Origin of the sequence: Oceanicola granulosus HTCC2516 (assembly GCF_000153305.1) — a bacterium.
Classification (GTDB): domain Bacteria; phylum Pseudomonadota; class Alphaproteobacteria; order Rhodobacterales; family Rhodobacteraceae; genus Oceanicola; species Oceanicola granulosus.
Map to the genome: position 1 here is coordinate 548,832 of NZ_CH724107.1, position 52,182 is coordinate 601,013.

Annotated in this window: 46 protein-coding genes; 17 read left to right on the top strand and 29 right to left on the bottom strand. The window is 69.5% G+C overall.

Features of this window, described 5'->3' with window-relative positions; translation table 11 throughout:
- Window positions 1-15 precede the first annotated feature (15 nt).
- Window positions 16-684 carry an ABC transporter ATP-binding protein gene (locus OG2516_RS02660; protein ID WP_007254064.1) on the bottom strand — a complete coding sequence of 223 codons (669 nt, stop codon included), beginning with the start codon at window positions 682-684 and terminating at the stop codon, window positions 16-18.
- The gene (locus tag OG2516_RS02665) at window positions 677-1,999 is read right to left on the bottom strand and encodes an ABC transporter permease (protein WP_007254065.1); all 1,323 of its coding nucleotides are present in this window, start codon (window positions 1,997-1,999) and stop codon (window positions 677-679) included. The genes OG2516_RS02660 and OG2516_RS02665 overlap by 8 nt, the downstream gene beginning before the upstream one ends.
- Before the next feature lie 206 nt (window positions 2,000-2,205).
- On the opposite strand from OG2516_RS02665, the gene OG2516_RS02670 reads away from it, so the two are divergent.
- Entirely contained in the window at window positions 2,206-3,810 is a 1,605-nt protein-coding gene (locus OG2516_RS02670; protein WP_007254066.1) for an ABC transporter substrate-binding protein, read from the top strand.
- A 186-nt stretch (window positions 3,811-3,996) separates the two neighbouring features.
- Here the strand turns inward: OG2516_RS02670 and OG2516_RS02675 are convergent, their stop codons facing one another.
- From OG2516_RS02675 to OG2516_RS02690, 4 genes are all read right to left on the bottom strand, one after another.
- Window positions 3,997-4,719, bottom strand: a complete 723-nt coding sequence (locus tag OG2516_RS02675) for a ThuA domain-containing protein (RefSeq protein ID WP_007254067.1) — start codon at window positions 4,717-4,719, stop codon at window positions 3,997-3,999.
- Window positions 4,720-4,783: 64 nt separating this feature from the next.
- Window positions 4,784-5,383 (bottom strand): DUF2937 family protein, encoded by a 600-nt coding sequence (locus tag OG2516_RS02680; protein WP_007254068.1) that lies wholly within the window; start codon window positions 5,381-5,383, stop codon window positions 4,784-4,786.
- Between the two features lie 90 nt (window positions 5,384-5,473).
- The gene (proS, locus tag OG2516_RS02685; RefSeq protein WP_007254069.1) at window positions 5,474-6,874 is read right to left on the bottom strand and encodes a proline--tRNA ligase; all 1,401 of its coding nucleotides are present in this window, start codon (window positions 6,872-6,874) and stop codon (window positions 5,474-5,476) included.
- A 159-nt stretch (window positions 6,875-7,033) separates the two neighbouring features.
- Window positions 7,034-7,468, bottom strand: a complete 435-nt coding sequence (locus tag OG2516_RS02690) for a cupin domain-containing protein (protein ID WP_007254070.1) — start codon at window positions 7,466-7,468, stop codon at window positions 7,034-7,036.
- Between the two features lie 87 nt (window positions 7,469-7,555).
- Here OG2516_RS02690 and OG2516_RS02695 point away from each other — a divergent pair, with 87 nt between their 5' ends.
- From OG2516_RS02695 to OG2516_RS02710, 4 genes are all read left to right on the top strand, one after another.
- Window positions 7,556-8,497 carry a LysR family transcriptional regulator gene (locus OG2516_RS02695; RefSeq protein ID WP_007254071.1) on the top strand — a complete coding sequence of 314 codons (942 nt, stop codon included), beginning with the start codon at window positions 7,556-7,558 and terminating at the stop codon, window positions 8,495-8,497.
- A 117-nt stretch (window positions 8,498-8,614) separates the two neighbouring features.
- A complete protein-coding gene (locus tag OG2516_RS02700; protein ID WP_007254072.1) occupies window positions 8,615-9,685 on the top strand; it encodes an AI-2E family transporter in 1,071 nt (356 codons plus the stop codon).
- A 1-nt stretch (window position 9,686) separates the two neighbouring features.
- Window positions 9,687-10,358 carry a P-loop NTPase family protein gene (locus OG2516_RS02705; protein WP_007254073.1) on the top strand — a complete coding sequence of 224 codons (672 nt, stop codon included), beginning with the start codon at window positions 9,687-9,689 and terminating at the stop codon, window positions 10,356-10,358.
- Window positions 10,351-12,546 carry an RNA degradosome polyphosphate kinase gene (locus OG2516_RS02710; protein ID WP_007254074.1) on the top strand — a complete coding sequence of 732 codons (2,196 nt, stop codon included), beginning with the start codon at window positions 10,351-10,353 and terminating at the stop codon, window positions 12,544-12,546. Before OG2516_RS02705 ends, OG2516_RS02710 begins: the two co-directional genes overlap by 8 nt.
- A gap of 22 nt (window positions 12,547-12,568) precedes the next feature.
- Here OG2516_RS02710 and OG2516_RS02715 read toward each other — a convergent pair whose 3' ends face one another.
- Complete coding sequence (locus OG2516_RS02715; protein WP_040615387.1) at window positions 12,569-15,088, bottom strand: penicillin-binding protein 1A; 2,520 nt, start codon at window positions 15,086-15,088, stop codon at window positions 12,569-12,571.
- A gap of 156 nt (window positions 15,089-15,244) precedes the next feature.
- On the opposite strand from OG2516_RS02715, the gene OG2516_RS02720 reads away from it, so the two are divergent.
- Window positions 15,245-15,856, top strand: coding sequence for a class I SAM-dependent methyltransferase (locus OG2516_RS02720; protein ID WP_007254076.1), 612 nt, complete (start codon window positions 15,245-15,247; stop codon window positions 15,854-15,856).
- Window positions 15,857-15,897: 41 nt separating this feature from the next.
- On the opposite strand, the gene OG2516_RS02725 is transcribed toward OG2516_RS02720, so the two are convergent.
- Window positions 15,898-16,161, bottom strand: a complete 264-nt coding sequence (locus OG2516_RS02725; RefSeq protein WP_007254077.1) for an usg protein — start codon at window positions 16,159-16,161, stop codon at window positions 15,898-15,900.
- 244 nt (window positions 16,162-16,405) lie between these two features.
- On the opposite strand from OG2516_RS02725, the gene gyrA reads away from it, so the two are divergent.
- From gyrA to gluQRS, 5 genes are all read left to right on the top strand, one after another.
- Window positions 16,406-19,117, top strand: a complete 2,712-nt coding sequence (gene gyrA / locus OG2516_RS02730; RefSeq protein WP_007254078.1) for a DNA gyrase subunit A — start codon at window positions 16,406-16,408, stop codon at window positions 19,115-19,117.
- Entirely contained in the window at window positions 19,114-19,548 is a 435-nt protein-coding gene (locus OG2516_RS02735; RefSeq protein WP_202795408.1) for a DUF1801 domain-containing protein, read from the top strand. Before gyrA ends, OG2516_RS02735 begins: the two co-directional genes overlap by 4 nt.
- A 167-nt stretch (window positions 19,549-19,715) precedes the next feature.
- Window positions 19,716-20,390 (top strand): hypothetical protein, encoded by a 675-nt coding sequence (locus OG2516_RS02740; RefSeq protein ID WP_007254080.1) that lies wholly within the window; start codon window positions 19,716-19,718, stop codon window positions 20,388-20,390.
- Window positions 20,391-20,431: 41 nt separating this feature from the next.
- Window positions 20,432-21,787, top strand: a complete 1,356-nt coding sequence (trmFO, locus tag OG2516_RS02745; RefSeq protein ID WP_040615390.1) for a methylenetetrahydrofolate--tRNA-(uracil(54)-C(5))-methyltransferase (FADH(2)-oxidizing) TrmFO — start codon at window positions 20,432-20,434, stop codon at window positions 21,785-21,787.
- A gap of 13 nt (window positions 21,788-21,800) precedes the next feature.
- Window positions 21,801-22,643, top strand: a complete 843-nt coding sequence (gluQRS, locus tag OG2516_RS02750; RefSeq protein WP_007254082.1) for a tRNA glutamyl-Q(34) synthetase GluQRS — start codon at window positions 21,801-21,803, stop codon at window positions 22,641-22,643.
- 8 nt (window positions 22,644-22,651) lie between these two features.
- Here the strand turns inward: gluQRS and OG2516_RS02755 are convergent, their stop codons facing one another.
- The 3 genes from OG2516_RS02755 to OG2516_RS02765 all read right to left on the bottom strand — a co-directional run bounded on the left by OG2516_RS02755 (window position 22,652) and on the right by OG2516_RS02765 (window position 27,219).
- Entirely contained in the window at window positions 22,652-24,997 is a 2,346-nt protein-coding gene (locus tag OG2516_RS02755; protein WP_007254083.1) for a TRAP transporter large permease, read from the bottom strand.
- Between the two features lie 18 nt (window positions 24,998-25,015).
- Window positions 25,016-26,023, bottom strand: a complete 1,008-nt coding sequence (locus OG2516_RS02760) for a TRAP transporter small permease subunit (RefSeq protein ID WP_007254084.1) — start codon at window positions 26,021-26,023, stop codon at window positions 25,016-25,018.
- 110 nt (window positions 26,024-26,133) lie between these two features.
- The gene (locus OG2516_RS02765; protein ID WP_007254085.1) at window positions 26,134-27,219 is read right to left on the bottom strand and encodes a TRAP transporter substrate-binding protein; all 1,086 of its coding nucleotides are present in this window, start codon (window positions 27,217-27,219) and stop codon (window positions 26,134-26,136) included.
- A 243-nt stretch (window positions 27,220-27,462) separates the two neighbouring features.
- Between OG2516_RS02765 and OG2516_RS02770 the strand changes: the two genes are divergently transcribed.
- Window positions 27,463-28,878 carry a cache domain-containing protein gene (locus OG2516_RS02770; protein WP_007254086.1) on the top strand — a complete coding sequence of 472 codons (1,416 nt, stop codon included), beginning with the start codon at window positions 27,463-27,465 and terminating at the stop codon, window positions 28,876-28,878.
- Window positions 28,875-29,510 (top strand): response regulator transcription factor, encoded by a 636-nt coding sequence (locus tag OG2516_RS02775; protein WP_007254087.1) that lies wholly within the window; start codon window positions 28,875-28,877, stop codon window positions 29,508-29,510. Before OG2516_RS02770 ends, OG2516_RS02775 begins: the two co-directional genes overlap by 4 nt.
- 196 nt (window positions 29,511-29,706) lie before the next feature.
- Here OG2516_RS02775 and OG2516_RS02780 read toward each other — a convergent pair whose 3' ends face one another.
- On the bottom strand, window positions 29,707-29,982 hold the full coding sequence (locus tag OG2516_RS02780) for a DUF2312 domain-containing protein (protein ID WP_007254088.1): 276 nt from the start codon (window positions 29,980-29,982) through the stop codon (window positions 29,707-29,709).
- A 126-nt stretch (window positions 29,983-30,108) separates the two neighbouring features.
- Here OG2516_RS02780 and OG2516_RS02785 point away from each other — a divergent pair, with 126 nt between their 5' ends.
- On the top strand, window positions 30,109-30,321 hold the full coding sequence (locus OG2516_RS02785; protein ID WP_007254089.1) for a hypothetical protein: 213 nt from the start codon (window positions 30,109-30,111) through the stop codon (window positions 30,319-30,321).
- 19 nt (window positions 30,322-30,340) lie between these two features.
- On the opposite strand, the gene OG2516_RS02790 is transcribed toward OG2516_RS02785, so the two are convergent.
- A complete protein-coding gene (locus OG2516_RS02790; protein ID WP_007254090.1) occupies window positions 30,341-31,402 on the bottom strand; it encodes an ABC transporter ATP-binding protein in 1,062 nt (353 codons plus the stop codon).
- A gap of 101 nt (window positions 31,403-31,503) precedes the next feature.
- Window positions 31,504-32,283 (bottom strand): SDR family oxidoreductase, encoded by a 780-nt coding sequence (locus OG2516_RS02795; RefSeq protein ID WP_007254091.1) that lies wholly within the window; start codon window positions 32,281-32,283, stop codon window positions 31,504-31,506.
- 163 nt (window positions 32,284-32,446) lie between these two features.
- Here OG2516_RS02795 and OG2516_RS02800 point away from each other — a divergent pair, with 163 nt between their 5' ends.
- Entirely contained in the window at window positions 32,447-33,460 is a 1,014-nt protein-coding gene (locus OG2516_RS02800) for a Hint domain-containing protein (RefSeq protein ID WP_007254092.1), read from the top strand.
- Between the two features lie 114 nt (window positions 33,461-33,574).
- The gene (locus OG2516_RS02805; protein ID WP_007254093.1) at window positions 33,575-35,170 is read left to right on the top strand and encodes a peptide chain release factor 3; all 1,596 of its coding nucleotides are present in this window, start codon (window positions 33,575-33,577) and stop codon (window positions 35,168-35,170) included.
- 50 nt (window positions 35,171-35,220) lie between these two features.
- Here the strand turns inward: OG2516_RS02805 and OG2516_RS02810 are convergent, their stop codons facing one another.
- Entirely contained in the window at window positions 35,221-35,649 is a 429-nt protein-coding gene (locus tag OG2516_RS02810; protein ID WP_007254094.1) for an OsmC family peroxiredoxin, read from the bottom strand.
- Window positions 35,650-35,851: 202 nt separating this feature from the next.
- On the opposite strand from OG2516_RS02810, the gene OG2516_RS02815 reads away from it, so the two are divergent.
- The gene (locus OG2516_RS02815) at window positions 35,852-37,285 is read left to right on the top strand and encodes a DEAD/DEAH box helicase (RefSeq protein WP_007254095.1); all 1,434 of its coding nucleotides are present in this window, start codon (window positions 35,852-35,854) and stop codon (window positions 37,283-37,285) included.
- Between the two features lie 188 nt (window positions 37,286-37,473).
- On the opposite strand, the gene OG2516_RS02820 is transcribed toward OG2516_RS02815, so the two are convergent.
- From OG2516_RS02820 to nuoG, 14 genes are all read right to left on the bottom strand, one after another.
- The gene (locus OG2516_RS02820) at window positions 37,474-39,144 is read right to left on the bottom strand and encodes a ribonuclease J (protein WP_040614923.1); all 1,671 of its coding nucleotides are present in this window, start codon (window positions 39,142-39,144) and stop codon (window positions 37,474-37,476) included.
- On the bottom strand, window positions 39,141-39,914 hold the full coding sequence (locus OG2516_RS02825; RefSeq protein WP_007254097.1) for a type III pantothenate kinase: 774 nt from the start codon (window positions 39,912-39,914) through the stop codon (window positions 39,141-39,143). The genes OG2516_RS02820 and OG2516_RS02825 overlap by 4 nt, the downstream gene beginning before the upstream one ends.
- Before the next feature lie 16 nt (window positions 39,915-39,930).
- Window positions 39,931-40,692: a biotin--[acetyl-CoA-carboxylase] ligase gene (locus OG2516_RS02830; protein WP_040614925.1), complete on the bottom strand. Its 762-nt coding sequence runs from the start codon at window positions 40,690-40,692 to the stop codon at window positions 39,931-39,933.
- Window positions 40,682-42,118, bottom strand: coding sequence for an NADH-quinone oxidoreductase subunit NuoN (nuoN, locus tag OG2516_RS02835; protein WP_007254099.1), 1,437 nt, complete (start codon window positions 42,116-42,118; stop codon window positions 40,682-40,684). Before nuoN ends, OG2516_RS02830 begins: the two co-directional genes overlap by 11 nt.
- A 12-nt stretch (window positions 42,119-42,130) precedes the next feature.
- The gene (locus tag OG2516_RS02840) at window positions 42,131-43,708 is read right to left on the bottom strand and encodes an NADH-quinone oxidoreductase subunit M (RefSeq protein WP_007254100.1); all 1,578 of its coding nucleotides are present in this window, start codon (window positions 43,706-43,708) and stop codon (window positions 42,131-42,133) included.
- Entirely contained in the window at window positions 43,708-45,984 is a 2,277-nt protein-coding gene (gene nuoL / locus OG2516_RS02845) for an NADH-quinone oxidoreductase subunit L (protein ID WP_007254101.1), read from the bottom strand. The genes OG2516_RS02840 and nuoL overlap by 1 nt, the downstream gene beginning before the upstream one ends.
- Before the next feature lie 5 nt (window positions 45,985-45,989).
- Window positions 45,990-46,295 carry an NADH-quinone oxidoreductase subunit NuoK gene (gene nuoK, locus OG2516_RS02850; RefSeq protein ID WP_007254102.1) on the bottom strand — a complete coding sequence of 102 codons (306 nt, stop codon included), beginning with the start codon at window positions 46,293-46,295 and terminating at the stop codon, window positions 45,990-45,992.
- Window positions 46,296-46,517: 222 nt separating this feature from the next.
- A complete protein-coding gene (locus OG2516_RS02855) occupies window positions 46,518-46,973 on the bottom strand; it encodes a hypothetical protein (protein ID WP_007254103.1) in 456 nt (151 codons plus the stop codon).
- Window positions 46,974-46,975: 2 nt separating this feature from the next.
- The gene (locus OG2516_RS02860; RefSeq protein WP_040614926.1) at window positions 46,976-47,584 is read right to left on the bottom strand and encodes an NADH-quinone oxidoreductase subunit J; all 609 of its coding nucleotides are present in this window, start codon (window positions 47,582-47,584) and stop codon (window positions 46,976-46,978) included.
- Complete coding sequence (locus OG2516_RS02865) at window positions 47,581-47,988, bottom strand: carboxymuconolactone decarboxylase family protein (RefSeq protein WP_007254105.1); 408 nt, start codon at window positions 47,986-47,988, stop codon at window positions 47,581-47,583. The genes OG2516_RS02860 and OG2516_RS02865 overlap by 4 nt, the downstream gene beginning before the upstream one ends.
- On the bottom strand, window positions 47,985-48,479 hold the full coding sequence (gene nuoI / locus OG2516_RS02870) for an NADH-quinone oxidoreductase subunit NuoI (protein ID WP_007254106.1): 495 nt from the start codon (window positions 48,477-48,479) through the stop codon (window positions 47,985-47,987). Before nuoI ends, OG2516_RS02865 begins: the two co-directional genes overlap by 4 nt.
- Window positions 48,480-48,519: 40 nt before the next feature.
- Window positions 48,520-49,560: an NADH-quinone oxidoreductase subunit NuoH gene (gene nuoH / locus OG2516_RS02875; protein ID WP_007254107.1), complete on the bottom strand. Its 1,041-nt coding sequence runs from the start codon at window positions 49,558-49,560 to the stop codon at window positions 48,520-48,522.
- Between the two features lie 12 nt (window positions 49,561-49,572).
- Window positions 49,573-49,956: a hypothetical protein gene (locus OG2516_RS02880; RefSeq protein WP_040615394.1), complete on the bottom strand. Its 384-nt coding sequence runs from the start codon at window positions 49,954-49,956 to the stop codon at window positions 49,573-49,575.
- 19 nt (window positions 49,957-49,975) lie between these two features.
- Window positions 49,976-52,000: an NADH-quinone oxidoreductase subunit NuoG gene (gene nuoG / locus OG2516_RS02885; RefSeq protein WP_007254109.1), complete on the bottom strand. Its 2,025-nt coding sequence runs from the start codon at window positions 51,998-52,000 to the stop codon at window positions 49,976-49,978.
- Window positions 52,001-52,182 lie beyond the last annotated feature (182 nt).

The window sequence follows — 52,182 nt, forward strand, 5'->3', positions numbered from 1 at the left end:
ACCCTACCCCGCCGGTCACAAGCGGCCGTCCTCCAGCCGCACCGACCGGTCCATGCGGGCGGCGAGGTCGAGGTTGTGCGTCGCGATGAGGGCAGCGAGGCCGGTGGAGCGGACGAGGTCCATCAGCGCCCCGAACACGCGGTCGGAGGTGGCGGGGTCGAGGTTGCCGGTGGGCTCGTCGGCGAGCAGCAGGCGCGGCCGGTTGGCGAGGGCGCGGCAGAAGGCCACGCGCTGCTGCTCGCCCCCCGACAGCGCCGCCGGGCGGTGCGTCGCGCGGGCGCCGACGCCGACGCTCTCGAGCAACTCGCGCGCCCGCGCCTCCGCCTCGGCGGGATCGACGCCGTTGGCGAGCTGGGGCAGCACCACGTTCTCGGCGGCGCTGAACTCGGGGAGCAGGTGGTGGAACTGGTAGATGAACCCCACCTGCCGCCGCCGCGCCATGGTGCGGCGGCGGTCGCCGAGCCGCGTCATGTCCTCGCCGCCGAGCCAGACCTCGCCCGCATCCGGCGTGTCGAGCAGGCCCGCGATGTGCAGCAGCGTCGACTTGCCCGCCCCCGACGGCGCGACCAGCGCCACCACCTCGCCGGCGCCGATCTCGAGATCGACGCCCGACAGCACCCGCACCTCGCTCGGCAGGCCGTGGTTGTAGCCCTTGCTCACTCCGCTCAGACGCAGCTCACTCATAGCGCAGCGCCTCGACCGGGTTCATCCGCGCCGCGCGGCGGGCGGGAAACAGCGTCACGATCCAGCTGAGCGCGAGGCTCAGGGAGACGGCGGAGAGCACGTCGCCGAACTCGAGCCTGGCGGGCAGCGCGTAGATGCCCCGGATCGACGGATCCCACACGCCGCCGCCGGCGACGTAGTTCACGAAGCTGAAGATCTGGTCGACGTAGATGGCGAAGAGGCAGCCGAGCACCACGCCGACGACGGTGCCGACCGTCCCGATCCCCGCGCCGCACAGGAAGAACACCCGCAGCACCGCCCCCTCGGTCAGCCCCACGGTGCGCAGGATGCCGATGTCGCGGCCCTTGTTCTTCACCAGCATGATGAGGCCGGAGATGATGTTCATGCTCGCGATCAGCACGAGGATCGACAGGATGACGAACATCACGTTGTCCTCCACCGTGAGCGCCCGCAGGTAGGCACCCTCGTTGTCCTTCCAGCTGTAGAGCAGAGAGCCCGGCTCGAGCTGCGCGTAGACCGGCGAGATCCACTGCTCCACGTTGTCGGGGTCGGTGACGAAGACCTCGATCTCGTCCACCGCGTCGCCGCGGTTGAAGAAGTCCTGCGCCTTTTCGAGCGGCATGTAGACGCGAACGACGTCGGTGGCGTAGCGGCCGGTCTGGAAGATGTAGACCACGTCGAAGCTCGCCCGGCGCGGGCTGCGCCCGACCGCCGTCTGCACCCCGGCGGCGGTGGTCAGGGTGATGCGCTCGCCGACGGAGACGCCGAGCGCGCGCGCCACCCCCGAGCCGAGCGCCACGCCGCTCTCGCCGCCGAAGTCGGCGAGCCGGCCCGACGACTGCTCCGGCGCGCGGATCAGCGGGACGTCGGCGAGCTCCTCGGGCGAGATGCCATAGATCTGAACGAAGGTGGCCTCCTCGCCCCGGCTCGCCAGCCCCTCCCCGCGCACCACCGAGTTGGCCCGCTCCACGCCCTCGAGCGCGGCGAGACGGGCGGCCAGGTCGGGGTAGTCGGAGATCGTGTCGACCCAGCGGGTGACGTCGACGCTCTGGTCGCCCTGGGTGACGGTCACCGTCTCCTGGGTCTGCTGGCGCACCGCGAGGTGGGCATTGGCACCGACGATGGTGTCGACGAATTCCTGCCGGAAGCCCGAGCGCACCGCCAGCGTGGCGATCAGCGCGAACACGGCGAGGCTGATGCCCACGAGGCTGATCCAGGTCATCACCGAGACACCGCCCTCGGCGCGCCGGGCGCGGATGTAGCGCCAGGCGATCTTCCACTCGAAGGGGGCGAAGGGGCGCGGGGTCTGGGCCATGTCTGCTCTCGATGGACGGGTCGGCCCTACCTGTCCGCTCGCGGCCTCGTGGTCAAGCGGCGGCGGCTTCACGGTTGGCGGCGGCGCGAGCGGCCCGTAAGGTACGCGGGCGAGGCCGCCCCGGGAGGGGGCGGCCGATAACAATCCGCTCGGAGACAACCGTGACAAAGTTCTACAACAGGGATGACATCCACCCCGCGGCACGCATGCACGCCGCCGAGGTCGCCGCCGGCAAGCTGAGCCGGCGCGAGTTCCTCACGCGCGCCACGTCGCTCGGCGTGACCGCCGCCGGCGCCTACGGGATGATCGGGCTGACGATGCCGACCCCCGCCCGCGCGCAGGCCGCCGAGGGCGGTGTCATCCGCATCCAGCAGGACGTGCGCCCGCTGAAGGACCCGCCGACGTTCGACTGGCCGCAGGTCGGCAACATCGCGCGCGGCTGGCTCGAGTTCCTCGTCCAGTACAACGCCGACGGCACTTTCGAGGGCCGCCTGCTGGAGAGCTGGGATGTCAACGAGGATGCCACCGAGTACACGCTCCACCTGCGCCCGGGCGTGCAGTGGAACAACGGCGAGCCCTTCACCGCCGCCGACGTCGCCTACAACTTCGCCCGGTGGTGCGATTCCACCATGGAGGGCAACTCCATGGCCTCGCGCATGGGCGCGATCCAGAACGAGGCCGGCGACGGCCCCGCCGAGGGCGCCATCGAGGTGGTCGACGACCAGACCCTGAAGCTGCATCTGCAGCGGCCCGACATCTCGATCATCGCCACCGTGTCCGACTATCCCTCCGCCATCGTGCCCGAAGGCTTCACCGGCAACCCCGCCGACAACCCGGTCGGCACCGGCCCCTACCGTCTCGCCGAGTTCGAGGTCGGCGTGCGCGCGGTCCTCGAGAAGAACACCGATCACCAATGGTGGGGCGAAGGCGCCGCGCTCGACCGGATCGAATTCGTTGATTACGGCCAGGACGGCGCGGCCCACGTCGCCGCCGCCGAGGCCGGCGAGATCGACATGACCTACGAGACGGTCGGCGAATTCGTCGAGATCTTCCAGGCGATCGGCTGGGAGCAGTCGGAATCGGTCTCCGCCAACACGCTGGTGCTGCGGACCAACCAGGAGGCCGAGGTCGACGGCATGAAGCCCTATGCCGACGTCCGCGTGCGCCGCGCGCTGGCGCTGGCCTGCGACAACAACGTGCTGCTCGAACTCGGCTACGCCGGGCGCGGCACCGTCGCCGAGAACCACCATGTCTGCCCGGTCCATCCCGAGTACGCCGACATCGGCATGCCGGAATTCGACCCCGAGAAGGCGATGGCGCTGATGGAAGAGGCCGGCATGGCCGACTTCGTGCACGAGCTGATCTCCATCGACGACGACTGGCGGCGCAACACCTCCGACGCGCTCGCCGCCCAGCTGCGCGACGCGGGGATGCAGGTCGAGCGGACCATCTACCCGGGCTCCACCTTCTGGAACGACTGGGCCAAGTACCCGTTCTCCTCGACCGACTGGGGCCACCGCCCGCTCGGCGTCCAGAACCTCGCCCTCGCCTACAAGACCGGCGTGGCCTGGAACGAGACGGCCTACGCCAACCCGGTGTTCGACGAGATGCTCAACGAGGCCTCCGCCATCGCCGACGCCGACGCCCGGCGCCAGGTCATGGCCGAGATCGAGCAGCTCCTGCGCGACGACGGCGTGATCATCCAGCCCTACTGGCGCTCGCTGTTCCGCCACGCCCGCCCCGGCGTGATCGGCGCCGAAAGCCACCCGATCAACGAGATCCACCTGCACAAGCTGGCGCTCGAAGGCTGATCCCGTGTCCCGGCCCCTCGGGGCCGGGACACCCGTCGCGGATTTAGAGGCCTTTCGGACCTCACGAGTGTCACTGCAGGGTGCGCAATGAATGCGCACCCTACGGGTGGAACGTCCCCCAGATCTCTGTCCTGAAAATATCCCCGCCGGAGGCGGCGCGCCGGTGCAGCCGCCGCCCCCGTCGGATCAGAAGTGCTTGCCGTCCGACGCGTAGGTCTCGTGCCGCTCGCCCGCCGCTTCGGCAGCCGCGCGCCCCTTGCCGGCCCAGAGCAGGCCCCGGCGCAGCATCTCGCGCGCCGGGCCCGAGGAAATCGTCGCCGCCTGGTGGCCGAGCGCGTTGTAGTAGACGCGGCCCAGGCCCCAGCGGCGGGTCCAGGCCTGGGGGACGTCGACCTCGCCGTTGGCCGAGTGGTACCAGGTGGTCGTCGGAAACCGGGTGGTGGCGAGGACGTGGTTCGCCGGGTCGGTGTGCAGGTAGTATTGCTCGCTGACGACCTCGAAGTCGTCGATCCCCTCGTTGAGCTCGTGATCGCGGTCGGTGATCTCGACCGTGTAGCGCACGCCGTCGCCGCCCGGGTGGGCGACCCAGTTCGCGCCGGTCATGAACTGCCACAGCACTTCGGAGCGGAACGCGTCGCACATGCCGCCGTGGCAGCCGGCGAGGCCGGTGCCGCGCGAGACGGCCTCGGAGACGTTCTCGGCGCGCTCGCGGGTCAGCTCGGACATGGTCCAGACGGGAACGATCAGGTCGAGCGCGCGCAGGGCGTCGGCGTCGTCGAAGCAGTCGAGCGTGTCGGTGACCTCGACCTCGTAGCCTTCCGGCTCCAGCATCTCGCGGAACAGCGCGGCGACCTTGTCGGGCTGGTGCCCCTCCCAGCCGCCCCAGGTGATAAGTGCCTTGCTCGTCATGGTATCCTCCTCGATTCCGGCGCGACCCTAGGGGCCAGCCCGGGGGAGGTCCAGCGGGTGCGGCTCAGAAGTGCGGGCGGCGCAGCGGCGGCTCGACGCGCCCCTCGTGGGGCGCCGTCAGCGGCGGCTCGGTCCGCCCGGGCGCGGCGGCGGGGCGCGGCGCGAGGCGGCGGGGCCGGCGCAGGGGGCGCAGCAGGAGCGCCAGCAGCCCGCCGACGAGCGACCAGCCGGCGAGGTAGCCCGCCCCGGCGGCCAGCGCGCCCGGCAGGGATAGCGGCAAGGCCGGGACGAAGTTTTCCCACGTGCCCGCGACGGTCTCCGGATCGCCCAGGCGGTGCGGCATCAGCATCCGCTCGACCGGCGAGGCGGCGGCGAGGGCGGCGTAGCTGTCGCTCAGCGCCTCGTAGCGGCGGAAGGTGCGGGTCATGTCGGCGCGGCGGTCGTCGAGGAACGCCGTGCCCGTCATCTGCGCCAGCGCCGCCTCGCGCGTCAGGCCCGAACGCGCGGCGGTGGCGTCGAAATCGGCGGCGACGGTCTCGAGCGCGTCGATCTGCCCCGCGAGCCGCTGGGTGTACTGGGTGGTGAACTCGGGATATTGCGACAGCGCCATCGCCCCGGCGACGCCGCCCGCCATCGCCAGCGTGCGAATGAGAAAGCTCAGCATGTTGCGGCCCCTGCTCCGCGCCATTCTTGCGGGCGCGAGGGGCACTCTAGCAAAACCGGCGCCTTCGGGCAAAGGCGCCGGATCGTCGCGTCAGATCCAGGTGTGGAAGCTGCGCTTGCCCATCGGCTCGGGCATGGGCCGGCCGACATGGGCGTGGTGCGGCGCGTAGATCTCGCAGAGCCGGTCGGTCAGCGCGTCGGGCGCGATCTCCTCGCTGTCGCCGGTGCGGCGCGAGGTGAGCTCGACCACGCCGTTCTTGAGCCCGCGCGGCCCCACGGTGACGCGCCACGGCAAGCCGATCAGGTCCATCGTCGCGAACTTGGCCCCTGCCCGCTCGTCGCGGTCGTCGTAGAGCACCTCGAGCCCGCAGGCGGTGAGTTGGTCGTAGATCTTCTGGCAGGCGGCATCGGCGTCGCCGTCGCCGGTCTTGAGGTTGACGAGGCCGACATGGAACGGCGTGACGCCCTCCGGCCAGACGATGCCCTTGTCGTCGTGGTTGGCCTCGATCAGCGCGCCGACGAGGCGGCTGACGCCGATCCCGTGGCTGCCCATGTGGACCGGCACCGGCTTGCCGTCCGGACCCTGCACCGTCGCGCCCATGGGCTCGGAGTACTTGGTGCCGAAGTAGAAGATCTGCCCCACCTCGATGCCGCGCGCCGAGCGGCGGCGCGCCTCGGGCACCTCGGCGAAGAGCGCCTCGTCGTGGGTCTCGTCGGTGCGGGCGTAGCGCGAGGTGAACTCCGCCATTACCGCCTCGCACTGGGCGCGGTCGTCGTAATCGATCTCGCGCTCGCCGAAGCGCAGGTCGGTGATCTCGCTATCGTAGAAGACCTCGCTCTCGCCGGTCTCGGCCAGCACGAGGAACTCGTGCGTGTCGTCGCCGCCGATGGGGCCGGAATCGGCGCGCATCGGGATCGCCTGCAGGCCCATCCGCTCGTAGGTGCGCAGGTAGCTGACGAGGTGGCGGTTGTAGGCGTGGAGCGCGTCTTCCTTGGTCAGGTCGAAATTGTAGCCGTCCTTCATCAGGAACTCGCGCCCGCGCATGACGCCGAAGCGCGGGCGGACCTCGTCGCGGAACTTCCACTGGATGTGGTAGAGCGTCAGCGGCAGGTCCTTGTAGCTTGCCACGTGGCTGCGGAAGATGTCGGTGATCATCTCCTCGTTGGTCGGCCCGTAGAGCATGTCGCGGTCGTGGCGGTCGCGGATGCGCAGCATCTCGGGGCCGTAGGCGTCGTAGCGGCCCGACTCGCGCCAGAGCTCGGCCGTCTGCAGCGTCGGCATCAGCACCGGGTGGTGGCCGGCGCGCTGCTGTTCCTCGTGAACGATGCGCTCGATCTTCTTGAGCACCCGGTAGCCGAGCGGCAGCCATGAATAGATGCCGGCCCCCGCCTGCTTGATCATGCCCGCGCGCAGCATCAGCCGGTGGCTGGCGATCTGCGCCTCGGCGGGCGTCTCCTTGAGCACGGGAAGGAAGTAGCGGCTGAGGCGCATGGGGAGCCCTTTGGCTGACGGAAATTGCCCGGCAGTCCTAGGCGAGCCGGCCGGTGCAGGCAAGCGTCGCGCAGTTTGGGCGGCAAGGTGCAGGCCGGGCTTCAGCCCGGCCCCGGGGTGCCGTGCGGGGGAGCCGGGCTGAAGCCCGGCCTACAGCCCCTACAGCGGCGTGCCGGTGAAGCTCAGGTTATGCCGCTCGCCGCTCTCGACGATGGCGGCCATGTCCTCGGGAATGCGGCAGCCCTTCTCGGCCATCTCCATGAAGAACTGCTCGAAGCCGCCCGGCGTGAGGATCACGAGGTGGCGGCAGGGCGCGTCGTCGCTGACGCGGAACGTGTGCTCGCGCCCGCGCGGCACGAACAGCGCCTCGCCCGCCCCGCAGGTGCCGGTCTCGCCCTCCATCCACCACTCGAGCGTGCCGGTGAGCACGACGAACACCTCGTCCTCGGCGTGGTGCACGTGGCGCGGCGGGCCGGAGCCGGCGGGGCTGACCGAATCGACGATGCTCATCACGCCGCTGGTCGAGTCGTTGGTCAGGATCGTCTTGTACTGGGTGCCGTTCCACGTGGCGGCATCTTCGAGCACATCTTTCATGGCGCTTCTCCCTGATTGATGCACATCAGGATAGGCCGGTCGGATTTCACTGTTAAACGCATAAGCGATATGGGTGATATTGATGCCATGAATTTGGCCGGCTTCGATCTGAACCTGCTCAAGGTGCTGGACGCCCTCCTGCGCGAGCGCTCGACGACCCGCGCGGCGGCGCGGGTGGGCCTGTCGCAGCCGGCGGTGTCGGCGGCGCTGGGCCGGCTGCGGGCGGCGCTCGGGGACGAACTGTTCCTCCGCCGGGGCCAGGGGCTGGTGGCGACGGACTTCGCCCGCGCGCTCGAGGCGCCGCTGCGCGAGACGCTCGACCGGCTGGAGGACCTGCTCGCCGCGCCGCAGGAATTCGACCCGGCCACCGCCAAACGGACCTTCCGCCTCGCCGGGATCGACTTCTTCGCCGAGATGCTCATGCCGCAGCTGGCCGCGCGCCTCGCCGCCGCCGCGCCGGGCGTGCGCATCCAGCTGCTCAACCTCGTGCCGCGCGAGTACGAGGCGACGCTCGAGCGCTACGAGGCCGACGTCGCGCTGTTCCCGCTCACCGGCTCGCCCGAGTGGGCCGAGCACCGGCTGCTGTTCCGCTCGCCCTTCGTGCTGGCGGCGGCCGCCGGCAACCCGCGCCTCGCCCACCTCGCCGAGGGCGACACGGTGCCGCTCGACCTGTTCTGCGACCTCGGCCACATCCTGTTCTCGCTCGACGGCAACCTGCGCGCGATGGGCGACGACGCGCTGGCGGCGGTGGGGCGGCAGCGGCGGGTGGTGATGTCGATGGCCTCGTTCCCGGGCATCCTGCGCGCGGTGGCAGGCAGCGAGGCGGTGTCGCTGGTGCCGGTCCAGCTGGCGCGCAAGCTGCAGGGCGAGATGGGGCTGCGCTGCTTCGCGCTGCCGATGCCACTCGAGCCGCCGGTGATCGGGATGATGTGGCACCGCCGCTCGTCGGCGACACCGGCGCACGCGTGGCTGCGCGAGCAGATCGTGGAGCTGATGACGCCGCTGAACGCAGGCTTGGCGCCCCTGTAGGCCGGGCTTCAGCCCGGCCCCGCGCAGCATCCGGACCGCCGCCGCCCGTGCGCGGTCACGGTTCGTCTTGCCCTGCCTCGCATCTGCGGCGAAACAGGGGGGAGCGAAGGAGACAGCATGGCCCTACCCGTTTCGACACAGGCCCGGTACTGGGGCATCGCCGCCCTGGTCTTCGCCGTGGTGCTCTGGTTCCTGGGCGACGCGCTGACGCCGTTCCTGCTGGGCGGCGCCTTCGCCTACATCCTCGATCCGGTCGCCGACCGGCTCGAGCGGCTGGGGATGCGGCGGCTGTTCGCGGTGATCACCATCACCGTCCTCGCCATCCTCGTCTTCGTGCTGCTGGTGCTGCTCGTGGTGCCGACGCTGGTGCGCCAGCTGACGCAGCTGATCGAGACCGCGCCGGAGCTGTTCATCCGCCTGCGCGACTGGCTCGCCGCGCGCTTCCCCGACCTGGTGGACGAAGGCTCGACGATCCGCCAGCAGCTCGCCTCCATCGGCGAAACCATCGCCGCGCGGGGCGGCGAAATGCTGAGCGCCGCGCTGAGCTCGGCGCTGAGCTTCGTCAACGTGCTGGTGCTGCTGGTGATCGTGCCGGTGGTGACCTTCTACCTGCTGCTCGACTGGGACCGCATGGTCGCGCGGATCGACACGCTGCTGCCGCGCGAGCACGCCCCCACCATCCGCCGCCTCGCCAGCGAGATCGACGAGACGCTGTCGTCGTTCATCCGCGGGCAGGGGCTGGTGATGCTGATCCAGGGCACGTTCTACGCCGTGTCGCTGATGCTGGTGGGGCTGCAGTTCGGGGTCGTCGTCGGGGCCTTCGCGGGGCTGGTGACGTTCATCCCCTACGTCGGCGCCATCGTCGGCGGCGCGCTGGCGATCGGGCTGGCGCTGTTCCAGTTCTGGGGCGAGTGGCACATGATCGCGCTGGTGGCGGCGATCTTCTTCGGCGGCCAGTTCCTCGAGGGCAACATCCTGACGCCGCTGCTGGTGGGCGACAGCGTCGGGCTGCACCCGGTCTGGCTGCTGCTGGCGCTGGCCATCTTCGGGGCGATCTTCGGCTTCGTCGGCCTGCTCGTGGCGGTGCCGGTGGCGGCGATGCTCGGCGTGCTGACCCGCTTCGCGACCGCGCAATACATGCGCTCCACCCTCTATCTCGGCTCCGACGAGCCGGCCGTGGGCGAGTGATATGGGGCGCCAGCTCTCCTTCGAGTGGCCCCACGAGGTCACCTTCGGCGAAGATTCCTACTACGTCTCCGAGGCCAACGGCACCGCCTACGCGATGGTCACCCGGCCCGGCGACTGGCCGGAGGGCAAGCTCGTCCTCGCCGGCCCGCAGGGTTCGGGCAAGACCCACCTCGCCCGCCTGTTCGCCGCGCGCACCGGCGCGCTGATCCTCGACGCGCCGGCCCTGGCGGGCACCGAGCCGCTGCCCGAGACGGGCGACGTGGTGCTCGAAGACGCCGACCGGCTGCCGCGGCAGGCCGAGGAGTGGGTATTCCACCTCCACAACAGCCTCGCCGCCGCCGGGGGCGCGCTGCTGTTCACCGCCGCCGCGCCGCCGACGCGCTGGGCGGTGGCGCTGCCCGACCTCGTCAGCCGGCTGCAGGCGGCGACGGTGGTGAAGATCGGCGATCCCGACGACGCGCTGCTCGCGGCGGTGCTGCGCAAGATCCTGCGCGACCGCCAACTCGCCTACGCCGACGGCCTGATCCCGTGGCTCGTGCCGCGCATGACCCGCTCCTTCGCCGCCGCCCGCCGCACCATCGACGTGCTCGAGGCGGCCGCGCTGGGCCGGGGCAAGCGGCTGACGATCAACCTCGCCCGCGAAGTCCTTCAGATGGATGCCGACGATGCCTGACACCGCCCGGTCCGACGCCACCCCCCTTGCCGACTTCCTCAACAGCCCGTTCCCCGAGCCGGTCGCCGTGGCCGGCGACTACAGCGGCCCGGCGCGCTTCCACAACCGCGAGCTGTCGTGGCTCGGCTTCAACTGGCGGGTGCTCGAGGAGGCCGAGAACCCGCGCGTGCCGCTGCTCGAGCGGCTGCGCTTCCTGTCGATCTCGGCGAGCAATCTCGACGAATTCTACACCGTGCGCGTCGCCGGCCTGCGCGAGCTGGCGCTGACCGGCAACACGACGCCCGCGATGGACGGGCTGAGCCCGCTCGAGCAGCTGGCGCTGATCGACAGCGACGCGCGCGCGCTGATGGCGCGCCAGCAGGCGGTGCTGCTCGATCTGCGCGCCGAGATGGAGGCGGCGGGGCTCGCCATCCTGACCCGCGACCAGCTCTCCGACGCCGACCGCGCCTACCTGCGCGAGGTCTTCATGGCGCGTGTCTTCCCGGTGCTGACCCCGCTCGCGGTCGATCCGGCGCACCCGTTCCCGTTCATCCCCTCCGAGGGCTTCGCGCTGGCGCTCCAGCTCGAGCGGCGCAGCGACAAGCGCGCCCTGCGCGCGCTGCTGCCGGTGCCGCACCAGATCGACCGGTTCGTCAGCCTGCCCGCGGAGAGCGGCCACCGTTTCCTGCCGCTCGAGGACCTGCTGCTGCTCGAGATCACCAGCCTGTTCCCGGGCTACAAGCTCACCGGCCACTGCGCCTTCCGGGTGCTGCGCGACAGCGATCTCGAGGTCGAGGAGGAGGCCGAGGACCTGGTGCGCGAGTTCGAGGTGGCGCTCAAACGGCGGCGGCGCGGCGAGGTGGTGCGCATGAAGATCTCGACCGGCGCGCCGGCCGGCCTGCGCAAGATCATCATGGACCAGCTGCCGGTGCGCGAGGAGGAGGTGGTCGAGGTCGACGGGCTCGTCGGCATCGGCGCGCTGCGCGAGCTGGTGCTGGAGAGCCGCCCCGACCTGCTCTGGCCGCCCTTCACGCCGCGGGTGCCCGAGCGGGTGCAGGACCACGACGGCGACATGTTCGCCGCGATCCGCCAGAAGGACATGCTGCTGCACCACCCCTACGAGACCTTCGACATGGTGATCCGCTTCCTGCAGCAGGCGGCACGCGATCCGGACGTGGTGGCGATCAAGCAGACGCTCTACCGCACCTCGCGCAACTCGCCCGTGGTCGACGCGCTCTGCGAGGCCGCCGAGGAAGGCAAGTCGGTGACTGCGCTGGTCGAGCTAAAGGCGCGCTTCGACGAGGCCGCCAACATCCGCCAGTCGCGCCGGCTGGAGCGATCGGGCGCGCACGTGGTCTACGGCTTCATCAACTACAAGACCCACGCCAAGATCAGTACCGTGGTCCGCCGCGAGGGCGACCGGCTGGTGACCTACACCCATTTCGGCACCGGCAACTACCACCCGATCACCGCGCGCTTCTACACCGACCTGAGCTTCTTCACCTGCGACGACAAGCTCGGCCGCGACGCCACCAAGGTGTTCAACTACATCGGCGGCTACGCCCAGCCCGCCGACCTCGAGAACCTGCACATCTCGCCCGAGGGGATGAAGCCGTTCCTGCTCGAGATGATCGCCCGGGAGTGCGAGCACGCCCGCGCCGGGCGCAAGGGCGCGATCTGGGCCAAGCTGAACTCGCTGGTCGAGGCCGACGTGATCGACGCGCTCTACGCCGCGTCGCAGGCGGGGGTCGAGATCAGCCTCGTGATCCGGGGGATCTGCGGCCTCAAGCCGGGGATCACGGGGCTGAGCGAGAACATCCGGGTGAAGTCCATCGTCGGGCGCTACCTCGAACATTCCCGCATCGTCTGCTTCGGCGACGGCCACGGCCTGCCGTCGCGCAAGGCGCGGGTGTTCCTGTCGTCGGCCGACTGGATGAGCCGCAACCTCAACCGCCGGGTCGAGACGCTGGTCGAGGCGACGAACCCGACGGTGAAGGCGCAGATCACCGACCAGATCATGGCCGCCAACATGGCCGACACCGCCGGCAGCTGGGTCATGGGCCCCGACGGACACTTCCGCCGGCCGCCGATCCCCGAGGGCGCGTTCGCCTTCAACTGCCACCGGTTCTTCATGGAGAACCCGTCGCTCTCGGGCCGGGGATCGGCCGGGGCCGCCGACGTGCCCCACCTCACCCACCGCGACGACTGACCGCCGCCGCGCCGGGCGGTGCTCAGTAGAGCCCGCCCGAGCTCAGGGTGCCGAAGCTCGCCCGCGGGCCGACCTCGACCGTCGCGCCCGTGGAGGTGGTGACGGAGCGGGTGCTGCCGGTGCTGCCGCCGCCGAGCTCGTCGACCAGCGGCAGGTCGCCGCTCATCGCGAAGCCGCCGTCGAAGGTGACGCCGAACAGCGGCTCCTCGCCCGGACGGAAGCACTCGCGCACCACGTTGCCGCCGCTCGATCCGTTCGGCAGGCGCGCGCCGGTGAAGCGGTCGATGGCGATGAACTGGCAGTCGTCGGGCACCGCGAACTCGCCGCCGCCGAAGCGCTCGACGGCCTCGGACATGAAGCCGTTGAACACCGGCCCGCAGATCCCGCCGCCCGACGCGCCGCTCCCCAGCGAGCGCGGCTGGTCGTAGCCGATGTAGCAGCCGGCGACGATGTTGGAGGAGAAGCCGACGAACCAGACGTCCTTGGCGTCGTTCGTGGTGCCGGTCTTGCCGGCGACGGGCACCGGCAGGTTGACCGTGCGCCGCGCAGTGCCGCGCTCGACCACGCCCTGCATCATCGAGACGAGCTGGTAGGCGGTGATCTCGTTGATGACCCGCTCGCGGCTCGAGGTGATGCGCGGCGCCTCGCCCTCGGGCAGGTCGGCGACGCTGCAATCGACGCAGGTGCGCTGGTCGTGGCGGTAGAGGGTGCGGCCGAAGCGGTCCTGCACCCGGTCCACCAGTGTCGGCTCGACCCGCTCGCCGCCGTTGGCGAACATCGCGTAGGCCGCCACGACGCGGAACAGCGTGGTCTCGTCGGCGCCGAGCGCGGTCGAGAGGTTGCGGCTCATGTCGTCGTAGACGCCGAAGCGCTCGGAGTAGCGCGCGACGGTGTCCATGCCGATCTCCTGCGCCAGCCGGACCGTCATCAGGTTGCGCGACTGCTCGATGCCGGTCCTGAGCGGCGTCGGCCCGTAGAACTGGTGCGACGCGTTCTGCGGCCGCCACAGGCCCTGGGGCGTGTTGATCTCGATGGGCGCGTCGACGACGATCGTGGCCGGGGTGTAGCCGGAATCGAGCGCCGCGGCGTAGACGAACGGCTTGAAGGCCGAGCCCGGCTGGCGCATCGCCTGGGTGGCGCGGTTGAAGACGGAGTGCTGGTAGGAGAAGCCGCCCTGCATCGCCAGCACGCGGCCGGTGTTGACGTCCATCGCCATGAACGCGCCCTGCACCTGGGGCACCTGCCGCAGGGTCCAGCGGATCAGCGAGCCGTCGCCGTCGGACACCATCTGGCGGACGTGGACCACCTCGCCGACCTCGAACTCGTCGTAGAACGAGCCCGGCAGCCAAGCTATGTCCTCGCGCGGCACCTGGATGGTGCCCTCGACGCCCTCGGCGCCCAGGGTCATCGCCCGATCGCCCAGTTCCAGCACCACGGCCGGGTGCCACGGCGTCTCGAGCACGATGTCGCGCGCGACGGAGACCTCCGCCAGCGCCGCGCGCCAGCTCTCCTCGGAGCCGAGCGCGTCGGCGGGGATCGTCTTGCCGGTGCCGCGCCAGCGCCCGAGCGAGCGGTCGTAGGCCTCGAGCGCGGTGCGCAGCTCGCGCGCGGCGACCTGCTGCAGCTCCTCGTCGGCCGTGGCGCGGATCGACAGGCCGCCGGAGAAGAACTCCTCCTCGCCGAAGTCGCGGCTCAGCTGGCGGCGGATCTCGTCGGTGAAGTAGTCGCGCGGCGGCAGTTCGGAGCGGAAGCTCTCGTAGTCGCCGCCCTGCACCGTGCGCAGCGGCGCGGCGGTCTCGGCCTCGTAGGTGGCGCGGTCGATGTAGCCGTTCTCGAACATCTCGCGCAGCGTGTTGTCGCGCCAGAAGATCGCGGTGTCGTAGTCGCGCACCGGGTGGCGGTTGCTGGGCGCCTTGGGCAGCGACGCGAGGTAGGCCGCCTCGCCCGCGCTGAGCTCGTCGAGCGGCTTGTTGAAGTAGGTCTGCGCGGCGGCGGTGACGCCGTAGCTGTTCTGGCCGAGGAAGATCTCGTTGAGGTAGAGCTCCAGGATGCGGTCCTTGCTCATGGATTCCTCCATCCGCGCCGCGAGGATGATCTCCTTGATCTTGCGCTCGGCGGTGCGGTCGGAGGACAGCAGGAAGTTCTTCATCACCTGCTGGGTGATGGTCGACGCGCCACGCAGGTCGGCGCCGCGGCTCTGGACCGCGTCGACGAAGGCCACGGCCATGCCGCGCACGTCGTAGCCCGAGTGGCTGTAGAAGTTCTTGTCCTCGGCCGAGATGAACGCCTGCTTGACGAGGTCGGGGATCTCCTCGGCCGGGGTGAAGAGGCGCCGCTCGGTGGCGAACTCGTCGATGATCTGCCCCTCGCCCGAGTAGATCCGGCTGATCGTCTTCGGCGTGTACTGGGCGAGCACCTCGTAGGAGGGCAGGTCCTTGCCGTACATGTAGAACACCGCGCCCAGCGTCAGCCCGCCCACGAACAGGCCGAGCGTGATCATCGCGAAGATCGCGCCGAAGAAGTTCATGATGAAGCGCAGGATCAAGGGCGGTCTCCGGGAGGCAGGGTGTGCGGGTTATAGGAGGCGCGTCGGTCCGGGTCAAAAGCGGAAGGTGTGGGTTGGCTGGAAAATGCCCACGCCCCCGATCACGGAACCGTGGATATTGCGACCCGTCGCGAAACAGGGCAGCAGGCGTCCATGCAGCCTTCCGACGTTCTCCCCCTCTACGACCGCGTCAGCCCCGACTGGGCCCGCACGCGCAGCCGCACCCTCTTCGAGAAGCGCTGGCTCGACCGGATGCTCGGCCTCGCGCCGCGCGCCCGTGGTGCACGCCGGGTGCTCGACCTCGGTTGCGGCACCGGCACGCCGATCGCTCGCTACCTGACCGAGCGCGGCGCCCGCGTCACCGGCGTCGACGGCGCCGCGAGCATGGTGGAGGCCTTCGCCGCCGCCCTGCCCGACGCCGAGGCGGTGCACGCCGACATGCGCGGCCTCGATCTCGGCGAAACCTTCGACGCGGTGCTGGCGTGGAACTCGTTCTTCCACCTCGACGCCGCCGACCAGCGCGCGATGTTCGACGTCTTCGCGCGCCATTGCGGCCCCCGCGCCGCGCTGATGTTCACCTCGGGCCACATGGCCGGCACCGCCATCGGCGAGGTCGCCGGCGAGCCGGTGTTCCACGCCAGCCTCGACCCGGACGAGTACCGCGCCCTGCTCGACGCCGCCGGCTTCGAGGTCGTCTCCTACGTCGCCGAAGACCCGGACTGCGCCGGCCACACCGTCTGGCTCGCCCGCCACCGCGCCGCCTGACCGTAGGGTGCGCATTCATTGCGCACCCCCCGCCTCGCGCCTCAATGGTAGGTGAACTCCCCCACGACATTCCGCCATTCGCCTGGCGCGACGAGGGTGCGGTGGCAGAACCGGACGGAGTGCAGCGGCCCCTCGATTTCGGCGTGCCAGAAGTCGATGAACTTCAGCAGCCGGTCGTGGTCGGGGGCGAGGTCGTAATCCTGCCAGACGAAGGTGTTGAGGACGTGGGGGTGGTCGGGCATCCGGTAGAACATCTCCGCCGTCGTCAGCCCGTACCCGTTCAGAAGCAGCTCGGTCTCGCTCATCTTTTTCTCCTGCTCGCTTGCCTTCTGACTCTGATCGGAGCATACGGCGGGTGAAAATCAAGTAAAACAATGTTTTAGCAGCCGGCCCTGCTGGCTGCTGCCAAGCCTCGGCCGGGCCGGTGCAAGGGGCCATTGCACCCCATAGCTCGCGTCTGATATAGGCAGATCAACAAGATATAGCGGAAACGACAGACGGGCGGCTGACGTGAGCGACGACGATCAAGTTCCTGATAACGGTGAAGAAATGAGCGGCGACGGGCCGCGCTTCGACGGGCCGTCGATCTCTATCGAGGAGGAGATGCGCACCTCCTACCTCGACTACGCCATGTCGGTGATCGTCAGCCGGGCGATTCCGGACCTGCGCGACGGGCTCAAGCCGGTCCACCGCCGCATCCTCTACACGCTCTGGGAAAACGGCCAGACCAACAACAAGCCCTACCGCAAGTGCGGCACCGCCGTCGGCGACGTCATGGGCCGCTACCACCCGCACGGCGACAGCGCGATCTACGACGCGCTGGTACGGATGGCGCAGGACTTTTCCATGTCGCTCACGCTGATCGACGGCCAGGGCAACTTCGGCTCGATGGACGGCGATCCGCCCGCCGCCTACCGCTACACCGAGGGCCGGCTCGAGAAGAGCGCCGAGGCGCTGCTGACCGACATCGAGAAGGACACCGTCGACTTCGTCCCGAACTACGCCAACGAGCGCATGGAGCCGCGGGTGCTGCCCGCGCGCTATCCCAACATCCTCGTCAACGGCGCCGAGGGCATCGCCGTCGGCATGGCGACGCGCATCCCGCCGCACAATCTCGGCGAGGTCGTCGACGCGACGCTGGCGCTGATCGACAACCCCGACCTCACGACCGAGGAGCTGATCGACTTCATTCCCGCCCCCGACTTCCCGACGGGCGGCCTGATCCTCGGCCGCTCCGGCGCGCGCAAGGCCTACACCGAAGGCCGCGGCAGCGTCGTGATCCGCTGCAAGACCCGCACCGAGGAGATCCGCAAGGACCGCTACGCCATCGTCATCGACGAGATCCCCTACCAGGTGAACAAGGCGACGATGATCGAGCGCATCGCCGAGGCGGCGCGCGAGAAGCGGATCGAGGGCATCGCCCACGTGCAGGACGAATCCGACCGCCACGGCGTGCGCGTCGTGATCGAGCTCAAGCGCGACGCGACCCCCGAGGTGGTGCTCAACCAGCTGTTCCGCTTCACGCCGATGCAGGTCTCGTTCGCGTGCAACATGCTCGCGCTCAACGGCGGCAAGCCCGAGACGCTGACCCTGCGCGGCTTCCTGACCGCCTTCCTCGACTTCCGCGAGGACGTCGTCGCCAAGCGCACCGCCTTCGAGCTCAACAAGGCGCGCGAGCGCAGCCACATCCTCTGCGGCCTCGCCGTCGCGGTGTCCAACGTCGACGAGGTCGTCGCCACCATCCGCTCGTCGGCCGACGCCGCCGAGGCGCGCCAGAAGCTGATGGAGCGGCGCTGGCCCGCCGAGGAGATCGCGCCCTACATCCGGCTGATCGACGACCCGACCCACAAGATGAACGACGACGGGACCTACAACCTGTCCGACACCCAGGTCCGCGCCATCCTCGATCTGCGCCTGCAGCGCCTGACCCAGCTCGGCGTCAAGGAAGTGACCGACGAGCTCGAGGCGCTGGCCGCGAAGATCCGCGAGTACCTCGACATCCTCGGGTCGCGCGAGCGCATCCTCTCCATCGTCTCCGACGAGCTGCGCGAGGTGCGCGAGCGCCACGCCGTGCCGCGCCGCACCGAGATCGTCGACTGGTCCGGCGACATGGAGGACGAGGACCTCATCGAGCGCGAGGACATGGTCGTCACCGTCACCCAGGGCGGCTACATCAAGCGCACCGCGCTGGCCGACTTCCGCAGCCAGAAGCGCGGCGGCAAGGGCCTGTCGGGCGGCGGGCTGAAGGAAGAGGACGTGGTCACCACGCTCTTCGTCGCCAACACCCACACGCAGCTGCTGTTCTTCACCACCGACGGGATGGTCTACAAGCTCAAGACCTGGCGGCTGCCGCTCGGCGGGCGGACCTCGCGCGGCAAGGCGATCGTCAACATCCTGCCGATCCCGCCGGGCGTCTCAATCGCCGCGATCATGCCGGTCGACCGCGACGAGGACGAGTGGGACGATCTCAACATCGTCTTCGCCACCTCCGCGGGCGACGTGCGCCGCAACCGGCTGAGCGACTTCACCAACGTCATGCGCAACGGCAAGATCGCGATGAAGCTGCCCGAGGACGGCTCCGTCAGCCTCGTCAACGCGCGCATCTGCTCGGAAGACGACGACGTCATGCTCGTCACCGACGCGGGCCGCGCGATCCGCTTCCCCGTCACCGACGTGCGCGTCTTCTCGGGCCGCTCCTCCACCGGCGTGCGCGGCATCCGGCTCCAGAACGGCGACAAGGTCGTATCCATGGCCGTGATCCGCCATTTCGAGGCGAGCCCCGAGGAGCGGGTGGCCTACCTCAAGATGCGTCGCGCCCAGATGGGCATGACCGACGAGACCGAGTCCGACGACGAGGACCAGGTCGAGGCCGGCCAGCTGCCGCTCGACCGCTTCGCCGAGATGTCGGCGGCCGAGAACCTGCTGCTGACCATCACCGCCAAGGGCCAGGGCAAGCTCTCCTCGAGCCACGGCTACCCGGTGCGCGGCCGCGGCGGCCAAGGCGTGTCGGCCACCGACAAGGCGATGCGCGGCGGGCCGATCGTGTCGGTCTTCCCGGTCGAGCTCGACGACCAGATCATGCTGGTGACCAACCAGGGCCAGTCGATCCGCGTGCCGGTGGACGGCATCTCGTTCCGCTCCCGCTCGGCGGGCGGCGTGCGGGTGTTCAACACGGCCAAGGGCGAGGAAGTCGTCAGCGTGGCGTGGATCGCCGAGCAGGCCGACGAGGACGAGCCCGGCGAGGGCGACGCCGAGGAATGATCCTCCCGCGCCATGCCCGGACCGGCTATGGTCCGGGCATGGCCCACGCGAGCATCGACGCCTACCATTCCGCCCAAGCCGACGACGACCGCCGCGTCTGCGATCTCCTGCGTGCGGAGATCGCGCACGGTCTGCCCGAGGCGGAGGGGCGGATCTGGCACGCTCACCCGGTCTGGTTTCTTCAGGACAATCCCATCGTCGGCTACAGCAAGCTGAAGGACGCCGTCCGGCTGCTGTTCTGGAGCGGGCAGTCGTTCGCCACGCCCGGCCTGACGGCGAGCGGCACCTTCAAGGCGGCCGAGCGGCGCTATGCCAGCGCCGCCGACATCGACCGCGAGCCGCTGCAGGCGTGGCTCGCCGAGGCCCGCACGATCCAGTGGGACTACAAGAACATCGTCAAGCGCAAGGGCCGCCTGGAGCGGCTGGCCTGAGCGCGACAATCGGCGCCGACTTCCTTGCAAAGCTTCCGCTTCGTAAGGCTTCCCGCTGTAGCAATGACCGGCGATTGCGCGAATGTCGCCGCAATTCCGTCACGTTGTGGCGGTCTTGTAAACCATGCACGGCGACGGGAGCCGGGCACGGGTACGGGAATACCAGGATGAAACGCACCACGGTGACGCAGGACGCGATGCAGACGACGGGGCAGAACCTGATCCGCATCGTCATCGCATCCTACTTCATGGCCGCCGCGCTCGGCCTCATCTCGGGCACCCACGCCACGCCGCTCTTCGCCCACTGGCTCGCGCCGGACCTCGCCCGCAGCGTCGGCGGGGCGGTGTCGTTCCTGATCTCCTTCACCCTGCTCTGCGGCTTCGCGATCCGCGCCACGGCGCTGGTGATGGCGATGGTGGTGTTCTGGTCGAGCTTCATCGCCGCCTACGGCCCGGCGCCGACCGCCGGCGTCGACCAGTTCTGGCGCGACCTCGCGCTGATCTCGGCGCTGATGCTCACCTACCTCTCGCGCGACCGCCTCAGCCGCCGCCGGAGCGCCGTCCTGCGCCGCACGCCCAAGGTGCGCAAGATCGAGGTCGGCGCCCGCGTCACGCCGCGCCGCGTCATCGCCAAGGCCGCCAACAGCCCCCTCCCGCGCCGCGCCCGGCTCGAGGTGGTCGAGCCGACCGTCGCCCGTCGCCTCGACGCGCTGAAGGCCGACGCCGAGACGGATGCGCCCCTCAGCCAGTCCCAGGTGCTCAAGCTGCGGCTGAAGTTCCAGGAGGAAGAGGCTGGCGAGGACGTGACGAACATCTTCAGCGTCGACGAAGCGGCCGCCTGAGGCCCCTTCCCTGCGCGGCGCCCGTCGACTACATGGGCGCCATGTCAGAGATACTCCACATCGTCGGGGGCGGCATGGCCGGGTCGGAAGCGGCCTGGCAGGCGGCCTCCGCGGGCGTCCGCGTGATTATCCACGAAATGCGCCCCCACGTCGGCACCTTCGCCCACAAGACCGGCGACCTCGCCGAGATGGTCTGCTCCAACTCGTTCCGCTCCGACGACGACGAGCAGAACGCCGTCGGGCTGCTCCACTGGGAGATGCGCGCCGCGGGCGGGCTGCTCATGGAGATGGCGGACCGCCACAAGCTGCCCGCGGGCGGCGCGCTCGCCGTCGACCGCGAGGCCTTCGCCGCCGGCGTTACGGAGCGGCTGCGCGCGCATCCCCTCGTCGAGATCAGCGGCGAGGAGATCACCGAGCTGCCGCGCGAAGGCCACTGGATCGTCGCCACCGGACCGCTCACCTCGGGCGCGCTCGCCGAGGCGATCCGCGCCGAGACCGGCACCGAGAGCCTCGCCTTCTTCGACGCCATCGCCCCCATCGTCTACGCCGACACGATCGACATGTCCGTCGCGTGGGAGCAATCGCGCTACGACAAGGGCGAGACGGAGGCCGAGCAGAAGGCCTACATCAACTGCCCGATGACCCGCGACGAGTACGAGGCGTTCATCGACGCGCTGCTCGCCGCCGACAAGGCGGAATTTCACGAGGGCGAGACGGCCGGCTACTTCGACGGCTGCCTGCCGATCGAGGTCATGGCCGAGCGCGGCCGCGAGACGCTGCGCCACGGGCCGATGAAGCCGCGCGGGCTGACCAACGCGCACAAGCCGGACGAGAAGGCCCATGCGGTCGTCCAGCTGCGCCGCGACAACGCGCTCGGCACGCTCTACAACATCGTCGGCTTCCAGACGAAGATGAAGTACGGCGCCCAGACCGAGGTGTTTCGCATGATCCCCGGCCTCGAGCAGGCCAGCTTCGCGCGGCTCGGCGGCATCCACCGCAACACGTTCCTCAACTCGCCCACCCTGCTCGATGGCGAGATGCGGCTGAAATCGCGGCCCAACATCCGCTTCGCCGGGCAGGTGACAGGCGTCGAGGGCTACGTCGAGAGCGCCGCGATGGGCCTGCTGGCGGCGCGGCTGGCGGTGGCGGAGATGCGCGGCGAGGCGCTTCCGGCGGTGCCGTCGACCACGGCGATGGGTGCGCTCGTCACCCACATCACCGGCGGCGCGGACGCCAAGACGTTCCAGCCGATGAACGTCAATTTCGGCCTGTTCCCCCCGGTCGACGGGCTGAAGGGCGGCCGGCGCGGGCGCAAGGACCGCTACAAGGCCTACACCGACCGCGCCAAGGCCGACTGGCAGGCCTGGCTCGGCGCGGCGGCGCGGGACGCGGCCTGAGCCGGGCGCGGCGATGATCACCCGTTTCGCCCCCTCGCCGACGGGGCCGCTGCATCTCGGCCACGCCTTCTCGGCGCTGACCGGTCAGGCGCGGGCGCAGGCGGCGGGTGGGTCGTTCCTGCTGCGCATCGAAGACCTCGACCGCGCCCGCTCCAGGCCCGAATGGGAGGCGCAGATCTTCGACGACCTGCACTGGCTCGGCTGCCGCTGGCCGACCCCGGTGCGCCGCCAGTCCGACCACCTCGCCGACTACGAGGCCGCGCTCGAGCGGCTTGCGGCGCGCGGCCTGCTCTACCCGTGCTCCTGCACCCGGGGCGACATCCGCGCCGCGCTGTCGGCGCCGCAGGAGGGCGTGCCGGTGGGGCCCGACGGCATCGTCTATCCCGGCACCTGCCGGGGCCGGCCGATGACGTCGCGCCGGCCCGGCGACGCGCTCCGGCTCGACATGGCGCGGGCGGCGGAGCTGGTGGCGCGGCTGGCGTTCACCGAGACCGGCCCGGGGCACGCGGGCCGCCACGAGGTCCGGACAGCGGAGCTGGTGGAGAGCGCGGGCGACATCGTCCTCGGGCGGCGCGACACCGGCAGCGTCGCCTACCACCTCGCGGTGGTCCACGACGACGCGCTGCAGGGGGTGAGCGAGGTGGTGCGCGGCGCCGACCTGTTCGAGGCGACGCCGCTGCAGGTCCTGCTGCAGGCGCTGCTCGGCCTGCCGACGCCGACCTACCACCATCACGACCTGATCCGCGACGCGCAGGGCCGCCGCCTCGCCAAGCGCGACGACGCCCGCGCCATCGCCACCTACCGCGCCGAGGGGATGAGCCCCGCCGAGGTGCGCCGGATGTTCGGCTTCGACTGACGCCCGGCTCAGTTGCCGATCAGCGACGGCACGATGGTCACGACCCCCGGCACGAACCACAGCAGCGCCAGCCCGAGCACCTGGATCAGCACGAACGGGATCACGCCGCGGTAGATGTGGCCCGTGGTGACGGAGGCCGGCGCGACGCCGCGCAGGTAGAACAGTGCAAAGCCGAAGGGCGGCGTCAGGAACGAGGTCTGCAGGTTGACCGCGATCATGATCGTCACCCATTTCGGATCGAACGTGCCGCCGTAGATCACCGGGCCGACGATCGGGATCACGATGTAGATGATCTCGAGGAAGTCGAGCACGAAGCCCAGCACGAACAGCACCAGCATCACGATCAGGAACACCGTGAATTCGCTGTCGAAGCTCTTGAGGAACTGCTGGATGTAGTGTTCGCCGCCGAAGGAGATCACCACGAGGTTGAGCAGCTGCGAGCCGATCAGGATGGTGAAGACCATCGACGTCACCTTCGCCGTCTCGCGCACCACGGGCGTCAGAACGCCGCCGGCGAACAGCACCCAACAGGCGTAGAGGAAGGTGAACATCGAGAACAGGAAGGCGGCGAAGGCGACGAGGTAGGCGATCCGGTTCTCGAAGGTCATGCCCTCGCCGAGCCGCATGTCGAAGTTCACGCCGACCAGCAGCATCACCACGATCGCGCCCGCGCCGAGCAGGATGATCTTCGGGTCGCGCCCCTCGTCGACGAGCTTGCGGTAGGCGGCGAGCAGGATCGCGCCACCCGCGCCGAGGGCGGCGGCCGGGGTCGGGCTGGTGATGCCGCCGAGGATCGATCCGAGCACCGCCACGATCAGCACGAGCGGCGGGAAGACGACGCGGATCAGGTCGTTCCGGCCGAGCCTGCGGGCGGCGTGACGCGAGCCGTAGAGCGCCAGCAGGAACGGCACCGCGAGGATCAGCACCGTCGCGCCGGGCGAGGTGACGGGGGTGACGAAGGCCGCGTCCAAGGCAAGCGCCGCCAACAGCCCCGCCGCGCCGACGAGGAGCGGGCGCGCCGACGCGGCGGTGTCGATGCCGCGCCCGGCCGCGAGCAGCAGGCCGAGCAGCAGCACCGCGAAGGCGATGCCGGTGCCGACGGGCGGAGCGTCGGCGAGGCGCTCGCGGAAGATCTCGCGCCGCTCCTCGTCAGTGCGCTCGACGGCCTGCGCCACGCCGCCGGCTTCGTCGATGGCCGCCTGCTCGGCGACGGCGCGGTCCCAGGCGCTCTGGCCGTGCAGCTCGATCATCGCCTCCTGGCAGGCGGGCGAGACGCGGGTACGCAGCGAGGCGGTCTCGCCAGCGTCGGAGTAGGAGCCGACGATGATCGACTGGCCGCCCACCAGACCCGCCTGCCCCGCGCCGATCACGCCGCCGATCAGCAGCACCGGCACGACCACCAGCCACAGCACGCCGCCGCCCGGGCGCTCGCGCCCGTCGCGCTCATCACCGACCGCGGGCGCCCGGGACGGGTTGAGCAGCGCGTAGCCGAAGGCGTAGGCGGCGTAGAGGGAGGCCAGCAGGATGCCCGGCAGCAGCGCCGCCTGGAACAGGGTGCCGACCGACACCACCGCGGGCTCGCCGAGGTAGGTCAGCGCGTCGCCGCAGCCGACCGCCTGGGCGCGCTCTTCCTGCGCGGTCGAGTAGAGGTCGCCGGCGAGCGTGCCGAGCAGCACGATGACGATGGAGGGCGGGATGATCTGGCCCAGCGTGCCCGAGGCCGCGATGACGCCGGTGGCGAGTTGCGGCGAGTAGCCCGCGCGCAGCATCGTCGGCAGCGACAGCAGCCCCATCGTCACCACCGTCGCGCCGACGATGCCGGTGGAGGCGGCGAGGAAGGCGCCGACCACGACGACCGAGACCGCGAGGCCGCCCGGCAGCGGGCCGAACACGCGGCTCATGGTGGTGAGCAGGTCGTCGGCGATCTTGGAGCGCTCGAGGGTGATGCCCATCATCACGAACATCAGCACCGCCAGCAGCGTCTCGATGGACTGCCCCGCCAGCACCCGCTCGTTGATGCGGTTGACGATGAAGGACAGGTTCCTGTCCATCGCCGTCTCCCAGCCCAGCGGGAAGACCGGCTCGATGATCCGCGGCAGGTCCGGGTAGCGGAAGATGGAGATGTCGTCGGGCCGCACGCCTTCGGCCGTCAGCGCGCGGAAGGCGTCGGACGAGGTGTCGATGGCCTGGTGGACGATCAACCCGGCGCTGTCGAGCGCGGCGATGATCGCGAACGAGATGACGCCGGCGCCCGCGATGGCGAAGGCCACCGGGAAGCCCGAGAGGATCCCGCCGAACAGGCTGAGGAAAACGATGATCAGGCCGAGCTCGACGCCGTCCAGTCCGAATAGCATGGTGTGTTCCCAGACCCTTTAGTGCGTGCCTTCGTAGGCTTCTTCACCCGCGCCGAGGCTGTCGCGGTCGAGGTATTTGCCGTAGCTTTCCGGGCCTTCCTTCCGCTCGAGGTAGGAGCGGTAGAAGAAGGCGATGGCCTGCAGGAAAACCAGGGCGGTGAAGGCGCAGAGCAGCACCTTGAAGAGGAAGTAGGCGTCGAAGCCCTGCGGGCTGAAGCCGATGGTCTCCACGTTCCAGCGCACCGCGCGGGCCTGCATCTCGTAGCGCTCGAGCGCCTGGCTGGCCGAAGGCTTCGGCGTGATCAGGTGGCGCCACAGGAAGTACCAGCTGTACATCCAGATCAGCACCGCCGCGGGCATCATGAAGACGATCGAGCCGAACATGTCGATGGCGCGCTTGGCGCGCCCGGAGACGGCGGAGTAGATCAGGTCGACGCGCACATGGCCGCCCTGCACGAAGGTGTAGCTCACGCACAGGCAGACGACGAGCGCGTTGTAGAGCTTGAGCTCCTCCGACCACCAGGAGACGCTCTTGGTGAAGATCGACCCGAAGCCGATGCTGATGTCGGCCACCGCGAAGATGCGCTGCATGAAGATGACGAGGATCTGCTGCAGCACCATGATCAGGCCGGCCCAGGCGAACAGCCGACCGACGCCGTTGGCGATCCCCTCCAGCACCCGCACGCAGCCCCACATGAAGCCGTTGAAGGCGAAGCCGAGCACGGTCACGACGAGCAGGATCAGCATCACCGCGAAGAAGAACTCGACCGAGCCGCCGTAATAGACGAAGCGCATCAGCGACAGCTTGTCGAAGTCGTTGCCGGTCCAGATCACCCAGTCGAGCCACTTGCCCGGATGGGTCAGCGCGTAGGGAATGTTGTAGACCGCTTCGAGCAGGTTGCCCCCGACCCATTGCAGCGGCCCCTCGGCCTGGAAGGCGTCGAGGCAGCTGATCGTCTCGGGCGCGTCCTCGGCGGCGGGGCGCGCGCGGAAGAAGCCGGTGCAGGCGATCTCTTCGTGGTTCATGAGGCGGGCTCGCGTCTGCTCATGGAGGGGCCGGCCCGCACGGGGCCGGAACGTGGCGGGGCACCCTCCGCGCGCGGCGGAGGATGCCCCGGTGGCTCAGGCGGGGCCAATCACCCCTTCACGCGGTCCCGCTGCGCGGTGAACTCGCCCTGCGAGCGGCTGATCCAGTTGGCCGAGCTATCGAGCGACGCCATGTAGCTGTCGTAGATCTTGTCGTACAACTCGTCGCCCATCGGCGCCTCGACCACTTCCTGCGCGGCCTGGCCGAAGGCGTCCCAGATCTCGTCGGAGAACTCGAGCAGCTGCACGCCGCCCGACTGGAGGCGCTGCAGCGCGGCCGAGTTGTTGGCCATGAACAGCGACATGGTCCACAGGTTCGCGGCGCGCGAGGCGTTCTCCACGATCGCCTGCTGGGCCGGAGTGAGGCTCTCGTAGACGTCGAGGTTCATCGTCAGGTTCAGGTTCGGCCCCGGCTCGTGGAAGCCGGCGGTGTAGTAGAACTTGGTGATCTCCTGGAAGCCGGCCTTCTCGTCGGCCCAGGGTCCGATCCACTCGGTCCCGTCGATGGAGCCGGAGGCGAGCGCCTGGTACACCTCGGCACCGGGCAGGTTCTGCACCGACGCCCCGAGCTTGCCGAGCACCTCGCCGCCCTGCCCCGGCATGCGGAAGCGCAGGCCCTGGAAGTCGGCGGGCGAGTTCATCTCCTTGGAGAACCAGCCGCCGGATTGCGGGCCGGTGTTGCCGGCGGGGAAGGACTTGAGGCCGAAGATCGAGTAGAGCTCGTCGGAGAGCTCGCGGCCGCCGTCGTGGTCGTGCCAGTTGGCGTATTCCTGGAAGGTCATGCCGAACGGGATCTGGCTGAAGAACGACAGCGCCGGGTGCTGGCTGAGGAAGTAGTAATCGACGCCGTGGTACATGTCGGCCTGACCGGCGGACACCGCGTCGAACACCTCAAACGGGCCCACGAGCTCGCCGCCCGCCTTGAGGTCGACCGTCAGCTGGCCGTCGGTCATGGCGGTGATCGCGTCGGCGCAGTACTGCGCGCTGTCGTGCACCCCGGCGAGGCCGCGGCCCCAGGTGGTGACGAGCGTCAGCGTCCGGTTGCCCTGCGCGTAGGCCGGCGCGGCGAGCGCCGAGGCGGCGGCGCCGGCGGTGGCGCCGACGGCGCCTTTCGTCAGAAACGAGCGACGATCCATTGGTGGTAGTCCTCCCTGTTGGTCTTCTCTGGTCGCATCTTGTCCAGGTCCAGGTCCGCCTTCCTCCTCGGACGACGGCCGGATCTTGATTGGCATCGCTGATACTAGACATCACTTCCGCCACCGCGCCATACCCAAGATTGCGTAGTCCGCGGCCTTGCGGCCCACGCCCCTGCGTCACTCGCCGGCTGGGCGCGGAGAGGCTTCAAATCGCCGCTCCGGACACGTAACCATGCGTCCCACATGATGGCGTGGCTCAAGAGCTTGCAGATCTCGTACGGACAGAAGCTCTTCCTTCTGGCCACCCTGCCGCTCATCCTCGCGGTCGCGTCGATCTCGGTGATCGTGGAGCGCCAGAGCCGGGCGCTCGCCGAGCGCGAGATCGCGGCGCTGGAGGCGCAGCTGTTCGCCGCGAAGCGGGGCGAGCTGCGCAACTACATCTCCATCGGCCGCACCGCGATCCTCAACATCTACGGCCATGCCGGCCCCGACGACGCGCAGGCCAAGCTCGAGGCCAGCCGCATCCTCGCCTCGATGATCTACGGCCAGGACGGCTACTTCTTCGTGTTCGACTACGACGGCGTCAACCTCGTCGCTCCGCGCCAGACGCACCTGATCGGCAAGGACTGGACCGGCCTCACCGACGGCGCTGGCGTGCCGATCACCGACGAGATCATCCGCATCGCCCGCGCCGGCTCCGGCTACCACGAGTTCGAATGGCCCAAGCCCTCCACGGGCGAGAGCGCGCCGATGCTCGTCTACGTCAACGGGCTGCAGGACTGGCGATGGGCGATCGGCACCGGCATCTTCGTGGCCGACGTGCGCGAGACCGTGGCGGCCGCGCGCGCCGAGGTCGAGGCCCGGATCCAGCGCACCTCGCTCTACATCCTCGCCATCGCCATCGGCGCGCTGCTGCTGGTCTTCGCCTCCGGGCTGGGGATGAACATCCGCGAGCGCCGGCTCGCCGACGCCAAGCTCAAGGCGCTGACCCAGCGCATCATCGACGCCCAGGAGGAGGAGCGCGGCCGGGTCGCGCGCGAGCTGCACGATTCGATCAGCCAGATCCTCGTCTCGGTCCGCTACGCGCTCGAGCTCGCCCGCCGGCGGCTCGCCATCGGCGACGCGCGCAGCGGGGAGAGCCTCGACAAGGGCATCGACGCGCTCGGCGGTGCCATCCAGGAGGTGCGCCGCATCAGCCGCGACCTGCGCCCCGGGATGCTCGACGACCTCGGCCTCGGCCCCGCCATCAAGGCACTGACCGACGATTTCGCCGCCCGCACCGGCATCGAGGTCGAGTTCGAGACGGTGGTGTTCCGCAACCGGCTCGACGAGGAGGCGCGGATCGCGCTCTACCGCGTGGCGCAGGAGGCGCTGACCAACATCGAGCGCCATTCCGGCGCCACCCGCGTGTCGGTCAGCCTCAAGGGCCACCGCACCGGCGCGATGCTGCGCATCGCCGACAACGGCCGCGGCATCGACGCCCGCCGCAGGGGCGCGCGAAGCGGCGGGCTCGGCCTGCGCAACATGGCCGAGCGCGTCGAGCAGCTCGAGGGCACCCTGCGCATCCTCGCCACCCACCCCGGCACGGTCATCGAGGCGCAGGTGCCGCTGACCCACATGTTGACGCCCGAGAGCCGGGCGAGCAAGGAGAGCGCATGAGCCCGATCCGCGTCGCCATTGTCGACGACCACCCGATGGTCGCCGAGGGCATCCAGTCGATCCTCGAGAGCTACGACGACATCGAGGTCGTCGCCTCGCTCGGCAACGGGCAGGAGGCGGTCGACCGGGTCGAGGCGCTGGCGCCCGACGTCATGCTGCTCGACCTCAACATGCCCGGCCTCGGCGGGCTGTCGGCGACGGAGATGATCCTCGAGCGGCGGCCGGAGACCCGGATCCTGATCCTGTCGATGCACGACAGCCCGGAATACATCTCGACGGCGCTGAGCCACGGCGCGCGCGGCTACGTTCTCAAGGACGTGCCCACCGACGAGATCCGCACCGCCATCGACGCGGTGCTCGGCGGCGAGACCTACCTCTGCACCGGCGCGAAGGGCTCGCTCCGGCCGCGCACCACCGACGGCCGCGAGCCCCTGACGACGCGCGAGCAGACTATCCTGCTGCGCCTCGCCCAGGGCCGCTCGAACAAGGAGGTCGCGCTGCTGCTCGACATTTCCGTGCGCACCGTCGAGACCCACCGCAAGAACATCAAGCGCAAGCTCGGCATCTCCTCGACCGCCGGCCTGACGCGGTATGCCCTGGAGCACGGGGTCCTGCAGGGGACGGGGCACTGAAGGGCGTGGTGCCGGGCTGAAGCCCGGCCTACGGCGCGTACGGATGTGCGCCGGGCGTCAGCCCGGCACCCCCGTTGCCACGACGCGCCTCGGCCCCGTAGGCCGGGCTTCAGCCCGGCACGCCCGTTCCCGCACCGCGGCTCGACCCCGCAGGCCGGGCTTCAGCCCGGCACACCTGCTCCCGCAATGCGGCGGCTCACATCCCCAAGGCGGACTTGTACATATCCAGCACCGCCTCTTCCTCGGCGATATCGTCGGGCTCGCGCTTGCGCAGGGCGATGACCTTGCGCATGACCTTGGTGTCGTAGCCACGGCCCTTGGCCTCGGCCATCACCTCCTTCTGCTGCTCGGCGATGTCCTTCTTCTCCGCCTCGAGGCGCTCGTAGCGCTCGATGAACTGGCGCAGCTCCTCCGCGGTGACGCGGTAGCTGTCGGGGGCGCTGGTGTCGTCGACGACAGACGTATCGGACATGGGGATCCCTCTGCTCTCTGATCCGGAGCGCCTTGCTAGCGCCCCCGCTGCCGCCCCGCAAGGGCCGCCCCTTGCGGCGGGCCGGCGCCCGCGCTAGGGCGCTGCCGCGACAGGAAAGGGAACGGCATGGACTGGCTGATCTGGATCGGCGCGGCGCTCTCGGTGCTCGGCATCGCGGGGATCGGCGTGAGCATCGCCATGGTGGCGCACGCCAAGCGCACCATCGCCGACGACACCGCGCTCAGGGCACGCATCCAGTCGATCCTGCCGATCAACCTCGGGGCGCTGTTCCTGTCGGTGATCGGGCTGATGTGCGTGATCCTCGGGATCGCGTTCTAGGCCGCCCTGCCCGCCTGCCTCAGCGGCGCGGGAACACGAAGCAGCGGTCGCGCCGCACCATCAGCCACAGCGCCGTCCCCCGGCGCGGCAGGAACACCGACGGCACCCGCGCCTTCAGGATCGAGCCGTCGAAGTCCATGCGGAACTCCACGAGGCTCTCGGCGCCCATGAAGCGCGCCCGCGTCACGACGCCGCGCGCCGGGGTGCCGGTCTCGGCGGTCGGGTGCGGCCCGCGCCCGCCGCGGTCGAAATCGATGCGCACGTGCTGGGGGCGGAAGACGATGTCGACGGCCGTCCCGTCGGGCAGGCCCGGCGCGAGGAACTGGCCGAAGGGCGTCTCGGTCAGGGCGCCGCGGACCTCGCCGCGGATGACGTTGATGTCGGAGAAGAACGCGGCGGCGGCGAGATCGGCCGGGGCGTTGTAGACGTTGTAGGGCGCGCCGTGCTGCACGATCCGCCCATCGCGCATCAGCGCGATCTCGTCGGCCATGCGCATCGCCTCGGCGGGCTCGTGGGTGACGAGCAGCACCGCCGTCCCCTCCTGCTTGAGCACGTCGAGGGTCTCGTCGCGGATATCGTCGCGCAGCCGGTCGTCGAGGCCGGAGAAGGGCTCGTCCATCAGCATCACGCGCGGGCGCGGCGCGATGGCGCGCGCGAGCGCGACGCGCTGCTGCTCGCCGCCCGACAGCTCGTGGGGATAGGCGTCGATGTGGTCCGACATGCCGACCCGCTCGAGCAGCTCCGCCACCCGCGCCCGCACCTCGGCGCGCGAGCCGGAGAGGCCGAAGCCGACGTTGCGCGCCACGTCGAGGTGGGGAAACAGCGCGAAGTCCTGGAACATCAGCCCGATGGAGCGCGCCTCGGGCGGCACCCGCACCGTGCGGTCGCAGACCACCTGCCCGTCGACCCGCACCTCGCCGGCCTCCGGGTTCTCGACGCCGGCGATCATGCGCAGCGTCGTCGACTTGCCGCAGCCCGACGGCCCGAGCAGGCACGTTACCTGCCCCGGCATTACCGACAGCGACACGTCGTCGACCACCCGCCGCCCCCCGAAGGTGCGGGTCAGTCCACGGATCTTCAACCTTGGCGTCTGGTCCACCGGCAACCCCGAACATTTCGCTCGGGATTGCCGCTAGCAGGTCTGCGCGGGGACTTCAAAGCGTCACGCCGCGCCTGCCCGCCTCAGATGACGAAGTTCGTCGCCCCGCCGTCGAGCAGGACGTTCTGGCCCACCATGAAGCGCGCCTGATCGGAGCAGAGGAACGCGCAGGCGGCGCCGAAATCGGCGGGACGGCCGTAGCTGCGCGCCGGGATCGTCGCCTCGCGGCGGCGGCGGGCCTCGTCCATCGAGATGCCCTCGGCCTCGGTCACGCCCTTGTCGAGGCTGGTGGCGCGATCGGTGTCGTGGATGCCGGGGAGCAGGTTGTTGATCGTCACCCCGTGCGGCGCCACCTGCCGCGCGGTGCCGGCGACGTAGCCGGTCAGGCCGGTGCGCGCGGCGTTGGACAGGCCGAGCTGCGGGATCGGCCCCTTGACCGACTGCGAGGTGATGTTGACCACCCGCCCCCAGCCGCGCTCGATCATGACCGGCAGGCAGGCCTTCATCAGCGCGATGGGCGCGAGCATGTTGGCGTCGAGGGCCTTGATGAAGTCGTCGCGGTCCCAGTCCGACCAGAGGCCGGGGGGCGGGCCGCCGGCGTTGGTGACGAGGATTTCGGGGCCGTCGGCGGCGGCGAGCACCTCGGCCTGCCCCGCCTCGGTGGTGACGTCGGCGGCGACGGTGGTGACGGCGACGCCGAAGCGGTCGCGCAGGTCGGTGGCCGTCGCCTCGAGCGCCTCGGCGCCGCGCGCGTTGAGCACGAGATCGACGCCGGCCTCCGCGAGCGCCTCGGCGCAGCCCCGGCCCAGCCCCTTCGACGAGGCGCAGACCAGCGCCCGCCGTCCCTTGATCCCCAGATCCATAAGCAGTCTCCTCCGTTTGCCGGCCGGTCTTCACCGCCCGTTCAGGTCTTCGTGCAACAATCGACAGGCCGACGCCAGATCGTTGACCAACTGTCGCCCCAATCCTACGCTAGCTCGTCTCACCATGCTTCTTCCCCATCCCGAGGCTCCGCGCCACCCGCCGATGACCGAGACCGCCGATCTCCGCGCGATCCAGACCTTGCCGGTCTTCGCCGACGCCGACTTCCGCGTCGTCTCCGGGGTGGCCGAGGGCGACGCCGTGTCGTTCGCCGACGAACTGGTGATGGACGACGTCTACGGTCTCTCCCCCGCCGCCGAGCGGCGGCGGCTGACGATGGCGATGGGCGAGGCGCGGGTGTTCACCGTGGCCGAGGGCTCGGAGGTGGGCCGGCCGGGCAACGTGGTGCATCTCGATTGCTGCCTGACGCTGATGGGCGCCGACGGCGCGACCTACGAGGCGCTGGTGCTGGTGGAGGTCGAGGACGACACGGCGGCTGGCATCTACCTGCTGCCGCTGGCGACGCTGCGCGCGCAGGTCGACTACCGCCTCGTCGGCGTCGACCGCAAGGCCGCGACGACGCGCTTCGCCGAGGTCGCCTGCGTCTCCTTCACCCGCGGCACCCACATCACCATGGCCGACGGCGCGCAGCGCCCGATCGAGGAGCTCGCGGTGGGCGACAAGGTGCTGACCCGCGACGACGGCCCCCAGCAGATCCGCTGGATCGGCCAGAACACCCTGCGCGCCGTGGGCGCCTTCGCCCCCGTCGTGATCCGCAAGGGCACGCTGCACAACGAGAACGACCTGGTCGTCTCGCCCGACCACCGCATCTTCGTCTACCAGCGCCGCGACCGGCTCGGCGCGGGCCGGGCCGAGGTGCTCGTCAAGGTGCGCCACCTCATCAACGGCGCGTCGGTCTACCAGCAGGACGGCGGCTTCGTGGACTACTTCCAGCTGCTCTTCGACGACCACCAGATCATCTACGCCGAGGGCATCGCCGCCGAGAGCCTGATGGTCGACCAGCGCACCCGCGCCGCGGTCCCCGAAGAGGTCAGCCGCGGCCTCGGCTCCGTCCTCGCCGGCCACGCCCGCCGCCACCACCTCGCCTACGAGGTGCAGGAGACGCTGCTGGCAGGGCCCGACGCGGTGGATTTGCTGCGGCGCGCGTCGTCGAGCTGAGGAACGAGGGGGCGCTGCCCCCTCGCGCTCCCCCGGGATACTTGCAGGACAGAGACGAACGGGGCGCGGCGAGGTGAATTGTGCTCCGCCGCGCGCCGGGCTACACGGCGCGCCATGTCGAACCGCCCCGCGCTCCCCGCCGAAATCGCCCGCCGCCGGACCTTCGCGATCATCTCGCACCCCGACGCCGGCAAGACCACGCTGACCGAGAAGTTCCTGCTCTTCGGCGGCGCAATCCAGATGGCCGGCCAGGTCCGGGCCAAGGGCGAGGCGCGGCGGACCCGGTCGGACTTCATGCAGATGGAGAAGGACCGCGGCATCTCGGTCTCCGCCTCGGCGATGTCCTTCGACTACGGCAAGTTCCGCTACAACCTCGTCGACACGCCCGGCCACAGCGACTTCTCCGAGGACACCTACCGCACGCTCACCGCCGTCGACGCCGCGATCATGGTGATCGACGGCGCGAAAGGCGTCGAGAGCCAAACCCGCAAGCTCTTCGAGGTCTGCCGCCTGCGGGATCTGCCGATCCTGACCTTCTGCAACAAGATGGACCGCGAGAGCCGCGACACGTTCGAGATCATCGACGAGATCCAGGAGAACCTCGCCATCGATGTCACCCCGGCGAGCTGGCCGATCGGCGTCGGGCGCGACTTCCTGGGCTGCTACGACCTGCTGCGCGACCGGCTCGAGCTGATGGACCGGGCCGATCGCAACCGCGTCGCCGAGTCGATCGAGATCAACGGGCTCGACGACCCGAAGCTCGCCCAGCACGTCCCCGCCGAGCTGCTCGACAAGCTCAGGGAGGAGGTCGAGATGGCGCGCGAGCTGCTGCCTCCGCTCGATCCGAAGGCGTTCCTCGAGGGCACCATGACCCCGATCTGGTTCGGCTCCGCGATCAACTCCTTCGGCGTCAAGGAGCTGATGGACGGCCTCGGCAATTACGGCCCCGAACCGCAGCCCACCCCCGCCGAGCCCCGCCAGATCGCGCCGGAAGAGCCGAAGGTGACCGGCTTCGTCTTCAAGGTGCAGGCCAACATGGACCCCAAGCACCGCGACCGCGTCGCCTTCGTGCGCATGGCCTCGGGCCATTTTGAGCGTGGCATGAAGCTGACCCACGTGCGCAGCAAGAAGCCGATGGCGATCTCCAACCCGGTGCTCTTCCTCGCCTCCGACCGCGAGCTGGCCGAGGAGGCCTGGGCCGGCGACATCATCGGCATCCCCAACCACGGCCAGCTGCGCATCGGCGACACGCTGACCGAGGGCGAGGCGCTGCAGGTCAAGGGCATCCCCTCCTTCGCGCCGGAGCTGCTGCAGGGCGTGCGCGCGGGCGATCCGATGAAGGCCAAGCATCTCGAGAAGGCGCTGATGCAGTTCGCCGAGGAGGGCGCGGCCAAGGTCTTCAAGCCGTCCTTCGGCTCGGGCTTCATCGTCGGCGTCGTCGGCGCGCTGCAGTTCGAGGTGCTCGCCAGCCGGATCGAGATGGAATACGGCCTTCCGGTCCGCTTCGACGGCTCGCAGTTCACATCGGCCCGCTGGGTCTCGGGCAAGCGCGAGGAGGTCGACCGGTTCGCCGCCGCCAACAAGCAGCACATCGCCCACGACCACGACGGCGACATCGTCTACCTGACCCGCCTGCAATGGGACATCGACCGCGTCGAGCGCGACTGGCCCGACATTCGTCTGACCGCGACGAAGGAAATGATGGCCTGACACGACAAGGGGCGCCGCGGCGCGACGCCCCTCCCCCGGCCGATCGGCTCTCAGTCGAGCTTCGCGTCCATCGTGATCTCGCAATTCAGCAGCTTCGACACCGGGCAGCCGGTCTTCGTCGCCTTGGCGGCGGTCATGAACTGCTCCTCGCTCGCCTCGGGCACCGACGCGGTGACCTCGAGATGCGCCTTGGTGATCGCGAAGCCGCCCTCGACCTCTTCCAGCGAGATCGTGGACTTGGCGTCGATGTCGTCGGCCGTCAGCCCCGCCTTGCCGAGCTCGAGGCTCAGCGCCATCGCGTAGCAGGCGGCGTGGGCGGCGCCGATCAGCTCTTCCGGGTTGGTGCCGCTCGCGGCGCCCTCGAAGCGGGTGTTGAAGCCGTATGGCGCGCCGTTCAGCACGCCGGTCTCGGTGGACACCGCGCCCTTGCCCGTCTTGATTTCGCCGGCCCAGTGGGCGCTGCCATGCTTCTTGATCATCGTTCGGTCCTTTCCGTTCCCGGTGTGCTGCGTGCAAGCCAAGCAACGCCCCGCGCCCGCGCCCGTTCCGTGCGGCATCTTTCCTTGACGTGACAGGCGCGCGCGCGTATGGGCAGCCGCGAGGGAGTCTCCGGACAATTCGGTCCGGGGCAGGCCGCGCGATATCTGCGGCCGCTGGCGCCGCACATATCGAAAGGCAGGCATGACCAAATTCTCCGACTTGAACCTGAACCCGAAGGTTCTGAAGGCCATCGAGGAAGCTGGCTACGAAACGCCGACCCCGATCCAGGAAGGCGCGATCCCGCCCGCCCTGGAAGGGCGCGACGTCCTCGGCATCGCCCAGACCGGCACCGGCAAGACGGCCAGCTTCACGCTGCCGATGATCACCCTGCTGCATCGCGGCCGCGCCCGCGCCCGGATGCCGCGCAGCCTGGTGCTCTGCCCCACCCGCGAGCTCGCGGCGCAGGTGGCGGAAAACTTCGACATCTACGCCAAGCATACCAAGCTGACCAAGGCGCTGCTGATCGGCGGGGTCTCCTTCAAGGAGCAGGACCAGCTGATCGACAAGGGCGTCGACGTGCTGATCGCGACGCCGGGCCGCCTGCTCGACCATTTCGAGCGCGGCAAGCTGCTGCTCACGGGCGTGCAGATCATGGTCGTCGACGAGGCCGACCGGATGCTCGACATGGGCTTCATTCCCGACATCGAGCGCATCTTCGGCCTGACGCCCTTCACCCGGCAGACCCTGTTCTTCTCTGCCACGATGGCGCCCGAGATCGAGCGGATCACCAACACCTTCCTCTCCAACCCCGAGCGGGTCGAGGTCGCGCGCCAGGCGTCGGCCTCCGAGACGATCGCCCAGCACGTCGTCGTGTTCCGCCCCTCGCGCAAGGATCGCGAAGGCTCGGAGAAGCGCGCGGTGCTGCGCGCGATGATCGAGAGCGAGGGCGAGAACTGCCGTAACGGGATCATCTTCTGCAACCGCAAGGTCGACGTCGACGTGGTGGCCAAGTCGATGAAGAAGAACGGCTACGACGCCGCCCCGATCCACGGTGACCTCGACCAGTCGACCCGCATGCGCACGCTGGACGGCTTCCGCGACGGCACGCTGCGTTTCCTCGTCGCCTCCGACGTGGCCGCGCGCGGCCTCGACATCCCCAACGTGAGCCACGTGTTCAACTACGACGTCCCGAGCCACGCCGAAGATTACGTCCACCGCATCGGCCGCACCGGCCGGGCTGGGCGCGAGGGTCGCGCGATGATGATCTCGGTGCCGCGCGACGACAAGAACCTCGAGGCGATCGAGCGGCTGATCCAGACCGAGATCCCGCGCATGGACAACCCGGCCAAGGTCGGCGCCGCGCCGAACGCCCCCGAGCCCGCGGCCGAGGAGGCCAAGCCCGCGCGCACCCGCACCCGGACCCGCCGTGAGAAGCCGGCCGCCGCGCCGGCCGAGACGGTGGAGCAGCCGCAGCCGCAAACGCCGGCCGCCGCCGAGGAGAGCCGCGGCAAGTCGCGCTCGCGCCCCCGTGGCGGCGAGCGCCGCAAGGGCGAGCGCGAGGCCGAGGTGGTCGGGATGGGCGACGATATGCCGAGCTTCATCGCGCTGAGCTTCGCGGAACGCCGTACCGGCTGAGCCCCTGCCCCACGGCGCGCCCGGCCGCGGCCGGGGAGTTGCATATTTGGAGCCAGATGAAGGAAGGCGCGCCCTGCGGAGGACGCGCCTTCTGTCATTCGCGGGCCGTTAACCTTAACGCGCCGCCGCCGCTTCATCTGGCCAGAAATATGCCCGGCCGGCCAGTGCGGCCGGGCGCTGTCTCGGGGTCAGGCGAGGCGGCTGATGACCACCGTCACTTCCGGCTTCTTGCCGATCTCGCTCTGCGACGTCCGCCGGGTGATCGTTCGCAGCTCCTTCTCGAGCGCGTCCTCGTTCGCCAGCGTCTTCTTGCTGGCCCGCATCAGGAACTGGTTCAGGTCGCTTTCGAGAACCTCCACCAGCGGCGCGCGCGATGCGCCCGTTTCGGGCAGGCCCATCACCTCGCACCAGGGCTCGCCGAGCGGGTCGCCCTCCTCGTCCAGGATCAGCGTCACCACGACATGCCCGTTCAGCGCCATGCGGATGCGGTCGCGCACCACGCCGTCGAGCGCGCCGACCTGGGTCGAGCCGTCGAGGTAGGTGCGGCCGGTCTCGACGAACTCGGCGACGCGCGGCGTGCCGTCGGTCAGGTCGACCATCGTGCCGTTGACCGCGAGGATCCCGGAGAAGCCGCCCTCTTCGGCGAGCTTGACGTGCTCGCGCAGGTGGCGGTGCTCGCCGTGCATCGGGACGACCGTGTCGGGGCGCATCAGCGCGTGCATCGCCGCGAGGTCGGGGCGGTTGGCGTGGCCGGAGACGTGGTAGCGGCCCGAGCTGTCGTCGATGATGTCGACGCCCTTCTCGGAGAGCATGTTCATGATGCGGATCACGCCGCGCTCGTTGCCGGGGATGGTCTTGGAGGAGAACAGGAACGTGTCGCCCTCCTTGAGCTGCAGCCCGAGATACTTGCCGTTGGCGAGCTGCGCCGAGGCGGCGCGGCGCTCGCCCTGGCTGCCGGTGACGAGCAGCATGACGTTCTCGCGCGGCATCTGCACCGCGTCCTCCGGGGCGACCGTGTGCGGGAAGTCGGTGAGCAGCCCCGTCTCGACCGCCGCCTCGACCATGCGCCGCATCGCGCGGCCGAGCAGGCAGACCGAGCGCCCGGCGCGGGTCGCGGCCTGGGCCAGCGTCTTGAGGCGGGCGATGTTGGAGGCGAAGGTGGTCGCGACGACCATGCCCGTCGCCGAACGCATCAGCGTCTCGATCTCCGGCCCGATCGACAACTCTGAGCGGCCCTCGTGGGGCGAGAAGACGTTGGTGGAGTCGCACACCAGCGCTTTCACGCCGCCCTCGGCGACGGAGGCCCACATGGCGCGGTCGAAGGGGTCGCCGACGACGGGGGTGACGTCGATCTTGAAGTCGCCGGTATGGACGACGCGGCCGGCGGCGGTGTCGATGACCATGCCCGCGCTCTCGGGGATCGAGTGCGACACCGGTAGGAAGCCGACCTCGAACGGACCGAGCGAGACCGTCTCCGGCCAGGCCGAGACGGTGCGCACGGCGGCGGGATCGACGATGCCGTATTCCTCGAGCTTGCGCCGCGCGATGTTGGCGGTGAAGGCGCGGGCGTAGATCGGCACGTCGAGGCGCGAGTGGAGGTGGCCGACCGCGCCGACATGGTCCTCGTGGGCGTGGGTGATGAAGATGCCCTCGATCCGGTCGCGCCGCTCGGCGAGCCAGGCGATGTCGGGCAGGATCAGGTCGACGCCGGGGGTGGTGTCCATGTCCGGGAAGGTGACGCCGAGATCGACGACGATGAGCCGCTCGCGGCCGGGGGCGCCGTAGCCGTAGACGTAGCAGTTCATCCCGATCTCCCCCGCGCCGCCGAGGGGGAGGTAGATCAATCTTTCGCCGCTCATGGATTTTCCTTGTTGTAGCGGTGGATGACCGTCAGGCCATGCATGGTGAGGTCATCTTCGACGCTGTCGAATAGCACATCTGCCGTCGAGAACAACGGCGCAAGGCCGCCCGTCCCGATCACCCGCATGGGCCGGTCGTACTCGGCGCGGATGCGGGTGCAGATCTCGCGCACCAGGCCGACGTACCCCCAGAAGATGCCCGATTGCATGCAGGCGACGGTGTTGGTGCCGATGACCGCCTGCGGCTTGGTGATGTCGACGTGCGGCAGCGCGGCGGCCGCGGCGTGCAGCGCCTCGAGGCTGAGATTGACGCCCGGCGCGATGACGCCGCCCACGTAGGCGCCGTCGGCGGCGACCACGTCGAAGGTGGTGGCGGTGCCGAAGTCCACCACGATCAGCTCGCCCCCGTGCCGCTCATAGGCGCCGGCGGCGTTTACCAGCCGGTCGGGGCCGACCTGGGTGCCGGCGTCGACGCGGGGCGCGGTGGGCAGCTTGCACTCGGGCTTGCCCACCACCAGCGGGCGGGTGCCGAAATAGCGGTCGGCGAAGACGCGCAGGTTGAACACCACGCGCGGCACGGTCGAGGAGATGATGACCTCGGAGATGTCGGGCTCGATTCCGTTGTGGCGCAGGAGCGTGGAAAACCACACGAAGTACTGGTCGGCCGTGCGCTGGTGTTCGGTCGAGGTGCGCAGGGTGCAGACGAAGCTGCGCCCGTCCCAGACGGAGAAAACGGTGTTGGTGTTGCCGCAATCGATGCAGAGCAGCATGGGCAGCGGCTCCTTGCTAGAAGTAGATGTCGGCCGCGGGGATGGCGCGGGGGCCGTCGGCGGTCAGGAGCACGAGGTTGCCGTCCTCGTCGATCGTGTCGAAGGTGCCGGTGATCTCGTCGCGCGAGGTGCGCGCGGTAATGACCTCGCCGATGCGCGCCGCCCGCTCGAGCCACGCCTCGCGCACCCGCGCGAAGCCGAGCTCGGCGAGGATGCCCTCCTGCGTGGCGAAGTTGGTCGCGAGCACGGTGAGGAAGTCCTCGGGGGCGACGGGCGCGCCGCCCTGGTCGAACAGGCTCACCGGGCGGGCGTTCATCGCCGGATCGTCGGGCGGCGCGGTCGCTAGATTGACGCCGATGCCCACGGCCAGCCAGTCGACGAACGGGCCGCCGCCGGAGGCCTCGAGCAGGATGCCGGCGACCTTGCCCTCGTGGAGCAGCACGTCGTTGGGCCATTTCAGCGCCAGCGTGTCGCGGTCGACGTAGAGCGCGAGGGTCTCGTAGAGCGCGTTGGCGGCGAGGAAGGAGCGCCGCGCCGCCTCGGCGTGGCTGCAGGCGGGCTTGTAGATCAGCGTGGCGAAGAGGTTGCCCTCGCCGCCCTGCCAAGGCCGGCCGCGCCGGCCGGTGCCGGCGCTCTGGCGGTGCGCCATGATCCAGGTCGGCTCGACGATGTCGGCGGCGCGGCGGCGCGCCTCGGCCATGGTGCTGTCGGTCTCGTCGAGGACGACCCGCGCGTATCCCGCGGGCCAGACCCCCTGCTCTTCCGCCTCAGTTGACAAGCGTCGCCGCCGCGGCCGCGGCCAGCGGCTCGATGCCGAAGAGGTTGACGACGCCGAAGGTCATGGTGAAGGCGGAGGCGACGAGGAAGACCCATAGCACCGGGTTCATCTTGCCGTCGAGCGCCTCGCGGTCCTCGCCGAAGTACATGTAGTAGACGATCCGCAGGTAGTAGAACGCTGCGATGACCGAGGCGACGACGCCCGCGACGGCGAGCCACGTCAGGCCCGCGCCGTAGGCGGCCTGCAGCACGTAGAACTTGCCGAAGAAGCCGACCAGCGGCGGCACGCCGGCGAGGCTGAACATGAGGATCAGCAGCGCCACGGCCTTGAGCGGCTCGCGGGCGGAGTACATCTGCAGCGAGTCGATGTCGGTGACGGGGGTGCCGTCCTTCTCCATCGACAGGATGAAGGCGAAGGTGCCGACATTCATCGCCACGTAGATCACCATGTAGACCAGCATCGCCTGCACGCCGAACGCCGTGCCCGCCGCGAGCCCCATGAGCGCGAAGCCCATGTGGGTGATCGAGGAGTAGGCCATCAGGCGCTTGATGTTGCGCTGCCCGATCGCGGCGATCGCGCCGAGGAACATGGAGACGACCGAGAGGAACGCCACGATCTGCTGCCAGTCGCCGACGATGCCGCCGAAAGCGTCGAACACGACGCGCGCGAACAGCGCCATCGCCGCCATCTTGGGCGCGGTGGCGAAGAAGGCGGTGACGGGCGTGGGCGCGCCCTCGTAGACGTCGGGCGTCCACATGTGGAACGGCGCGGCGGAGACCTTGAAGGCGAAGCCGGCGACGAGGAACACGAGGCCGAACAGCAGCCCCAGCGACGCGCCGTCCGAGGCCGCGACGAAGATGCCCGAGAACAGCGTGGTTCCGGCGAAGCCGTAGGTCAGCGAGGCGCCGTAGAGCAGCAGGCCCGACGACAGCGCGCCGAGCACGAAGTACTTCAGGCCGGCCTCGGTCGACTTGATGCTGTCGCGGCGCAGCGAGGCGACCACGTAGAGCGCCAGCGACTGCAGCTCGAGGCCCATGTAGAGCACGATGAGGTCGCCCGCGGAGACCATCACCATCATGCCCACGGACGCCAGCGTCACGAGCATCGGGTATTCGAAGCGCAGCAGGCCCCGGCGCTCCATGTAGCTCTGGCTCATCACCAGCACGGCGGCAGCGGAGAGCAGGATCACCACCTTGGAGAAGCGCGCGAAGCCGTCGTCGTTGAACGAGCCGAAAAAGGCGGTGCGGTCTTCCGACGGCCCGTAGCCGATGTAGAGCGCGACGGCGACGAACACGGCGGCGGTGATCCACGTCAGCGCGGCGGCCATGCCGTCCTTGCTGGTGTAGACCGCGACGATCAGGCCCAGCATCGCATAGGCCGAGAGCAGCAGCTCGGGAAGGACGATCTGGATGTCGGCAGAAATCATGTCCGGCCTCTCCTAGTGAGCTTCGGCAGCGGCGTCGGCGACCTGCGCGTGGGCGGCGAACTCGGCCTGCGCAGTCTCGACGTTGGCGATCAGGGATTCGACGCTGGGGCCGATGATGTCGGTGACGAGGCTCGGGTAGACCCCGAGCAGGATGGTCATGACCACGAGCGGGGCGAAGATTGCCTTCTCGCGGCCGGTCATGTCGGTGATCGAGCGCAGGCTCTCCTTGATCAGGTCGCCCATGACGACCCGGCGGTAGAGCCACAGCGCGTAGCCCGCCGACAGGATCACGCCGGTGGTGGCGATGGCGGCGACCCAGGTGTTGACCTGGAACACGCCCATCAGCGTCAGGAATTCGCCGATGAAGCCCGAGGTGCCCGGCAGGCCGACGTTGGCCATGGTGAACAGCATGAAGATCGCCGCGTAGGCCGGCATCCGGTTCACCAGGCCGCCGTAGGCGTCGATGTCGCGGGTGTGCATCCGGTCGTAGATCACGCCGACGCACAGGAACAGCGCGCCCGAGATGAAGCCGTGGGACAGCATCTGGAAGATCGCGCCGTCGATGCCCTGCTGGTTGGCGGCGAAGATGCCCATCGTCACGTAGCCCATGTGGGCGACCGACGAGTAGGCGATCAGCTTCTTCATGTCCTCCTGCACCAGCGCCACCAGCGAGGTGTAGACGATGGCGATCGCCGACAGCCACAGAACCAGCGGCGCCAGCAGCTCGGAGGCGACGGGGAACATCGGCAAGCTGAAGCGCAGGAAGCCGTAGCCGCCCATCTTCAGAAGGATCGCCGCCAGCACCACGGAACCGGCTGTCGGGGCCTGCACGTGGGCGTCGGGCAGCCAGGTGTGGACGGGCCACATCGGCATCTTCACCGCGAAGGAGGCGAAGAAGGCGAGCCACATGAGCGTCTGCGCGCCGCCGATGATCTGGAAGCCGAAGAGCGGAATCGTCTCGGAGGCGAAGTTGTAGTCGAGCAGGCCGACGACGTCGGGGCCGCAGGCCGCGATGCAGGTGGTGCCCGCCTGCGCGTACATCGCCACCATCGCCACCAGCATCAGCACCGAGCCGAGGAAGGTGTAGAGGAAGAACTTGAACGAGGCGTAGATCCGCTCCTTGCCGCCCCAGATGCCGATGATCAGGAACATCGGGATCAGGCCGCCCTCGAAGAACAGGTAGAACAGCATCAGGTCGAGCGACACGAACACGCCGATCATCAGCGTCTCGAGCACCAAGAAGGCGATCATGTATTCCTTGACCCGGTGCGTGACGTTCCAGCAGGCCGCGATGGTGATCGGCATCAGGAACGTGGTGAGCATCACGAACAGGACCGAGATCCCGTCGACGCCCATCCGGTAGCGCAGGCCGAGCAGCCACTGGCGGTCTTCGACGAACTGGAACTCCGAGGAGCTGCCGTCGAAGCCGAACAGGATGAACAGCGAGATCACGAAGGTCGCCAGGGTCGTCGCGAAGGCCACCCACTTGGCGTTGGACTGCGCCGCGGCGTCGTCGCCGCGCAGGAACAGGGCGAGGATCAGCGCGCCGAGCAGCGGGAAGAAGGTGGTGAGGGACAGAAGGTTGCCCATTATTGCGCTCCTCCCGCGAGCGTCATCCAGGTCAGCAGGATCGCGATCCCGATGACCATGAAGAAGGCGTAGGTGAACACGTAGCCCGACTGGGCGCGGCCCGCGAGCCGGGTGAAGAAGGGCATGACGCCCATGGCCAGGCCGTTGATGCCGCCGTCGATGACCGCGCCGTCGCCGCGCTTCCAGAAAGTGCGGCCGATCCAGGCGGCGGGGCGGACGAAGACGAAGTCGTAGATCTCGTCGAAGTACCACTTGTTGAGCAGGAAGTTGTACAGCGGCCGCTGGTTTTCGGCGAGCTTGGCCGGCCAGTCGGGGCGACGGATGTACATCTGGTAGGCGAGCGCCAGGCCGAGCAGCATCGCGATGAACGGCGAGACCTTCACCCAGATCGGGGTCGAGTGCGCGTCGTCGAGGACGTGGTTGTCGGGCCCGATATAGATCGCGCCGTCGCCCGGCGCGCCGCCGAAGGCGAAGTGGTGCCCCTCGGCGTAGGGATCGTCGTGGCCGGTGGAGGTGATCGCCTCGGCCGCGCCCTCGACATCGCCGTCGGCGGCCTCCTCGATGGCCTCCGCCGGGCCTTCGCCGTCGGCCTCGTCATCGAGCGCATCCGCGGCTTCCCCGGGGCGCACGATCTCGGCGACCACCGGGCGGTCTTCCGCCTCGGGCCGCACGATCTCGGCGACGACGGGACGCGCCTCCGCCTCGCCGTGCGCGGTCTCCTCGGCGTGATCGTCCTCGTAGGCGTGGGCCTCGGGGATGCCGAAGAACTTCGCGACCTTCGCGCTTTCGCCGAAGAACGGCCCGTACCACACCATGCCCGCCAGCACGGCCCCCACGGCGAGCACGCCGAGCGGCACGAGCATGACGGTCGGGCTCTCGTGCGCGTGGTCATGGGTGTGCTTGTTGCCGCGCGGCTTGCCCCAGAAGGTCAGGAACATCAGCCGCCAGGAATAGAAGCTGGTGAAGCCGGCCGCCACGACCAGCAGCCAGAAGGCATAGCCCGTCCCGCCCGCGTAGGCGCTCTCGATGACCGCGTCCTTCGACAGGAACCCGGCGAAGCCGATGTGGGTCAGCGGGATGCCGACGCCGGTGATCGCCAGCGTGCCGATGAGCATGGCCCAGAAGGTGTAGGGCAGCTTGTGGCGCAGGCCGCCGTAGTTCCGCATGTCCTGCTCGTGGTGCATCCCGTGGATGACCGAGCCGGCGCCGAGGAACAGCATCGCCTTGAAGAAGGCGTGGGTGAAGAGGTGGAACATCGCCACCGAGTAGACGCCGACGCCGGCGGCGACGAACATGTAGCCGAGCTGGGACATGGTCGAGTAGGCGATGACGCGCTTGATGTCGTTCTGCACCAGCCCGATCGTCGCGGCGACGAAGGCGGTGGTGGCGCCGAGGAAGGTGATGAACGCCGTGGCCTGCGGCGCGAACTCCATCAGCGGCGACATGCGGCAGACGAGGAACACGCCGGCGGTGACCATGGTGGCCGCGTGGATCAGCGCCGACACCGGGGTCGGGCCTTCCATCGCGTCCGGCAGCCAGGTGTGCAGGAACAGCTGGGCCGACTTGCCCATGGCGCCGATGAACAGCAGCACCGCCACGACCTCGACGGCGTTCCAGTCGTTCCACAGGAAGCGGATCTGCGTCTCGGCGAGCTCGGGCGCGGCGGCGAAGATGTCGTCGAAGCGGATCGAGTCGACGAGGAAGAACAGCGCGAAGATGCCGAGCGCGAAGCCGAAATCGCCGACCCGGTTGACCACGAAGGCCTTGATCGCGGCGGCGTTGGCCGACGGCTTCTTGTAGTAGAAGCCGATCAGCAGGTACGACGCGAGGCCGACGCCTTCCCAGCCGAAGAACATTTGCACGAGGTTGTCGGCCGTCACCAGCATCAGCATCGCGAAGGTGAAGAACGACAGGTAGGCGAAGAAACGGGCCTTGTAGTGCTCGCCCTCGCCGAAGTTTTCGTCGTGGGCCATGTAGCCGAACGAGTAGAGGTGCACGAGCGCCGAGACCGAGGTGATGACGATCAGCATGATCGCCGTCAGCCGGTCGAGGCGGATCGACCAGTCGGTGCTCAGCGTGCCGGATTCGATCCAGCGCAGGATCTGGATCTGCTCGGTGGTGCCGTCGTGGCCGAGGAAGATGATCCACGAGAAGAAGCACGCCACGAACAGCAGGCCGGTGGAAACCCACTGGGCGCCCTGCTCGGTGATCGCGCGCCAGCCGAAGCCGGCGATCAGGCTGCCGACGAGGGGCGAGAAGAGAACGATCTGCTCCATGTATCTCAGCCCTTCAGAACGTTGACGTCTTCGACGTCGATGGTGCCGCGGTTGCGGAAGAAACAGACGAGGATGGCGAGGCCGATCGCCGCCTCGGCGGCGGCGACGGTCAGCACGAACAGGGTGAAGACCTGGCCGACGAGATCGCCGAGGTAGGCGGAGAAGGCGACGAGGTTGATGTTCACCGACAGCAGGATCAGCTCGATGCTCATCAGCAGGATGATGATGTTCTTCCGGTTGAGGAAGATTCCGAAGATCCCGATGACGAACAGGGCCGCGGCGACCGCGAGGTAATGTTCAAGTCCGATCATTGGTCGTCGCCTCCGTACTGATGAGCGCGTCTGTCGCAAGCACCGCCAGCCCGGTCAAGTGGCGCGGCGCGCCTTTGTGCGGCCGCGGCGCGATTTGCGCCCGCGCTCGTGGAGCCGCTGCTGCCGCCATGTCCGGTCATCGCCATGTCTGTCCCTTTCGCCACCGCCCGCCGCTTGTGCTCGCGCGGGTTCGGCGGCCCTCGTCCAACTCGTCTCGCCCGGCTACTCCGGCGCGCTCCAGGGCGTCTTGTCGCCCACCGCGTCGGGGTAGAACACCGCGCAGCCGCAGGTCTCCGCGTCGCTGACGCGCACCTGCGCCGGCGCGCCGACGCTGGTGAAGTAGGTCGCCAGCCGCTCGACCGGGATTTCCTCGTCCTCGGCCATCGCGCCCTGCATCACCGCGATCACGTCGTCCGCCTGCGGTCGCGTGCCGTCCTCGCCGGGGGGCAGCGCCACCAGAAGCCGCCCGCCGCTCTCACAATGGGCGAAGTCGACCACGCCGTCGGGCACTTCGTCGACGCTGCCGGCGAAGTGCTCCTGCGCCACGAGCCCATCGCCGAGATCGACCGGCGCGTGGCCGAGCGGCACGTCGCCGCCGCGGACGCACTGGAGCGGATCGGCGGCCTGGGCCGCCGCCGTCACCGGCAGGCAGAGGAGCGCGAGCGTGGCGGAACGCATGCTCAGAGCCCCTGCCCCGGCTTCACGTCGCGCAGCTCCATCGCCGTCGCCGGATCGCGGTACATCTGCTCCAGCACGTTCTGGCGCTTGACGTCCTCGCGGTGGCGCAGCGTCAGGACGATGGCCCCGATCATCGCCACCAGCAGGATCAGGCCGGCGAGCTGGAACAGCAGGATGTAGCGGTCGTAGAGCAGGAAGCCGAGGCCCTCGGTATTGTGGACACCGCCCACCACCGGCGCGGCGAGCCGCTCGTCGACGCCCGCGCCGAAGGTCCAGACGCCGAAGGCCAGCGCCAGCTGCATCAGGATGACGATCCCGATCAGCAGCGCCAGCGGCATGTATCGCGCCATCTCGGCCTTGAGCGCGGCGAAGTCGACGTCGAGCATCATCACCACGAACAGGAACAGCACCGCCACCGCGCCGACATAGACGATCACCAGCAGCATCGCGACGAACTCGGCACCGAGCAGGATGAACAGGCCCGCCGACGACAGGAACGCCAGGATGAGCCAGAGCACCGAGTGCACCGGGTTGCGGCTCACCACGGTGAACAGGCCGCCCGCGATGGTGGTCACCGCGAAGACGTAGAACACGATTGCTGCTGGGGTCATGTCGCGTCGTCCTCTCGCTCGTCCAGAACCTCGGAGGCGAGTTCCATCGCCCGGGTCATGGCCGGTACGCCGCCGAACGCCGCCGCCTGGGCGATCGTCTCGGCAATTTCCTGTTTCGTCGCCCCCGCCTCGCGGGCGTGGCGCACCGTCAGCCGCACCTGCGACTCCGCCTGCGCCCCGAGGATGGTCAGGCCCATCAGCGTCAGGAGCATCCGGGTCTTGGCGTCCAGGCCCTCGGGGTTGAAGGTCTTGCCGAGGAAGGTCTCCATGACCTCCTTGGGCATTGTCGGCCACATCTGCTCGAACCCGCGCGGCGTGAAGGATTCCAGCGCCGGGTTGAGCGACTTCGCCCAGTCCTGGCCGGCCTTCATCATCGCCTCGAAGGGGTTCTTCGGCTCGCTCATCGGTATGGCGCGTCGATTTCGAGGTTGCGGGCGATCTCGGCCTCCCACCGCTCGCCGTTCTCGAGCAGCTTGGCCTTGTCGTAGTAGAGCTCTTCCCGGGTCTCGGTGGAGAACTCGAAGTTCGGCCCCTCGACGATGGCATCCACCGGGCAGGCTTCCTGGCAGAAGCCGCAATAGATGCACTTGGTCATGTCGATGTCGTAGCGCGTGGTGCGGCGCGAGCCGTCCTCGCGGGGTTCGGCGTCAATGGTGATCGCCTGCGCCGGGCAGATCGCCTCGCAGAGCTTGCAGGCGATGCAGCGTTCCTCGCCGTTGGGGTAGCGGCGCAGCGCGTGCTCGCCCCGGAAGCGCGGGCTCAGCGGGCCCTTCTCGTGGGGGTAGTTCACCGTCGCCTTGGGCTTGAAGAAGTACTTGAAGCCCAGCTTGAAGCCCTGGAAGAAATCCTGGAGCAGGAAGTACTTGGCGGCGCGGGTATAGTCGATCTGGGTCACCGTGGGTGGCCTCCGATGTGGAACTGCAGCGTCATGGCGATCAGACCCCCACCGCCCAGCGGGCCCAGAAGCCGCCGAGCACCTCGAACTTGGCGAGGAACGACACGATCACCACCCAGGCGAGCGACAGGGGCAGGAAGACCTTCCAGCCCAGCCGCATCAGCTGGTCGTAGCGGTAGCGCGGGGTGATGGCCTTCACCATCGCGAACATGAAGAAGACGAGGAACATCTTCAGCGTCATCCAGAGGATGCCGTCGGGCAGGCCCGGGATGGGCGACAGCCAGCCGCCGAAGAACAGGATCGAGACCAGCGCGCACATCAGGAACACGGTCATCAGTTCGCCGATCATGAAGAGCAGGAACGGCGTCGATGAGTATTCCACCTGGTAGCCGGCCACGAGCTCGGATTCGGCCTCGGGCAGGTCGAACGGCGGGCGGTTCGTCTCGGCGAGCGCCGAGATGAAGAACAGGAACAGCATCGGGAAGTGCGGCAGCCAGTACCAGTTGAGCAGGCCGAGGTCGCCGTCCTGGGCGCGCACGATCTCGCTGAGATTGAGCGAGCCGGTCGAGATGATGACGCCGACGATGATCAGGCCGATGGAGACCTCGTAGGAAATCATCTGCGCGGCCGAGCGCAGCGAGCCGAGGAACGGGTACTTCGAGTTCGATGCCCAGCCGCCCATGACCACGCCGTAGACCTCGAGCGAGGAGATCGCGAACACGTAGAGGATGGCGACGTTGAGGTCGGCGAGCACCCAGCCGTCGCCGAACGGGATCACCGCCCAGGCGATGATCGGCAGGATGAAGGCGATCATCGGCGCGATGAAGAACACCGACTTGTCGGCGCCGGCGGGGACGACGATCTCCTTGACGACGTACTTCAGCAGGTCGGCGAAGGATTGCAGCAGGCCCCAGGGCCCGACGACGTTGGGCCCGCGCCGCATCTGCACCGCCGCCCAGACTTTGCGGTCGGCGTACATCAGGAACGCTAGGCTGACGAAGATCGGAACGATGATCAGCAGGCACTGTCCCAGCACCAGCAGGAAGATTCCGAGGTAAGTTTCGGTGAAGAACTCGACCATCTCGTCCCTTTCTCAGACCGTCGGCACGCCGGTCAATTCGCAATCGGCCACGGCCACCTCGGCGTCGATCGTGCTGGCCCCGCGGGGCAGCGCCGGCGAGATGGTGTAAACAGCATCCGCGCGCCAGATTCCACCCTGTTCCGCGACCTGCGTGCGCACGTGACGGGCAAAGCCGTAGCCGCGGATCAGGGCGTATTGGGCGGCGGCGCACTCGGCGTAGCGCAGCACGTCGTCGGCGTCGCGCGCGCCGGTCATCGACACGCGGAAATTCACGAGGTCGTCGTCGAGCATGAAGGTCGACACGCCCCGGTAGCCCGGCTCGAACGGCGCGGGCTCGGGCGCGGCCCGGCCGGCGGCGTCGGAACAGCCGCCGAGGGCTGCGAGAGCGCCCGACATCAGCAGCGCGCGCACCCGTCTACTCCGCCGCCAGCGCCGCCTGCCCGCGCGCCTTGGCGTTGGCGGACAGCTCCGCCATCAGCGCCGAGGCCCGCGCGATCGGGTTGGTGAGGTAGTGGTCGCGGATCGCGTAGGCGAAATCGCCGTCGCCGAGGTCGTTGCCGACCGCGACGTCGGTGCGCTCGGGCGTGTCGAGTTCGTCGATCCGCGCGAGGTGGGGCACCTCGGCGACGAGCTTCTGGCGCAGCTGCGCGATGCTGTCGAACGGCAGCGCGGCGCCGATCTCCCCCGACAGAGCGCGCAGGATCGCCCAGTTCTCCTTGGCCTCGCCCGGCGCGAAGCCGGCGCGCAGCGCGAGCTGCGGGCGGCCCTCGAGGTTGACGAACAGGCCCGGCTCCTCGGTGTAGGCGGCGCCCGGCAGGATGATGTCGGCGCGGTGGGCGCCACGATCGCCGTGGCTGCCCTGGTAGATCACGAAGGGCCCCGGCGCGAGGTCGATCTCGTCGGCGCCGAGGTTGTAGACGACGTCCGCGCCCTCGAGCGCGGCATTCATGCCGCCCTCGGTGAACGCGCCCACGTCGAGCGCCCCGACCCGTCCGGCGGCGGTGTGCAGCACGAGGATGCGCGCGTCGGTGGCGGCGGCGGCCTTGACGACGTGCGCCCAGACGTCGGCGGCGTCGTCGCCGCTCAGGGCGCCCATGCCGACGATGATGAGGCTGTTGGAGGTGTTCTCGCCGTCGTGCTCGATATTGGCGAACTTCGTCAGCGCCTTGCGGCCGTTGCCGAGGTGCGTGACGTCGTAGCCGAGGTCGCGCTCGGGGCCGATGAGGGCGATTTCCGCGCCGCGCAGCCACGCCTTGCGGATGCGCGCGTGCAGCACCGGGGCCTCGTCGGCGGGGTTGGTGCCGATCAGTACGATGTCGTCGGCGCTCTCGATGTCCTCGATGGCGGCGTTGCCGATGTAGCCGAAGCGGCTGTCGGTGCCGACCATCGCGCCGTCGGTGCGGCACTCGACCTGCCCGCCGAGCCCGGTGACCAGCTGCTTGAGCGCGAACGCCGCCTCGACCGGGGCGAGATCGCCCACCAGGCCGGCGACCCTGCCGGCGCCCTTGAGCCGGGCGGCGGCGGCGGCGAGCGCCTCGGGCCAGGTCGCGGGGCGCAGCTTGCCGTTCTCGCGGATGTAGGGCTTGTCGAGCCGCTGCCGGCGCAGGCCGTCCCAGACGAAGCGGGTCTTGTCGGAGATCCACTCCTCGTTCACGCCGTCATGGTTGCGCGGCAGGATCCGCATCACTTCCCGGCCCTTGGTGTCGACGCGGATGTTGGAGCCGAGCGCGTCCATCACGTCGACCGTCTCGGTCTTGGACAGCTCCCAGGGGCGGGCGGTGAAGGCGTAGGGCTTGGAGACCAGCGCGCCGACCGGGCAGAGGTCGATGATGTTGCCCTGCAGGTTCGAATGCAGCGTCTGGTTGAGGTAGGAGGTGATCTCGGCGTCCTCGCCGCGACCGGTCTGGCCCATCTGGTGGATGCCGGCGACCTCGGTGGTGAAGCGCACGCAGCGGGTGCAGGAGATGCAGCGCGTCATGTGGGTCTCGACCAACGGGCCGAGGTTGAGGTCCTCGGTGGCGCGCTTGGGCTCGCGGTAGCGCGAGAAGTCGACGCCGTAGGCCATCGCCTGGTCCTGCAGGTCGCACTCGCCGCCCTGGTCGCAGATCGGGCAGTCGAGCGGGTGGTTGATGAGCAGGAACTCCATCACCCCCTCGCGGGCCTTCTTGACCATCGGCGAGTTGGTCCGCACCTGCGGCGCCGCGCCGTCCTTGCCGGGGCGCAGGTCGCGCACCTGCATGGCGCAGGAGGCGGCCGGCTTGGGCGGGCCGCCGACGACCTCGACGAGGCACATCCGGCAGTTGCCGGCGATCGACAGCCGCTCGTGGTAGCAGAACCGGGGGATCTCGATGCCGGCCTCTTCGCAGGCCTGGATCAGGGTCATCGCCCCGGGCACCTCGATCTCGTTTCCATCGATGACGACTTTGCGCAGGTCGGACATGGGAGGGCCCTTCGGTGCTGATCCTCGTGCAGCGCCGGCCCAAGCCCGGGCGGCGCCGCTTCGGGACTGCTACTAGCGCGGCTTTTCCGGCGATGCCAGCCTGACCCCGCCTCACGGGCTGGAAAAAGTGCCGCGCCCGGTGGGGTTGGGCGCGAGGGGTCGCGATGACGTCCCGTAGGCCG

What these genes read in the sequence shown, in the direction of transcription:
- OG2516_RS02710 (WP_007254074.1), top strand. Translation starts at nt 10,351, where the DNA reads ATGCCTGACACCGCCCGGTCCGACGCCACCCCCCTTGCCGACTTCCTC.
- OG2516_RS02665 (WP_007254065.1), bottom strand. Translation starts at nt 1,999, where the DNA reads ATGGCCCAGACCCCGCGCCCCTTCGCCCCCTTCGAGTGGAAGATCGCC.
- OG2516_RS02770 (WP_007254086.1), top strand. Translation starts at nt 27,463, where the DNA reads ATGATGGCGTGGCTCAAGAGCTTGCAGATCTCGTACGGACAGAAGCTC.
- proS (WP_007254069.1), bottom strand. Translation starts at nt 6,874, where the DNA reads ATGCGCCTCAGCCGCTACTTCCTTCCCGTGCTCAAGGAGACGCCCGCC.
- OG2516_RS02840 (WP_007254100.1), bottom strand. Translation starts at nt 43,708, where the DNA reads ATGGGCAACCTTCTGTCCCTCACCACCTTCTTCCCGCTGCTCGGCGCG.
- OG2516_RS02690 (WP_007254070.1), bottom strand. Translation starts at nt 7,468, where the DNA reads ATGAAAGATGTGCTCGAAGATGCCGCCACGTGGAACGGCACCCAGTAC.
- OG2516_RS02735 (WP_202795408.1), top strand. Translation starts at nt 19,114, where the DNA reads ATGATCCTCCCGCGCCATGCCCGGACCGGCTATGGTCCGGGCATGGCC.
- OG2516_RS02800 (WP_007254092.1), top strand. Translation starts at nt 32,447, where the DNA reads ATGACCGAGACCGCCGATCTCCGCGCGATCCAGACCTTGCCGGTCTTC.
- OG2516_RS02720 (WP_007254076.1), top strand. Translation starts at nt 15,245, where the DNA reads ATGCAGCCTTCCGACGTTCTCCCCCTCTACGACCGCGTCAGCCCCGAC.
- nuoH (WP_007254107.1), bottom strand. Translation starts at nt 49,560, where the DNA reads ATGGTCGAGTTCTTCACCGAAACTTACCTCGGAATCTTCCTGCTGGTG.
- OG2516_RS02670 (WP_007254066.1), top strand. Translation starts at nt 2,206, where the DNA reads ATGCACGCCGCCGAGGTCGCCGCCGGCAAGCTGAGCCGGCGCGAGTTC.
- OG2516_RS02805 (WP_007254093.1), top strand. Translation starts at nt 33,575, where the DNA reads ATGTCGAACCGCCCCGCGCTCCCCGCCGAAATCGCCCGCCGCCGGACC.
- OG2516_RS02815 (WP_007254095.1), top strand. Translation starts at nt 35,852, where the DNA reads ATGACCAAATTCTCCGACTTGAACCTGAACCCGAAGGTTCTGAAGGCC.
- trmFO (WP_040615390.1), top strand. Translation starts at nt 20,432, where the DNA reads ATGTCAGAGATACTCCACATCGTCGGGGGCGGCATGGCCGGGTCGGAA.
- gluQRS (WP_007254082.1), top strand. Translation starts at nt 21,801, where the DNA reads ATGATCACCCGTTTCGCCCCCTCGCCGACGGGGCCGCTGCATCTCGGC.
- nuoK (WP_007254102.1), bottom strand. Translation starts at nt 46,295, where the DNA reads ATGATCGGACTTGAACATTACCTCGCGGTCGCCGCGGCCCTGTTCGTC.
- OG2516_RS02695 (WP_007254071.1), top strand. Translation starts at nt 7,556, where the DNA reads ATGAATTTGGCCGGCTTCGATCTGAACCTGCTCAAGGTGCTGGACGCC.
- OG2516_RS02880 (WP_040615394.1), bottom strand. Translation starts at nt 49,956, where the DNA reads ATGTCGGGCGCTCTCGCAGCCCTCGGCGGCTGTTCCGACGCCGCCGGC.
- OG2516_RS02705 (WP_007254073.1), top strand. Translation starts at nt 9,687, where the DNA reads ATGGGGCGCCAGCTCTCCTTCGAGTGGCCCCACGAGGTCACCTTCGGC.
- nuoL (WP_007254101.1), bottom strand. Translation starts at nt 45,984, where the DNA reads ATGGAGCAGATCGTTCTCTTCTCGCCCCTCGTCGGCAGCCTGATCGCC.
- OG2516_RS02740 (WP_007254080.1), top strand. Translation starts at nt 19,716, where the DNA reads ATGAAACGCACCACGGTGACGCAGGACGCGATGCAGACGACGGGGCAG.
- OG2516_RS02820 (WP_040614923.1), bottom strand. Translation starts at nt 39,144, where the DNA reads ATGAGCGGCGAAAGATTGATCTACCTCCCCCTCGGCGGCGCGGGGGAG.
- OG2516_RS02760 (WP_007254084.1), bottom strand. Translation starts at nt 26,023, where the DNA reads ATGAACCACGAAGAGATCGCCTGCACCGGCTTCTTCCGCGCGCGCCCC.
- OG2516_RS02810 (WP_007254094.1), bottom strand. Translation starts at nt 35,649, where the DNA reads ATGATCAAGAAGCATGGCAGCGCCCACTGGGCCGGCGAAATCAAGACG.
- OG2516_RS02865 (WP_007254105.1), bottom strand. Translation starts at nt 47,988, where the DNA reads ATGAGCGAGCCGAAGAACCCCTTCGAGGCGATGATGAAGGCCGGCCAG.
- nuoN (WP_007254099.1), bottom strand. Translation starts at nt 42,118, where the DNA reads ATGATTTCTGCCGACATCCAGATCGTCCTTCCCGAGCTGCTGCTCTCG.
- OG2516_RS02660 (WP_007254064.1), bottom strand. Translation starts at nt 684, where the DNA reads ATGAGTGAGCTGCGTCTGAGCGGAGTGAGCAAGGGCTACAACCACGGC.
- nuoG (WP_007254109.1), bottom strand. Translation starts at nt 52,000, where the DNA reads ATGTCCGACCTGCGCAAAGTCGTCATCGATGGAAACGAGATCGAGGTG.
- gyrA (WP_007254078.1), top strand. Translation starts at nt 16,406, where the DNA reads ATGAGCGGCGACGGGCCGCGCTTCGACGGGCCGTCGATCTCTATCGAG.
- OG2516_RS02775 (WP_007254087.1), top strand. Translation starts at nt 28,875, where the DNA reads ATGAGCCCGATCCGCGTCGCCATTGTCGACGACCACCCGATGGTCGCC.
- OG2516_RS02700 (WP_007254072.1), top strand. Translation starts at nt 8,615, where the DNA reads ATGGCCCTACCCGTTTCGACACAGGCCCGGTACTGGGGCATCGCCGCC.
- OG2516_RS02780 (WP_007254088.1), bottom strand. Translation starts at nt 29,982, where the DNA reads ATGTCCGATACGTCTGTCGTCGACGACACCAGCGCCCCCGACAGCTAC.
- OG2516_RS02795 (WP_007254091.1), bottom strand. Translation starts at nt 32,283, where the DNA reads ATGGATCTGGGGATCAAGGGACGGCGGGCGCTGGTCTGCGCCTCGTCG.
- OG2516_RS02855 (WP_007254103.1), bottom strand. Translation starts at nt 46,973, where the DNA reads ATGCGTTCCGCCACGCTCGCGCTCCTCTGCCTGCCGGTGACGGCGGCG.
- OG2516_RS02755 (WP_007254083.1), bottom strand. Translation starts at nt 24,997, where the DNA reads ATGCTATTCGGACTGGACGGCGTCGAGCTCGGCCTGATCATCGTTTTC.
- OG2516_RS02675 (WP_007254067.1), bottom strand. Translation starts at nt 4,719, where the DNA reads ATGACGAGCAAGGCACTTATCACCTGGGGCGGCTGGGAGGGGCACCAG.
- OG2516_RS02785 (WP_007254089.1), top strand. Translation starts at nt 30,109, where the DNA reads ATGGACTGGCTGATCTGGATCGGCGCGGCGCTCTCGGTGCTCGGCATC.
- OG2516_RS02680 (WP_007254068.1), bottom strand. Translation starts at nt 5,383, where the DNA reads ATGCTGAGCTTTCTCATTCGCACGCTGGCGATGGCGGGCGGCGTCGCC.
- OG2516_RS02725 (WP_007254077.1), bottom strand. Translation starts at nt 16,161, where the DNA reads ATGAGCGAGACCGAGCTGCTTCTGAACGGGTACGGGCTGACGACGGCG.
- OG2516_RS02860 (WP_040614926.1), bottom strand. Translation starts at nt 47,584, where the DNA reads ATGACCCCAGCAGCAATCGTGTTCTACGTCTTCGCGGTGACCACCATC.
- OG2516_RS02825 (WP_007254097.1), bottom strand. Translation starts at nt 39,914, where the DNA reads ATGCTGCTCTGCATCGATTGCGGCAACACCAACACCGTTTTCTCCGTC.
- OG2516_RS02765 (WP_007254085.1), bottom strand. Translation starts at nt 27,219, where the DNA reads ATGGATCGTCGCTCGTTTCTGACGAAAGGCGCCGTCGGCGCCACCGCC.